55 protein-coding genes (1 of these 55 running past the window's edge) are annotated in these 56,438 nt (G+C 72.9%); 29 read left to right on the top strand and 26 right to left on the bottom strand.

Annotated elements, in window-relative coordinates; all coding sequences use genetic code 11:
• The 4 genes in view from cobJ to cobC are tightly spaced (each overlapping or abutting the next) and all read left to right on the top strand, a layout consistent with a single transcriptional unit that may run on beyond the window.
• Positions 1–189, top strand: the 3' portion of a protein-coding gene (cobJ, locus tag IO29_RS14695) for a precorrin-3B C(17)-methyltransferase (protein WP_030378978.1). Its footprint begins 1,494 nt before the window's first position; 189 of the gene's 1,683 nt are visible here — the last part of the coding sequence; its start codon lies off the left edge, out of view; its stop codon occupies positions 187–189.
• Entirely contained in the window at positions 186–788 is a 603-nt protein-coding gene (locus IO29_RS14690; RefSeq protein WP_030378979.1) for a precorrin-8X methylmutase, read from the top strand. The genes cobJ and IO29_RS14690 overlap by 4 nt, the downstream gene beginning before the upstream one ends.
• Complete coding sequence (locus tag IO29_RS14685; protein ID WP_030378980.1) at positions 785–1,714, top strand: sirohydrochlorin chelatase; 930 nt, start codon at positions 785–787, stop codon at positions 1,712–1,714. The genes IO29_RS14690 and IO29_RS14685 overlap by 4 nt, the downstream gene beginning before the upstream one ends.
• On the top strand, positions 1,704–2,777 hold the full coding sequence (cobC, locus tag IO29_RS14680; RefSeq protein WP_030993919.1) for an Rv2231c family histidinol phosphate aminotransferase CobC: 1,074 nt from the start codon (positions 1,704–1,706) through the stop codon (positions 2,775–2,777). The genes IO29_RS14685 and cobC overlap by 11 nt, the downstream gene beginning before the upstream one ends.
• 277 nt (positions 2,778–3,054) lie before the next feature.
• Here the strand turns inward: cobC and IO29_RS14675 are convergent, their stop codons facing one another.
• Positions 3,055–3,741 carry a phosphatase PAP2 family protein gene (locus IO29_RS14675; RefSeq protein ID WP_051707623.1) on the bottom strand — a complete coding sequence of 229 codons (687 nt, stop codon included), beginning with the start codon at positions 3,739–3,741 and terminating at the stop codon, positions 3,055–3,057.
• Positions 3,742–3,802: 61 nt separating this feature from the next.
• A complete protein-coding gene (locus IO29_RS14670; RefSeq protein ID WP_030382182.1) occupies positions 3,803–5,239 on the bottom strand; it encodes a GntP family permease in 1,437 nt (478 codons plus the stop codon).
• Between the two features lie 235 nt (positions 5,240–5,474).
• Here IO29_RS14670 and IO29_RS14665 point away from each other — a divergent pair, with 235 nt between their 5' ends.
• Positions 5,475–7,739: an ATP-binding protein gene (locus IO29_RS14665; RefSeq protein ID WP_234307641.1), complete on the top strand. Its 2,265-nt coding sequence runs from the start codon at positions 5,475–5,477 to the stop codon at positions 7,737–7,739.
• Positions 7,736–8,389 (top strand): response regulator, encoded by a 654-nt coding sequence (locus IO29_RS14660; RefSeq protein ID WP_033225586.1) that lies wholly within the window; start codon positions 7,736–7,738, stop codon positions 8,387–8,389. The genes IO29_RS14665 and IO29_RS14660 overlap by 4 nt, the downstream gene beginning before the upstream one ends.
• Before the next feature lie 882 nt (positions 8,390–9,271).
• On the opposite strand, the gene IO29_RS14655 is transcribed toward IO29_RS14660, so the two are convergent.
• Positions 9,272–11,095 carry a sigma-54-dependent Fis family transcriptional regulator gene (locus IO29_RS14655; protein WP_030382179.1) on the bottom strand — a complete coding sequence of 608 codons (1,824 nt, stop codon included), beginning with the start codon at positions 11,093–11,095 and terminating at the stop codon, positions 9,272–9,274.
• Between the two features lie 220 nt (positions 11,096–11,315).
• Here IO29_RS14655 and IO29_RS14650 point away from each other — a divergent pair, with 220 nt between their 5' ends.
• The 7 genes from IO29_RS14650 (at position 11,316) to rraA (ending at position 16,954) form a co-directional block, all read left to right on the top strand.
• Positions 11,316–12,110 carry an acetoin reductase gene (locus tag IO29_RS14650; protein WP_030382178.1) on the top strand — a complete coding sequence of 265 codons (795 nt, stop codon included), beginning with the start codon at positions 11,316–11,318 and terminating at the stop codon, positions 12,108–12,110.
• 79 nt (positions 12,111–12,189) lie between these two features.
• The gene (locus IO29_RS14645) at positions 12,190–13,191 is read left to right on the top strand and encodes an amidohydrolase family protein (RefSeq protein WP_030382177.1); all 1,002 of its coding nucleotides are present in this window, start codon (positions 12,190–12,192) and stop codon (positions 13,189–13,191) included.
• Between the two features lies 1 nt (position 13,192).
• The gene (locus tag IO29_RS14640; protein WP_030382176.1) at positions 13,193–14,056 is read left to right on the top strand and encodes an iron-sulfur cluster assembly protein; all 864 of its coding nucleotides are present in this window, start codon (positions 13,193–13,195) and stop codon (positions 14,054–14,056) included.
• A complete protein-coding gene (locus IO29_RS14635) occupies positions 14,053–15,078 on the top strand; it encodes an NAD(P)-dependent alcohol dehydrogenase (RefSeq protein WP_030382175.1) in 1,026 nt (341 codons plus the stop codon). The genes IO29_RS14640 and IO29_RS14635 overlap by 4 nt, the downstream gene beginning before the upstream one ends.
• Before the next feature lie 34 nt (positions 15,079–15,112).
• A complete protein-coding gene (locus IO29_RS14630; protein ID WP_030382174.1) occupies positions 15,113–15,442 on the top strand; it encodes a putative quinol monooxygenase in 330 nt (109 codons plus the stop codon).
• Positions 15,443–15,670: 228 nt separating this feature from the next.
• The gene (locus IO29_RS14625; protein WP_030382173.1) at positions 15,671–16,381 is read left to right on the top strand and encodes a GNAT family N-acetyltransferase; all 711 of its coding nucleotides are present in this window, start codon (positions 15,671–15,673) and stop codon (positions 16,379–16,381) included.
• 81 nt (positions 16,382–16,462) lie between these two features.
• Positions 16,463–16,954 carry a ribonuclease E activity regulator RraA gene (gene rraA / locus IO29_RS14620; RefSeq protein ID WP_030382172.1) on the top strand — a complete coding sequence of 164 codons (492 nt, stop codon included), beginning with the start codon at positions 16,463–16,465 and terminating at the stop codon, positions 16,952–16,954.
• A 34-nt stretch (positions 16,955–16,988) separates the two neighbouring features.
• On the opposite strand, the gene IO29_RS14615 is transcribed toward rraA, so the two are convergent.
• Positions 16,989–17,423, bottom strand: a complete 435-nt coding sequence (locus IO29_RS14615) for an ATP-binding protein (RefSeq protein WP_030382171.1) — start codon at positions 17,421–17,423, stop codon at positions 16,989–16,991.
• Positions 17,424–17,631: 208 nt separating this feature from the next.
• Here IO29_RS14615 and IO29_RS14610 point away from each other — a divergent pair, with 208 nt between their 5' ends.
• From IO29_RS14610 to IO29_RS14585, 7 genes are all read left to right on the top strand, one after another.
• Positions 17,632–18,516 (top strand): helix-turn-helix domain-containing protein, encoded by an 885-nt coding sequence (locus IO29_RS14610; protein ID WP_030382170.1) that lies wholly within the window; start codon positions 17,632–17,634, stop codon positions 18,514–18,516.
• Entirely contained in the window at positions 18,513–18,704 is a 192-nt protein-coding gene (locus IO29_RS14605; RefSeq protein WP_030382169.1) for a DUF397 domain-containing protein, read from the top strand. The genes IO29_RS14610 and IO29_RS14605 overlap by 4 nt, the downstream gene beginning before the upstream one ends.
• A 347-nt stretch (positions 18,705–19,051) precedes the next feature.
• A complete protein-coding gene (locus IO29_RS14600; protein WP_051707625.1) occupies positions 19,052–21,082 on the top strand; it encodes an ABC transporter ATP-binding protein in 2,031 nt (676 codons plus the stop codon).
• Positions 21,083–21,206: 124 nt separating this feature from the next.
• Complete coding sequence (locus IO29_RS14595; RefSeq protein WP_030382167.1) at positions 21,207–21,845, top strand: TetR/AcrR family transcriptional regulator C-terminal domain-containing protein; 639 nt, start codon at positions 21,207–21,209, stop codon at positions 21,843–21,845.
• Between the two features lie 266 nt (positions 21,846–22,111).
• The gene (locus IO29_RS38525; RefSeq protein WP_158709333.1) at positions 22,112–22,270 is read left to right on the top strand and encodes a hypothetical protein; all 159 of its coding nucleotides are present in this window, start codon (positions 22,112–22,114) and stop codon (positions 22,268–22,270) included.
• A 197-nt stretch (positions 22,271–22,467) separates the two neighbouring features.
• Positions 22,468–23,364 carry a TIGR03564 family F420-dependent LLM class oxidoreductase gene (locus IO29_RS14590; RefSeq protein WP_030382166.1) on the top strand — a complete coding sequence of 299 codons (897 nt, stop codon included), beginning with the start codon at positions 22,468–22,470 and terminating at the stop codon, positions 23,362–23,364.
• Positions 23,365–23,376: 12 nt separating this feature from the next.
• Complete coding sequence (locus IO29_RS14585) at positions 23,377–23,637, top strand: hypothetical protein (protein WP_234307640.1); 261 nt, start codon at positions 23,377–23,379, stop codon at positions 23,635–23,637.
• Positions 23,638–23,695: 58 nt separating this feature from the next.
• Here IO29_RS14585 and IO29_RS14580 read toward each other — a convergent pair whose 3' ends face one another.
• Complete coding sequence (locus IO29_RS14580) at positions 23,696–24,661, bottom strand: helix-turn-helix transcriptional regulator (protein ID WP_033225589.1); 966 nt, start codon at positions 24,659–24,661, stop codon at positions 23,696–23,698.
• Between the two features lie 222 nt (positions 24,662–24,883).
• Here IO29_RS14580 and IO29_RS14575 point away from each other — a divergent pair, with 222 nt between their 5' ends.
• Entirely contained in the window at positions 24,884–25,288 is a 405-nt protein-coding gene (locus IO29_RS14575; protein ID WP_030382163.1) for a nuclear transport factor 2 family protein, read from the top strand.
• 99 nt (positions 25,289–25,387) lie between these two features.
• Here IO29_RS14575 and IO29_RS14570 read toward each other — a convergent pair whose 3' ends face one another.
• The 3 genes from IO29_RS14570 to IO29_RS14560 form a co-directional block, all read right to left on the bottom strand.
• Complete coding sequence (locus tag IO29_RS14570) at positions 25,388–26,716, bottom strand: class I SAM-dependent RNA methyltransferase (RefSeq protein ID WP_030382162.1); 1,329 nt, start codon at positions 26,714–26,716, stop codon at positions 25,388–25,390.
• 213 nt (positions 26,717–26,929) lie between these two features.
• Complete coding sequence (locus IO29_RS14565; protein ID WP_033225591.1) at positions 26,930–28,999, bottom strand: APC family permease; 2,070 nt, start codon at positions 28,997–28,999, stop codon at positions 26,930–26,932.
• 280 nt (positions 29,000–29,279) lie between these two features.
• A complete protein-coding gene (locus tag IO29_RS14560) occupies positions 29,280–30,239 on the bottom strand; it encodes a 1-acyl-sn-glycerol-3-phosphate acyltransferase (protein WP_030382160.1) in 960 nt (319 codons plus the stop codon).
• A gap of 386 nt (positions 30,240–30,625) precedes the next feature.
• On the opposite strand from IO29_RS14560, the gene IO29_RS14555 reads away from it, so the two are divergent.
• Positions 30,626–31,297 (top strand): potassium channel family protein, encoded by a 672-nt coding sequence (locus IO29_RS14555; protein WP_030382159.1) that lies wholly within the window; start codon positions 30,626–30,628, stop codon positions 31,295–31,297.
• Entirely contained in the window at positions 31,297–31,974 is a 678-nt protein-coding gene (locus IO29_RS14550; RefSeq protein WP_030382158.1) for a potassium channel family protein, read from the top strand. Before IO29_RS14555 ends, IO29_RS14550 begins: the two co-directional genes overlap by 1 nt.
• Before the next feature lie 228 nt (positions 31,975–32,202).
• Here IO29_RS14550 and IO29_RS14545 read toward each other — a convergent pair whose 3' ends face one another.
• The 7 genes from IO29_RS14545 to dut all read right to left on the bottom strand — a co-directional run bounded on the left by IO29_RS14545 (position 32,203) and on the right by dut (position 39,037).
• Positions 32,203–32,922: a DUF3159 domain-containing protein gene (locus IO29_RS14545; RefSeq protein WP_030382157.1), complete on the bottom strand. Its 720-nt coding sequence runs from the start codon at positions 32,920–32,922 to the stop codon at positions 32,203–32,205.
• Positions 32,923–32,925: 3 nt separating this feature from the next.
• Positions 32,926–33,324 (bottom strand): OB-fold nucleic acid binding domain-containing protein, encoded by a 399-nt coding sequence (locus tag IO29_RS14540; protein ID WP_078618472.1) that lies wholly within the window; start codon positions 33,322–33,324, stop codon positions 32,926–32,928.
• A 40-nt stretch (positions 33,325–33,364) separates the two neighbouring features.
• Entirely contained in the window at positions 33,365–34,048 is a 684-nt protein-coding gene (locus IO29_RS14535; RefSeq protein WP_030382155.1) for a response regulator, read from the bottom strand.
• On the bottom strand, positions 34,045–36,651 hold the full coding sequence (locus tag IO29_RS14530; protein WP_030382154.1) for an ATP-binding protein: 2,607 nt from the start codon (positions 36,649–36,651) through the stop codon (positions 34,045–34,047). The genes IO29_RS14535 and IO29_RS14530 overlap by 4 nt, the downstream gene beginning before the upstream one ends.
• A gap of 167 nt (positions 36,652–36,818) precedes the next feature.
• Positions 36,819–37,535 carry an ABC transporter ATP-binding protein gene (locus tag IO29_RS14525; RefSeq protein WP_030382153.1) on the bottom strand — a complete coding sequence of 239 codons (717 nt, stop codon included), beginning with the start codon at positions 37,533–37,535 and terminating at the stop codon, positions 36,819–36,821.
• Between the two features lie 229 nt (positions 37,536–37,764).
• Positions 37,765–38,541, bottom strand: a complete 777-nt coding sequence (locus IO29_RS14520) for a DUF3710 domain-containing protein (protein ID WP_030382152.1) — start codon at positions 38,539–38,541, stop codon at positions 37,765–37,767.
• A gap of 1 nt (position 38,542) precedes the next feature.
• A complete protein-coding gene (dut, locus tag IO29_RS14515; protein ID WP_030382151.1) occupies positions 38,543–39,037 on the bottom strand; it encodes a dUTP diphosphatase in 495 nt (164 codons plus the stop codon).
• A 127-nt stretch (positions 39,038–39,164) separates the two neighbouring features.
• On the opposite strand from dut, the gene IO29_RS14510 reads away from it, so the two are divergent.
• Complete coding sequence (locus tag IO29_RS14510; RefSeq protein ID WP_030382150.1) at positions 39,165–39,632, top strand: DUF3093 domain-containing protein; 468 nt, start codon at positions 39,165–39,167, stop codon at positions 39,630–39,632.
• 87 nt (positions 39,633–39,719) lie between these two features.
• On the opposite strand, the gene IO29_RS14505 is transcribed toward IO29_RS14510, so the two are convergent.
• The 4 genes from IO29_RS14505 to IO29_RS14490 form a co-directional block, all read right to left on the bottom strand.
• The gene (locus tag IO29_RS14505) at positions 39,720–40,616 is read right to left on the bottom strand and encodes a hypothetical protein (protein ID WP_420705372.1); all 897 of its coding nucleotides are present in this window, start codon (positions 40,614–40,616) and stop codon (positions 39,720–39,722) included.
• Between the two features lie 214 nt (positions 40,617–40,830).
• Positions 40,831–41,127, bottom strand: a complete 297-nt coding sequence (locus tag IO29_RS14500) for a DUF4193 domain-containing protein (protein WP_005481602.1) — start codon at positions 41,125–41,127, stop codon at positions 40,831–40,833.
• A 404-nt stretch (positions 41,128–41,531) separates the two neighbouring features.
• Positions 41,532–42,776: a sensor histidine kinase gene (locus tag IO29_RS14495; RefSeq protein WP_030382148.1), complete on the bottom strand. Its 1,245-nt coding sequence runs from the start codon at positions 42,774–42,776 to the stop codon at positions 41,532–41,534.
• A 5-nt stretch (positions 42,777–42,781) separates the two neighbouring features.
• Positions 42,782–43,435 (bottom strand): response regulator transcription factor, encoded by a 654-nt coding sequence (locus IO29_RS14490; protein ID WP_004982445.1) that lies wholly within the window; start codon positions 43,433–43,435, stop codon positions 42,782–42,784.
• Positions 43,436–43,880: 445 nt separating this feature from the next.
• Here IO29_RS14490 and IO29_RS38930 point away from each other — a divergent pair, with 445 nt between their 5' ends.
• Positions 43,881–44,045: a hypothetical protein gene (locus tag IO29_RS38930; RefSeq protein WP_199806957.1), complete on the top strand. Its 165-nt coding sequence runs from the start codon at positions 43,881–43,883 to the stop codon at positions 44,043–44,045.
• 269 nt (positions 44,046–44,314) lie between these two features.
• On the opposite strand, the gene IO29_RS14485 is transcribed toward IO29_RS38930, so the two are convergent.
• Positions 44,315–45,127, bottom strand: a complete 813-nt coding sequence (locus IO29_RS14485) for an inositol monophosphatase family protein (protein ID WP_030382147.1) — start codon at positions 45,125–45,127, stop codon at positions 44,315–44,317.
• An 8-nt stretch (positions 45,128–45,135) separates the two neighbouring features.
• Complete coding sequence (locus IO29_RS14480; RefSeq protein ID WP_030382146.1) at positions 45,136–46,263, bottom strand: ferrochelatase; 1,128 nt, start codon at positions 46,261–46,263, stop codon at positions 45,136–45,138.
• Positions 46,264–46,439: 176 nt separating this feature from the next.
• On the opposite strand from IO29_RS14480, the gene IO29_RS14475 reads away from it, so the two are divergent.
• The 3 genes from IO29_RS14475 to sepH all read left to right on the top strand — a co-directional run bounded on the left by IO29_RS14475 (position 46,440) and on the right by sepH (position 50,469).
• Positions 46,440–47,750, top strand: coding sequence for an MFS transporter (locus IO29_RS14475; protein WP_030382145.1), 1,311 nt, complete (start codon positions 46,440–46,442; stop codon positions 47,748–47,750).
• Positions 47,638–49,029, top strand: coding sequence for a D-arabinono-1,4-lactone oxidase (locus IO29_RS14470; protein WP_078618470.1), 1,392 nt, complete (start codon positions 47,638–47,640; stop codon positions 49,027–49,029). The genes IO29_RS14475 and IO29_RS14470 overlap by 113 nt, the downstream gene beginning before the upstream one ends.
• Positions 49,030–49,443: 414 nt before the next feature.
• The gene (gene sepH, locus IO29_RS14465; protein WP_030382143.1) at positions 49,444–50,469 is read left to right on the top strand and encodes a septation protein SepH; all 1,026 of its coding nucleotides are present in this window, start codon (positions 49,444–49,446) and stop codon (positions 50,467–50,469) included.
• Between the two features lie 279 nt (positions 50,470–50,748).
• On the opposite strand, the gene IO29_RS14460 is transcribed toward sepH, so the two are convergent.
• Positions 50,749–51,651, bottom strand: a complete 903-nt coding sequence (locus IO29_RS14460) for a sulfurtransferase (RefSeq protein ID WP_030382142.1) — start codon at positions 51,649–51,651, stop codon at positions 50,749–50,751.
• A 322-nt stretch (positions 51,652–51,973) separates the two neighbouring features.
• Here IO29_RS14460 and IO29_RS14455 point away from each other — a divergent pair, with 322 nt between their 5' ends.
• Positions 51,974–52,795 (top strand): VOC family protein, encoded by an 822-nt coding sequence (locus IO29_RS14455; protein ID WP_030382141.1) that lies wholly within the window; start codon positions 51,974–51,976, stop codon positions 52,793–52,795.
• 115 nt (positions 52,796–52,910) lie between these two features.
• Here the strand turns inward: IO29_RS14455 and IO29_RS14450 are convergent, their stop codons facing one another.
• From IO29_RS14450 to IO29_RS14435, 4 genes are all read right to left on the bottom strand, one after another.
• Positions 52,911–53,561 carry a thymidine kinase gene (locus IO29_RS14450; protein ID WP_030382140.1) on the bottom strand — a complete coding sequence of 217 codons (651 nt, stop codon included), beginning with the start codon at positions 53,559–53,561 and terminating at the stop codon, positions 52,911–52,913.
• Between the two features lie 53 nt (positions 53,562–53,614).
• Positions 53,615–54,802, bottom strand: coding sequence for an alkaline phosphatase family protein (locus tag IO29_RS14445; RefSeq protein ID WP_030382139.1), 1,188 nt, complete (start codon positions 54,800–54,802; stop codon positions 53,615–53,617).
• Positions 54,802–55,389, bottom strand: coding sequence for a DUF5998 family protein (locus IO29_RS14440; protein ID WP_030382138.1), 588 nt, complete (start codon positions 55,387–55,389; stop codon positions 54,802–54,804). Before IO29_RS14440 ends, IO29_RS14445 begins: the two co-directional genes overlap by 1 nt.
• A gap of 86 nt (positions 55,390–55,475) precedes the next feature.
• Positions 55,476–56,438 (bottom strand): acetate--CoA ligase family protein (locus IO29_RS14435; RefSeq protein WP_037840546.1); only part of this gene is annotated, 963 nt, incomplete at its 5' end.

Genomic DNA, 56,438 nt, shown 5'->3' with positions numbered 1-56,438 from the left:
ACGCCGGTGGGCGTCGTCCGCAACGCCTCGCGCCCGGACGAGTCGAGCCGGGTGACGACGCTGGCCGCGCTGGACCCGGCGACCGTCGACATGATGACCGTCGTGACGGTGGGCAACACCGCGACCCGCGAGATCGCCGGCCGCATGGTGACCCCGCGCGGCTACCGCTGGCAGGAGGAGGCCAAGTGAACCGCGTGATCCACCCGATCGAGCAGGAGTCCTTCCGGCGGCTGCGCGCCCGCCTCGACACCTCGCACTTCCCGCCGCTGACCCGGGCGGTGGTGGAGCGGGTGATCCACTCCGCCGCCGATCTCGACTACGCCGACGATCTCGTCCTGGACGAGGCCGAGTTGGTGCCCGCGCACGCCGCGCTGCACGCGGGGGCGCCGGTGGTGGTGGACGTGGAGATGGTCGCGGCGGGCATCACGCGCCGCGACACCGTCTGCCGCCTCCGGGAGGCCAGGTCCGGCCCCGGCCTGACCCGTTCCGCGCACGCGGTGCGGCTGGCGTACGAGGAGGTCGGCCCCGGCGCGCTGTGGGTGATCGGCTGCGCGCCCACCGCGCTGGAGGAACTGCTGACGCTGGACGCCTCCCCCGCGCTCGTCATCGGTCTGCCCGTCGGCTTCGTCGGCGCGGCCGAGTCCAAGGCCGCGCTGCGCGCGAGCGGGCTGCCCGCCGTGAGCAACGTGTCCGAGAAGGGCGGTTCGGCGGTGGCCGCGGCCGCGCTGAACGCCCTGCTGTACCACCCCGTTCCGCACCCCGTTTCACACCATGAGGAGACCCTGTGACCGCCCCGACGCCCCCCGCCCTGCTCATCGCCGGACACGGCACCCGGGACGAGGCCGGGGCCGAGGCATTCCGCTCGTTCGTACGGGAGTTGGGGCGCCGGCACCCCGAACTGCCCGTCGCGGGCGGCTTCATCGAGCTGTCCCCGCCGCCGCTGGGGGACGCGGTGGGCGAGCTGGTGGAGCGGGGGGTGCGCCGGTTCGCCGCCGTCCCGCTGATGCTGGTCTCCGCGGGGCACGCCAAGGGCGACATCCCGGCGGCGCTGGCCCGCGAGAAGGAACGGCACCCGGGGATCTCGTACACCTACGGCCGCCCGCTGGGCCCGCACCCGTCGCTCCTGGCGGTGCTGGAGCGGCGCCTCGGCCAGGCCCTGGAGGGCACGGACTGGGACCCGTCCGAGGTGACGGTGCTGCTGGTGGGGCGCGGTTCGACCGACCCGGACGCCAACGCCGAGGTGCACAAGGCGGCCCGGCTGCTGTGGGAGGGGCGCGGGTACGCGGGCGTGGAACCGGCGTTCGTGTCGCTGGCGGCGCCGGACGTGCCGGCCGGCCTGGACCGCTGCGCGAAGCTGGGCGCGCGCCGGACGGTCGTCCTCCCCTACTTCCTGTTCACCGGCATCCTGCCGGACCGGGTGCGGGAGCAGACGGAGACGTGGGCGGCGGCGCACCCGGAGGTGGGGGTGCGGTCGGCGGACGTGATCGGCCCGGAGCCGGAGCTGCTCGACCTGGTGTGGGAGCGGTACGAGGAGGCGGCGAAGGGGGGCGTGCGGATGAACTGCGACGCGTGCGTGTACCGGATCGCGCTGCCGGGGTTCGAGGACAAGGTGGGGCTGCCGCAGCAGCCGCACTTCCACCCGGACGACGAGGGGCACGGGCACGGGCACGGGCATCACCACGGGCATGGGCACACGCACTCCCATGCGCACTGACGGAGCCCCGGGTCCGGACGTGTCCGACCTGCTGCGGCACCACGGGGACGCCGAGGTGCGGGACGGCGGCGGGGCGCTGGTGGACCTCGCGGTGAACGTCCGCGCGGACACGCCCCCGGCGTGGCTGCGCGAGCGCATCGCCGCGTCGCTGACCGGTCTGGCCGCCTACCCCGACGGCCGGGCCGCGCGGGCGGCGGTGGCGGCGCGGCACGGTCTGCCGGTGGAGCGGGTGCTGCTGACGGCGGGCGCGGCAGAGGCGTTCGTGCTGCTGGCGCGGGGGCTCCGGGTGCGCCGCCCCGTGGTCGTGCACCCGCAGTTCACGGAGCCGGAGGCGGCGCTGCGGGACGCGGGGCACGAGGTGGGGCGGGTGCTGCTGCGGGAGTCGGACGGGTTCCGGCTGCGCCCGGGCGCCGTGCCGGAGGACGCGGACCTGGTGGTGATCGGCAACCCGACCAATCCGACGTCGGTGCTGCACCCGGCGGCCGTGATCGCCGGACTCGCGCGTCCCGGGCGGACGGTGGTCGTGGACGAGGCGTTCATGGACGCGGTGCCGGGTGAGCGCGAGGCGCTGGCGGGGCGGACGGACGTTCCGGGACTCGTCGTCCTGCGCAGCCTGACGAAGACGTGGGGGCTGGCGGGGTTGCGGATCGGGTACGTGCTGGCGGCGCCGGACGTGGTCCGTGCGCTGGGGCGGGTGCAGCCGTTGTGGCCGGTGTCCACGCCGGCGTTGGTGGCGGCGGAGGCGTGTGTGTCGCCCGCGGCGGCGGTGGAGGCGGAGCGGGTGGCGCGGGGGGTGGCGGCGGACCGCGCGTTCCTGGTCGCCGGGCTGCGGGACGGGGGCCTGGCGGCGGTGGTGGATCCCCCGCAGGCCCCCTTCGTCCTCGTCCGCGTACCGGCCGCGCCGGAGGTCCGCCGCGGGCTGCGCGAACTGGGGTTCGCGGTGCGGAGGGGGGACACGTTCCCGGGGCTGGAGGGCGACTGCTGGCTGCGCGTGGCGGTACGGGACAGGGAGACGACGGAGGCGTTCCTGGCGGCGCTGCGGAAGGTACGGGGCGGGGGGTAGGGCATTTTCTCCGCCCCCGCCGCCCCTACCCGTCCCGTCCTCACAAGGGGCTCCGCCCCTTGGACCCCGGCGCCCTCCGGGCGGGGAGACGCGGGAGAGCTCGGGTAGGTGGGTTCGCCGGCGGGTGCGGTGCGTCGTGGTTGCTCGCGCAGTTCCCCGCGCCCCTGGAAAAGCAGGGGGCGCAGCCCCCTTGCTTTTAGGGGCGCGGGGAACTGCGCGAGAAGTCCCCACCCACCCGCAGTCCCCACTCGACCCCACCCACCCGAGCTCTCCGGGGTCAAAGGGGCGGAGCCCCTTGTGAGGACGGGACGGGTAGGGGCGGCGGGGGCGAGTCATCCAGTCGGCCGGCCGACGCATCGATCAGCCACGCCGTCACCGGCGTCAACGCCAGCGCCGTACACCACCCACCCACCGCGTCCGTCGCGTAATGCGCCCCCAGGGCCACCTCCGCCCAGCCCATGACCGAACCGGCGGTCAGGGACGCGGCCAGCACGAGGAGCGTGCCGGCGACACGGCCGAGGCCGAGCCGGCCGACGGCGAGCACCCCCGCCGCGACGGTGACCGTCGTGGCGAAGGCGGTGTGCCCGCTCGGATAGGACAGATTGCCGTCACCGTGGATCGTCCGCCCCACCACATGCTTGAGCACCGTCGTCACCACCACGGTCACCCCGGGCGCGACCACCGCGAACACCGCCGCCCGCACCCCCCGCCGCCACAGACACCCCGCCACGAGCACCCCGACGACCCCCACCGACCCGACCGGCTCCCCCAGGAAGTCCACCCCCAGCGCGACCCCCCGCCAGACCCCCCGCACACTGTCCGCGGTCGGCGGAACGACCCACCTGTCCACCCGCCCCGGCCCACCCTCCCCCGCGTACCGCACCCCGAGCACGAGCACCACGAGCGCGGCGAGCCCGGCGGTCGCTCCGAGCCAGGGGCGCAGGGACGGAGGCAACAGGCGCATGGGGCAAGCATGCCCCAACCCCCCGTTTCCGCGCAGCCGTTGACGTCGTCAAGCCGAGGTGTCAGGCGAACACCGACAGCAGCAGCGCCATCAGCAGCCCGCACACGCTCACGATGGTCTGAATGGTGGTGTGCGACTTCGTCGCCTGCCCAAGCGTCATCCCGAAGGACTCCTTGACCAGCCAGAACCCGGCGTGGTTCACGTAGTTGAGGCCGATCGAGCCGGCACCGATGGCCACGACGAGCAGCGAGGTGTGCAGGCTGCCGCCGTCCTGCGCGAGCGGGGCGAGGATGCCCGTCGCCGCGACGATGCCCACGGTGGCGGAGCCGGTGGAGAAGGACAGCAGCAGCGCCAGCAGCCAGCCGAGCACGATCAGATTGATGTGCAGGCCGGAGGCGGCGGACTCGATGGCCTCGCCGATCCCGGAGTCCTTCAGGACCTGGTTGAACGCGCCGCCGCCCGCGATGATCAGCAGGATGCCCGCGACGGCCTTCAGGCTGTCGGTGAGCGCGGAGCGGATCTCCTCGGTGGGCAGACCGCTGCGGTAGCCGAGCGCGAACAGGGCGAAGAGGAAGCCCGCCAGCATGGCGATCACCGGCTCGCCGGTGAAGACCAGGGCGTGGCGCACCTGGCTGGACTCGTCGAACACGAGCTCCGCGACCGTGCGCAGGAGCATCAGGACGACGGGCACGAGCACGGCGGCGAGGGCCCAGCCGGTACGGACCTTGTTCTCCCGCGCCGCGGGCTCCGGGGCGGCGCCCTTCGCGCCGCCGCCGTCGCCATGGCCGTCAGCATCGGCGTCGTCGTCGCTGCCGGCGAACTTGGCGATCAGCTCGGGATCGGGCCGTACGTCCAGGCGCGGGGCGATCCACCGGCCGTACACCGGCCCCGCGACGATGATGGTGGGTATCGCGCAGACCAGGCCGACGCCGATGCTCAGGCCGAGGTTGGCGTGCAGTCCCTCCACCGCGACCAGCGGGCCGGGGTGCGGGGCCACCATGCCGTGCAGGGTGGCCAGCGCGCCGATCGCGGGCGCGGCCAGGTACACGTACGGGGACCCGTCGTACCCGTGCGTGCGCTCCAGGCGCCGGGCCACGCTGAAGATCAGCGGGAGCAGCACGATGAGGCCGATCTCGAAGAACATCGGGATGCCGATGACGAAGGCCGCGCCCGTCACGTACCAGGGCAGCGCGCGGGGGCTCGCGCGGTCGACGATCGCCCGGGCGATCCGGTCGGTGGCGCCGGACGCGGACAGCAGCCGGCCGAGCATGGCGCCGAACGCGAGGGTGACGCCGACGTCGCCGAGGATGCCGCCGGCGCCCTCCTCGAGGGACTCGGCGATCTTCTCCACCGGCTGTCCCGCCGCCAGGGCGACGCCGACGGAGACGGTCATCAGGGCGATGAAGGGGTGGAACCGGAGCCGCGAGTTGATCAGCACGATCAGTGCGGCGATGGCCGCGGCCAGGATGATCAGCAGGGACCACGTGTGCCCCGTCACAGCGCGCCGCCCGGCCGGCCGTGGGTGCCCGTGGGCAGGGGTGCGGGGGTGAGTGTTCTCGTCATTGAAGAACTCCTGGTAGGCGGCTCGCTCTGTACCGGCGGGAAGCTATCGGCCGGGCGCGGCACGGCTCCAGATTGTGCGCGTAACCCGTGAAACCGCTGTTCCGCGCGTTTCGCGCATTCTGTGCACGGCCTGGCCGGCCGTCCGTCGGGTTACTGTCGGCCGGGTGAGGATGGTCGAATCGCCGGGTGGTGGACGGGCCGGCCGGGGCCGGTTCGGCAGGGTGCGGCTGCGCACCCAGGTGCTGCTGTTGCAGTGCGCGGTGGTCGCGGTCACGCTCGCCGCCGCGTTCGCCGCCTTCGCCTACTCCAACGAGCACCGGCTCGACCGCGAGTACCAGCACCGCGCGCTGGCGGTGGCGCGGACGGTGGCCTCCGAGCCGTCGGTGCGCGGCGGTGCCGCCGCGTACTCCGCGGCCAACGACCGGCCGGGCGGCGGCGCGGCGCACACCGCGCGGGCCACGCTGGCCGCCGGTCCGGTGCAGGACGTGGCCGAGGCGGTGCGGGTCAGGACGGGGTTCCTGTTCGTCGTCGTCACGGACGACCGGGGCATCCGGCTGGCCCACCCCGAGCGGGCGCAGCTCGGCCGGGAGGTGAGCACCGATCCGTCCTCCGCGCTCTCCGGGCACGAGGTGCTGGCCCGGCACCGGGCCCACCTCGGCGACGAGGTGGTCGCGAAGGTGCCCGTGTACGCGCCGGGCTCGACGACGAGGGTGGTCGGCGAGGCGAACGCGGGGCTCGCGGTGTCCGCCGTGCGGGCGCAGTTCCTGCGCGTCCTGCTGGGCGGCCTGGGCTGGCTGACGGTCGCCCTGCTGCTCGGTGTCGCCGCGTCCGCGCTGCTGGCCCGCCGGTGGAAGCGGCTCACCCTCGGCCTGGAGCCGGAGGAACTGGCCGGACTGGTCCAGGAGCAGGAGGCGGTGCTGCACGGCATCGGCGAGGGGGTCCTCGCGCTGGACACCGGGGGGCGGGTCGCGGTGGTCAACGACGAGGCGCGCCGGCTGCTCGCGCCCGGCATCGCCCCCGGTACGCATCTGGACGACCTGGGGCTGACCCCACGGGTCGCCGAGGCGGTGCGCAGCCCCGCGTTGGGGCCGGTGATGGCGGCCGTCGGCGAGCGGGTGCTGGTGCTGTCCTGCCGCCGGGTGCGCCGGGACGGGCGCGAGCTGGGCACGCTGCTGACGGTCAAGGACCGCACCGACGTGGAGTCCCTGACCCGTCAGCTCGACGCGGTGCAGGCGATGGGCTCGGCGCTGCGGGCGCAGCGGCACGAGTTCGCCAACCGGCTGCACGTGGTCTCCGCGCTGGCCCGCGGCGGGCACCTCGCGGAGACCACCGAGTACATCGACACGATCCTCGGCACGGGCGGGCTGGGCGAGGCCCTGCCGGGCCTCGACGCGGTCCGCGACTCGTATCTGCGCGCCTTCCTGTCGGCGAAGGCCGCGCAGGCGCGGGAGAGCGGGGTGACCCTGGTGATCGGGGGCGGCACCTGGGTCGAGGGCACCCTGGCCGCTCCCGTCGACGTCACCACCGTGTGCGGCAACCTCGTCGACAACGCGATCGACGCCGCCCGCCACGGGCGGCGCACGGCGGCCCTGGTCGAGGTGGAACTGATGACGGAGGACACCACCCTGCTCATCACCGTCGCCGACACGGGCGACGGCGTCGCCCTCTCCCCACCGGAGGACGCCTTCCGCGAGGGCGTTTCCACCAAGGACCACACCCCGTTCCCCGGCGGGCGGGGCATCGGCCTGGCCCTGTCCCGCCAGATCGCCCGGGCGCGGGGCGGAGAGATCCACCTCGCGGAGCCGGGCAGCCCACCGGGCGACACGCCGACCGCACCCGGAACGCCACAGCCGAACGCCCAGTCGGCCGCCCGGCCGAACGGAACACGCACCAGGCAACCGGCCGCACAGCCGCACGCCCCTGCCGCCGGACAGCCGGCCGGCCCCCCGGCAGCACGGCCGGCCGGGCCTCCGGCGGGACAGCCGAGCGACCTCCCAGGCGAGGCCCCCGCCGGGCAACCGGCCGCACAGCCGCACGTCCCTCCCGCCGAACAGCCGGACGGCTCCCCAGCGGCACGGCCGGCCGGGCCCCCGGCAGCACAGCCGGACGGGCTCCCGGCGGGACAGCCGAGCGGCCCCCCGGCCGAGACCCCCGCCGGGCAACCGGCCGCACAGCCGCACGTCCCCGCCGCCGGACAGCCGGACGGCCCCCCGGCGGCACGGCCGGACGGTCCCCCGGCAGCACAGCAGGCCGGGCCTCCGACGGGACAGCCGAGCGGCCCCCCGGTGGGACGACCGGGCGTGCCGCCGCCGGCACAGTCGGACGGCGCCCCGGAGGCGGCCGGGGGCGGCGCCGCGCCTCCCGCGGAGGCCGTCGTCCGCGGCGGGGCCGTGTTCGTCGCCCGGTTGCCCGGGGTCATGGAGGTGCGTTCGTGAGTGACCGTTCGGCGTTCAGCGTGCTCGTCGTCGACGACGACTTCCGTGTCGCCGGTGTGCACGCGAGCCTCGTCGCGGGCGTGCCCGGCTTCGTCGTGGCCGGTACGGCGCACACCGCCGCCGCGGCGAGGGAGGCCGCGGCGCCCGTCGACCTCGCGCTGGTCGACGTCTATCTGCCCGACGGCTCCGGTCTGGACCTGCTGCGCGACCTGAACTGCGACACGTTCGTGCTCAGCGCGGCCGCCGAGGGCCCGGCGGTGCGCCGCGCGCTGTCGGCGGGGGCGCTGGCGTACCTCGTCAAACCGTTCCCGCCGGAACTGCTCGCGGAGAAGCTGCGCGGCTACGCCCGCTTCCGGCGGCTGACGGAGGCCGAGTCCCTGGACCAGGACGCCGTCGAGAGCGCGTACGCCGCCCTGCGGGAGACCGCGCCCCGCCGCCCCACCGTGCGCACGGTGACGGGCGACGCGGTCCTCGCGGCCGTACGCGACTCCCCCACCCCGCTCTCCGCGGGCCAGGTCGGCGAACTGATCGGCGTCTCCCGCGCCACCGCCCAGCGCTACCTCGCCTCCCTCGTCTCCGCGCACCTGCTCCGCATGAGCCTGCGCTACGGGACGACGGGGCGGCCGGAACAGGAGTACCGGGTGCCGTGACGCCCGTACGCCCGGTGCGAAGGACCCCCGGAGCCCCGCACCCGCTCTCCCACCCCGGCGACACCCCGCACGCCGACGACGACGGCATCGCGCTCCTCCCCCGACCGCACCCGAGGCGCGGGCGGGGCGGCCGCGCCTCCCGCGGCGGTACGGACTGCCGAGCCGGCCCTGGACCGGCCCTGCGGCCGACGGGCCGGCCGCAGGGCCGTTCATCCCCAGTGCTCCCCCTCGTAGCGCACGAGGTCGTCGCCGTGGAGCTGCTTGGTGCCGTTGCCGACCCGGACAGGGTCTCGAACGCCTCCCGCACGGCCTTGGCGATGAGCTGGCGCCGCCGCTCCAGGAAGGTGGAGTAGTCGAGCTGTTCCCAGCCGACCGGGAGCGCGTGCCGGCCAACCTGCCGCTGGAGCACCTCCGGGTCCATCGCGTCCGTGATGCGCGGCCAGTAGTCGTGCGGCGCGTCGGTCTGGGACTGCTCGCCCGCCGGCCACGTCACGTAGGCCATGTTGGCGATGGCGTTGACCTGACGCCGGTCGGTGACGCCCAGCGCGGCAAGCGTCTTGCGGGGGAACAGGTTGTACCGGTCGACGGTCCTGGCGGGTTTGGCCGAGGGGCTTCACCGGCGACTACTGGGACATCTCCCTGCCGAACCGGCTGGACACGGTTCGCCGCGATGATCCGGTCGAGTTCCGCGGTGAAGGCCCGACACCCGGCCCCGGAGCGTATGGATCGCCGTCGTCATCGCGGCGCCGGTCGGGGTGGGAACGGGTACGGTCGGCCCCCGGGCCCGACGCCCGGTTGTTCCCGGCCCGGCTCGACGGCGTGCCTTCCCGGCCCGTCCCAACGGCGCCCGTCCCAACGGCGCCCGTCTCAACGGCGCCCGTCTCAACGGCGTGCAGGGAGCGTGATGCCGTAGGTCCTCATCTTGCGGTAGATCGTCGTACGGGAGATGCCGAGCCGCCGGGCCGCGAGCAGTTTGTTGCCGTCCGCCTCCAGCAGGGCCTGGACCAGGGTGTCGCGCTCGGACGCCTCCCAGGCGCTCAGGGCCCGGCCGCCCGTGCTGTGCAGGGAGGGCGGCAGGTCGTGGAGCTCGATCCGGGACGTACGGCGGCCCGCGGCGGCCTTGCTCAGAACGAGGCCCAGTTGACGGACGTTGCCGGGCCAGTCGTGCCGGCGCAGTAGCGGCAGGACCTCCGGGGCGCATTCCACGCCCGCGCCGACACGTCGCAGCAGACAGTCGATCAGGGCCGGAAGGTCCGTGAGACGGTGCCGCAGGGCGGGTACCGCCGCCGCTTCGAGGAAGCAGCGCCTCAGCGACTCCGGTACGCCCGGTGCGCCGTGGAGCGTGCCCACGACCCAGGTGCCCTGTGCCGCCGCGGCGTCCAGCGCCCGGGCGACGGCGGGCGCCTGCTCGGGGGCCACCGCGTCGACGTTGCGCAGGACCAGGGCGCGGCCCGGTCCGGCGGGCGCCGCGCGCAGGGCGGCCGACAGGTCGTCCCCGGCCCCGAGATCGTCCCCGGCCCCGACCGCCCCGGGATCCGCGGCGTCCACGACAACGGGTGCCGAGGCCGCCCCGGTCAGCGCGTGCGCGGCACGGACCAGCGCGGACTTCCCCGTCCCGGTCTCGCCGTGGAGCAGGAGCGGCGTCCGTTCGCGCGCGCAGCGCGACACCGTACGGGAGACGGCGTTCCACGCCGGGTCCGTGCCGGCCAGGCCCGGCAGCGGCCACGGCCGGGTCGCGTCCCGCTCCTCGCGGGAGCGGGGGCCGGCCCCGGCACGGTCCTGGGCCAAGGGGCGGTCCGTGAAGGCCAGTTCCAGCAGGTATCCGGCCGCGCCGGCGGAGCTGTCGACCCGGCGGCAGCGCATCATGACGCTCGCCCCGCCGGTCAGCCGCACCTGCCTCCGGGTGCGGGGCGCGTGCCCGAACTCGGCGGCGGCCTCGTGCAGCAGCCGGTGGTCGTCGCCGGTGAGCCTCGCCGAGGCGGCGGTGTTGGCGAGCACGAGGTCCTGGCCGAGACAGAGCACCGGCCGGTCACCGTAGTGGGTGACCTGCTGGAACGCCTCGAGCAGGGCGCGCTGGTGGGCGCTGCTGAACTCGTACATCACGCGCTCGATGTCGTCGACGGCTTCCTGGACCAGGGCTGCCATGAGGGGGCGCGCCGGACCGTTCCAGCAGGTCAGGTTCATGGCCCCCTCGACCCGTCCGGTGACCGGGTTGCGGATCGGTGCGGCCGCGCAGGAGACGCCCTGCAAGCGTTCGTTGAAGTGCTCGGTGCCCAGCACCACATTGGGCCGGCGCTCCTCCAGCGCGACTCCGATGCCGTTCGTGCCGACGAACTGCTCGGCGTAGTTGAAGCCGGGCGCCAGATGGACGCGGTCCAGGTGTGCCGAGAGGCGCTCCTCCCCGACCCGGCGGTCGCGCACCCAGCCGTTGCGGTCCGTGACGATCACACAGGCGTCCGAACCCGTCAGTGCCTGTTCCAGCCGGTCCAGGACCGGCGTGGCGGCGCGTACCAGGCGGCTCTCCCGGTCGTAGTCCGGCTGGTAGGGAACGACCACCTCGTCCGTGCCGATCCCCAGGTACTTGGAACGCTGCCAGGAGTTGAGGATGCCCTCGGGCACGATCTCCGCAGGCAGCTCGGCGTTCTCCAGGAACCTCAGGCGTGCTCGCGCGATGGTCCGGTCGCGCGCTGTGCTGTCGCTGAGCATGGCGCCTCCGATGAGCGTGTTTCCGCCATATTACGAACGCGTTTGCACCTGTCAACGGGTGGTTCGGCAGGGCTTTTCCGGCTGTGGGCCATGTCCTGATCAGAGGGCGGCGCGGGTGTGTTCCACATTGAAAAACTCGACGGCGCTCCCCGCCCGCACTCTGTTGAGCAGTCCCGCACGAGGGTGCGGACGCTCACCGTCGAGCACAGGAGAGAGACCTATGACTTCCGCCGACAGCACCACCCGTATCGCCGTCGTCACCGGAGCGGCCCGGGGTATCGGCCGCGGCATCGCGGAGCGGCTGGCCGAGGACGGACTTGACGTGGTCGTCGCCGATCTCCCCGGCATGGGCGAGGAGTTGAGCGCGGTGGCGGCCGGCATCGAGAAGACGGGCCGCCGGGCCCTGGCCGTGCACGCCGACGTGACGAGCAAGGAGGAGACCGACGCGCTCGTCGAAGAGGCGGCGGGCCGCTTCGGCCGGATCGACGTCTACGTGGCCAACGCCGGCATCGCCCGGGTGACCCCGCTGCTGGACACCGGTATCGACGAGTTCGAGCAGGTCATGGCGGTGAACCTGCGGGGTGTCTTCCTCTCCTACCAGGCCGCCGCACGGCAGATGATCGCCCAGGGCGGCGGCGGCAAGATCATCGGCGCCGCCTCGATCGTCGCGTACCGCCCCTTCGCGCTGCTCGGCACCTACTCGGCGTCGAAGTGGGGCGTGCGCGGGCTGACCCAGGCCGCGGCGATGGAGTGGGCGCGGTACGGCATCACCGTCAACGCGTACTGCCCGGGCATCGTCGGCACCGACATGTGGGACCTGATCGACGAGCGGCTGGCCGAGGAGGCCGGTATCGGGAAGGGCCAGGCCATCGCGAAGCACGCCGAGGCGATCGCGCTCGGCCGGGTCGAGGAGCCCGCGGACGTCGCGTCCTTCGTCTCCTACCTGGCCTCGCGGGACTCGGACTACATGACCGGCCAGTCGGTCATGATCGACGGCGGCATCCAGTTCTCCTGACCCGTTCCCCCGGCTCCGGGCGTCGCGTGCCACTCGGCCGGCGCGCGGGCGCCCACCACCGTGCACCGAGGAGAGACAGATGTATTCCAAGGACGGCGAGAACTACTTCATCGTGGACGCGCACGTCGCGCTCTGGGACGCACGCCCGGAGAACCAGCGCAACATCCACGGCAAGCAGTTCATCGACTGCTTCTACGACTACCACCGCAACCTGGGCCCGGAATCGGAGCACTGGCCGTACGAGGAGTTCCTGTACCAGGGCGGCGAGCGGCTGATGAAGGACCTGTTCACCGACGGGTACGTCGACCACGCGATCTTCCAGCCGGCCCGGCTGGGCGCCTTCTACAACAACGGTTTCGGGCAGGCCGAGGAGGCCTTCGCGCTCACCCGCGAGCACCCCGGCAAGCTCACCTACAACCACTACTTCGACCCGCGCTTCGAGGAGGCGGGCCTGAAGCAGCTGCGCGAGGACGCCGCCCGCTTCGGCCTGAAGGGCGTCAAGCTCTACACCGCCGAGTGGAAGGGCGACTCCCGCGGCTACAAGCTCAGCGACCCGTGGACCTACCGCTACCTGGAGGCCTGCCGGGAGCTGGGCATCAGGAACATCCACATCCACAAGGGCCCCACCATCCGCCCCCTGGACCGGGACGCCTTCGACGTGGCGGACGTCGACGCGGCCGCCAGCGACTTCACCGACCTCAACTTCGTGGTCGAACACTGCGGCCTGCCCCGGCTGGAGGACTTCTGCTGGATCGCCACCCAGGAACCCAACGTGCACGCGGGGCTCGCCGTCGCGATCCCGTTCATGCACACCCGGCCCCGCTACTTCGCCCAGATCATCGGCGAACTGCTGTACTGGCTGGACGAGGACCGCATCCAGTTCTCCAGCGACTACGCGCTGTGGACGCCGAAGTGGCTGATCGAGCAGTTCGTCGACTTCGAGATCCCCGAGGACATGACGGCCGAGTACCCGCAGCTCACCGTCGCCCAGAAGAAGAAGATCCTCGGTCTCAACGCGGCCGCCATGTACGACATCCCGGTCCCGGCCGGGCTGGGCGTCGACGAACCGGCGGCGGCCTGACATGCGGGCGACGCAACTCGCGGCGGCGGCGCGCGCCGCGCTCGACACCGTGTACGACCCGGAGCTGGACGAGCCCATCACCGACCTCGGCTTCGTCCGCTCGCTGACCGCCGAGGACGGTCGCATCACCGTGCACCTGCGGCTGCCGACCTCGTTCTGCTCGCCGAACTTCGCCTACCTCATGGCCTCCGACGCCAAGGACGCGCTGAGCGCGCTGCCCGGCGCGCGTGAGGTCACGGTCCTGCTCGACGACCACCACGACTCCGACCTGATCAACCGGGGCCTGGCCGCCGACGCCGGTTACCGCGGCACCTTCGGAAACGAGGCGGAGCAGGACCTGGAGGAGCTGCGGAGCGTCTTCCGGCGCAAGGCGCACACCGCCGCGATGGAGCGGGCGCTCACCGCACTGCTGCGCGCGCGGCCCGGCCTGTCCGAGGAACGGCTCGGCGACGTCGTCCTCGGCGACCTGCCCGACACCGCCGCCACCCGGGCGCTGCTGCGCCGCCGTGCCGCCCTCGGGCTCGGCACGGCCTCCACCGACCCGGCCCTCGTGGACGACGGGGGCCGGCCCTTCCCGCCCGGGGAGATTCCGCTCCGTCTGCGGTTCGCCCGCTCCGTGCGCATCTCGATCGACGGCAACGCGCACTTCTGCCGGGGCCTGCTGCGCACCCGGTATCCGCGGTCCGCGGCCGACCAGTCTCCCCGCGCGCCGGAATTCCCCGCGGCGGAGGAATTTCCCGCGGCGGGGGAATTCCCCGCGGTGGGGGAACCCGTGCGGGCCCGAGAATCCGTGCAGGCCCGGGAACCCGTACGGGCCGGGGACCTCTTCCACCTCACCGCTCCACCGAAGGAGAACGTCTCGTGAAAGCAGTCCAGGTGGTGGGCTACGGCAAGAACCTCGAAATGGCCGAGGTCCCGGTTCCGGAGGTCACCGGCCCGTACGACGTGATCGTCAGGATCGGCGGTGCCGGCGTGTGCCGTACCGACATCCACATCCTGGAGGGCCAGTGGGCCCAGAAGTCCGGGGTGGAGCTGCCCTACACGATCGGCCACGAGAACGCCGGCTGGGTCCACGCGGTCGGCAGCGCGGTCACCAACGTGGGCGAGGGCGACAAGGTCATCGTGCATCCGCTGGTCACCTGCGGGCTGTGCCGGGCGTGCCGGGCCGGTGACGACGTGCACTGCGAGAACAGCCTCTTCCCCGGTATCGACACGGCCGGCGGTTATGCCGAGTACCTGAAGACGTCCGCGCGCAGTGTCGTGCGGCTCGACGACTCCCTCGAACCGGCGGATGTCGCGGCCCTCGCCGACGCCGGCCTCACGGCGTACCACGCGGCGGCCAAGGCCGCCCGGAAGCTGCGGCCGGGCGACCGCTGCGTGGTGATCGGGGCGGGCGGCCTCGGGCACATCGGGGTGCAGGTGCTGGGGGCCCTCACCGCCGCCGAGATCGTCGTCGTCGACCGCAACCCCGACGCGGTCGACCTGGCCGTCTCCGTCGGAGCCGACCACGGTGTCCTCGCCGACGGCGGCCAGGTGGACCGGGTGCGCGAGCTGACCGGCGGGCACGGGGCGGAGGCGGTGATCGACTTCGTCGGTGAGGGCGGCTCCACCAGGGACGGCGTCGGCATGCTCCGCCAGGCCGGCGACTACCACGTGGTCGGTTACGGCGAGAACATCGACGTCCCAACCATCGACATCATCTCCGCCGAGATCAACTTCGTCGGCAACCTCGTCGGTTCCTACAACGACCTGTGCGAGCTGATGGTCCTCGCCGCGCGGGGCCGCGTACACCTGCACACCGCGAAATACCCTCTCGACCGTTTCCAGGACGCCCTGGACGACCTCGGAAGCGGCCGGATCCGGGGCCGCGCGATCCTCACCCCGTAACCCGCACCCGAACAACGAACAAGGAAGCAGCCCGTTGATTTTCATCACCGCGAAGTTCCGTGTCCTCCCCGAGCACGCCGACCGATGGCCCCAGGTGGTGGAGGAGTTCACCCGCGCCACGCGCGCCGAGCCGGGATGCCTGTGGTTCGACTGGTCCCGCAGCACCGAGGACCCGGCGGAATACGTCCTGGTGGAAGCCTTCCGGGACGACGAGGCCGGTGCGGCTCACGTGGGCTCGGCGCATTTCGAGGCGGCACGGCGGACTCTGCCGCCCCACCTCGCGGCGACTCCCAGGATCGTCAACGCCAACGTGCCCCAGGACGACTGGTCGCTGCTCGGCGAGATGGCGGTCGGCGAAGACTGACGCGGGGCACGGCGTCACGGCGTCGGGCGTCGCGGCGGGGGCCGAAGCCGGCGGTGCGGGCTTCGGCCCCCCTCGCGACGTCCGGCACACGGGCAGGGCCGCCGATCGCGGACGGCAGCGCGGATGTGAGACTGGGCGGGTACCCACGGCCGTTGCCCGCGGATGCGGGGAGGGGGGAACCGACCCCGGCAATCCGGTCGTCGCACCCACCGGGAGGGGAACCGCACGATGACGGACGACGACCCGGTGCTCGGCGACCCCGTGGGCCGTTCGCTCGACGGGCCGCACGCGCACCTCGCCCGCCGGCGCGGCCGGGCCGCCACCTACACCCCGGACGTGGCGACCTTCTCCTCCGTGTCCGCCGACCCGGGCCCGGAGGACTGGGCCGACCTCGCCGAGCTGCTCGGCCCGGGCGCCTTCGCCGACATGTTCAACTGCCCGGCCCTCCCGCCGTCCGACTGGGAGCCGGTCTTCCGCCTCGACGGCCGCCGGCTGCTCTGGCACGGCGGCGACCACCTCGACCTCCCCGACCCGGCCCCCGGCACCGACGTGGTCGAACTGGGCCCGGAGAGCGTCCCCGAGATGCTCGCCGTGGTCTCGCGGACCGAACCGGGCCCCTTCTGGCCCCGCACCCACGAACTCGGCACCTACCTGGGCGTCCGCGTGGACGGCACCCTGGTGGCGATGGCCGGCGAGCGCCTGCGCCCGCCGGGCTGGACGGAGATCAGCGCCGTCTGCACCGCCCCCGAGGCCCGCGGCCGCGGCCACGCCGCCCGCCTCGTCACCACGCTCGCCGCCGGCATCCTGGCCCGCGGCGACCGCCCCTTCCTGCACGTGGCCGAACGCAACACCGGCGCGATCGCACTGTACGAACGGCTCGGGTTCAAGACCCACGGCCAGGTCACCTTCCGGGGGTTCCGCACCCCCGGCGCACACTGACGGCCGGACGAGCCCGCACACTGACGGCCGGACGAGAGCGGGCGCGGCAGCCCCGACAACGAACACCGAAGGAGCACCCGCATGACGCGGACGGTCACCCCGGTTCCCACCGCCGACCTGGTCGACCGGTACGGCACCGCGCTACGCGTCTGCGACCTGCAATTCCGCCAGTTCGGCGCGCACCGCGGCTTCGCCGGCCGGGTGCGCACCGTGTCCTGCCACGAGGACAACGGCCTGCTCCGCGACCTGGTCCACGCCCCGGGCGAGGGCGCCGTCCTGGTCGTCGACGGGGGCGGTTCCCTGCGCACGGCCCTGGTCGGCGACCTTCTCGCCGGTGCCGCCCAGGACAACGGCTGGGCCGGCCTGATCCTGCACGGCGCCGTCCGCGACAGCGTCGCCCTCTCCGAACTGCGCCTCGGCATCAAGGCACTGGGGACCATCCCGCGCAAGAGCGCCAAGGCCGCCTTCGGCGCCGTCGACATCCCCGTCACCTTCGGCGGCCTCACCTTCCGCCCCGGCGACACCCTCCACGCCGACGACGACGGCATCGTCCTCCTTCCCGACCACGCCTGACGGCAGGACCGCGCGGCCCGCGCCGCCCCCCGGCTCAGGGAGCCGCCGCGCACTCGGCCCAGACCGTCTTGCCGGGTCCGGGACGGTCGCACACCCCCCAGGTGACGGCGACCGCCTCGACGAGCAGCAGGCCGCGGCCCCCGTCCTCGTCGGGGGCGGGGGCCTTGCGCGCCGGCAGGGCGGGGTGGGTGTCGGCGACCTCGATCCGGAGGACGCCCCGGCTCTCGTCGTGGAACAGGGACAGGGCGAAGTCCCGCCCCGGGACCCGCCCGTGGAGGACCGCGTTCGCGGCGAGTTCGGCGACGACCAGGACGACGGTGTCGTGCGTCCCGGTACCGCGCGGGTGACCCCACTCGGTGAGCTGGTGCGCGGCGAGCAGCCGGGCCAGGCGAGCACCCCGCCGGGTGGCGGAGAAGCGCTGGCTGAAGGTACGCAGGGGGGTGGCGCTCTGGGCGTGAGGGATCGGCATGCGGCCCACCCTGTCGGGACGCACACGCCGGTCAGCAGGTCCGGAGCCGATACAGATCGGGTTGTACTGGTCGCCCCACTGGACTGGGACGGTCGCTGTACGTGACGATACGCGTGCCGAGCGTGGCGCAGCGCGGACGGCAGACGGTACGGCAGGCGTCCGGGCCCGGCACACGTACGGCCCGGCGGCACAGGGGAAGGCGGCTGCGATGGCGACGGGCAACGGCGGCGGTACGGGCGGCAACGCCGGGCAGAACGGGGTCGGCGGGGGCGGCAGTTGCGAGCCGGAGCTCTCCGACAGTCTGAGGACGTTCGGCGCGGTCCTCAAGGTCCTGCGGGAGGAAGCCCGCCTGACCCAGGAGCAGTTCGCGCCGCTGGTGCGGTACTCCGTCGCGTACATCGCCAAGATCGAACAGGGCAAACGGTTCCCGCCGCGGGACCTGCTGGACCGGTCGGAGGAGGTACTGGGGGCGGTCGCGGGGCGGGTACTGGGAGCGGCGGCGAAGAGCCTGACGCGGAAGGCGGGGCTGGCGTCCTGGTTCCGGCAGTGGGCGGGGATCGAGGAGGAGGCGATCTCGCTGTGCGCGTACGAAAGCCGAGTAGTGCCGGGCCTGTTGCAACCTGAGCCCTACATTCGAGTCCTCTTCGACCGGTACCTTCCACCGCTCACCGAGGAGCAGTCCGAACGGCAAGTGACAGCACGGTTGGCCAGACAGCAACTACTCGTCGAGCGCCCCAACACGACGTTCAGCTTCGTCTTCGAGCAGGCACTGCTGGAGCGCCGTATGGGAGGTGCCGCCGTGACGAGGGCTCTACTTGATCACCTGATCGCGGTCGGCCAGTACCGCAACGTGGAACTCCAGGTCATGCCCCTGCTCCAGGAGGAACACTCCGGCTTCGAGGGCGAGATGTATCTGGCCGAGACCGCCGATCACCGATGGGTCGGCTACGTTGAGGGTCACGGCACAAGCATGCTCCTCAGTGACCCCAAATCGGCAAGTCACATGCTCCAGCGCTATGGGAAGATGCGGGCGCAGGCTCTGAGCCATCAATCCACGGTGAGCCTGCTGGAGCAGATGCGAGGAGCCCTATGAACACCAGCGAGCCGACCTGGTTCAAGAGCAGCTACAGCGGCGGCGGCGGCGACAACTGCATCGAGGTCGCCGTACGCACCGAGGCCGTTCTCGTCCGGGACTCGAAGGACACGGACAGGCCCGCGCTGGCCGTGTCCCGCGACGCCTGGTCGGCGTTCACGACGTCGGCGGCGGACTCGCGCGTCTGAACTACCGGTGGGGCGGCGCGCGTTGCTGCCCCACCGCAGCCCGTGACGTTCGGGCGCGGCGTTTCGGCCACCCCCGCCCCGCTCCGTGCCCCAGGGCCCGCAAGGGTCGATGCACCCCGCAGCTTCCGACGCGCGCGCGACCGCGGGGTCGGCGACACGGCCGAAACACATGTGTTCGAAAGCCTCTTCGGCTCGTTGAACCGCTGGAGCAGCCGCACCGCCGTCAAGGGGGACACGTTGACTTCGGCCAGGACACCCGCACACGCGACTCCACACACAGCGGCGCCGCCCCCGCAGGCGCCCTCTCCCCGCTCACCGCACCGCAGGCCCGCAGCGGGAGGCGCACGGTGAAGAAGCTCTTCGGACGCGTACGGATGGCCGAGCCGGAGGTCTCCGACGCCGAGCGCGAGCTCTTCGGCGGCCCGCTGCGCTACGACATGGGCTGGTCCGAACACGAGCGTGCCGGGCTCGATCTGACGATGCTGTCGGCCCTGCGTTCCATGCCGAGGCTGGTGGGCGCGGCCCTGCGGATGGCGTGGCAGGCGGACCGCCGCGCCCTGCTCACGGTCGCCCTCAGCGAGATCGGGCAGGGGCTCGCCGCGGCGGTCGGGCTGCTCGCGGTCAACGCCGTCATGCACGCGCTGCTCGGCTCCGGAACCCCCGGGCACCGGCTGCACGCCGTCCTGCCCGGACTGCTCGTCGCCGCCGGGGCCGCCGTGGTCAACTCGGGCCTGGCGGGATGGTCCACCTCGCGGGCGGGCCGGCTGGAGCCCCTGGTGGAGCGGATCGCCACCACCCAGTACCTGGCCGCCGCCGCGTCGGTCGAGCTGGAGGCCATCAAGGACCCGGAGTTCCGGCGGCTCATCGATGTCGCCCAGTACGGTGCCACTTCCGCCCGTCGCATGATCGGTGCCTGCGTGGCCGCGCTGAACGGGACCATCTCCCTGATCTCCACCGCCGGCGTGCTGACCCTCCTCCACCCCGTCCTGCTGCCGATGCTGTTCCTGATCGCGGCCCCGCGCGGCTGGGGTGCGATGCGGGTGGCGCAGGAACGGTACGTGTCCATGTTGAGTTGGGTGGAGCACGTGCGGGCCGGCCGCCTCATCGGCAGCCTGCTCACCGAGCGCACCGCGGCCCAGGAGGTGCGCCTGCACGCCGTCGGGCCGTTCCTGCTCAGCCGCTACGAGCGGATGGCCGAGAGTGCCGAGGCGGAGCAGGAGCGCCTGGCCACCGGCAAGGCCGTCACCGAGTGGGTGGCCGCCGCGCTGTCCGGCCTCGCCATGGCGGCGACGTACGCGGCCATGTTCGCGCTGATCATGACCGGGCGCATGGGTCTGGCCGTGGCCGGGACCGCCGTCATCGCCGTCCGGTCCGGCTCGGCGAGCCTGGGGGCGCTGGTGATGAACGTCAACCAGTTGCACGAGGAGTCCCTGTACGTCCGCGACCACTCCCGGTTCCTGGACGAGGCGGCACGCCGCACGATCCCCGGTGGGGGCGATCGCGTTCCGGTGCGGGTGAAGCAGGTCGTCCTCGACCGGGTCGGCTACCGCTACCCGGACCGGGAGACCCCCGCGCTGGAGGACGTGTCCCTCGCACTGCCCATGGGCTCGGTCACCGCCGTGGTCGGCGAGAACGGTTCCGGCAAGAGCACCCTGATGAAGGTGCTGTCGGGGCTGCTGCTGCCGCAGAGCGGGACCGTGCGGTGGGGGACGCGCGACCTCGCCTCCCTGGACCGCTCCGACGTCTTCGAGCGCGTCTCGCTGCTCACCCAGGACTTCCAGCGCTGGCCCGTGACGGCCGCGTTGAACATCCGGATCGGCCGGCCCGCGAGGGCGGCCGGGCCGGAGGACCTCCGGCCGTCCGTGGAGTACGCGGGCGCCGGACCCGTCATCGCGAAGCTCCCCGACGGCCTGGGCACCCTGCTGGCCCGGGTGTTCCGCGGCGCGAGCGAGCTGTCCGGCGGCGAGTGGCAGAAGCTCGGGCTCGCCCGCACCCACTGGCGCAGCTCCACCTCGGACGCCGACGGGGTGCTCATCGTGGACGAGCCGACCTCCGCCCTCGACCCGGAGGCCGAGATCGCCGCGTTCGACCGCATCCGCCGGCTGGCCGCCCCGAACCGGGCCGTCGTCCTGGTCACCCACCGCATGTCCGGCGTCCGCCACGCCGACCGCATCCACGTCCTGCACCACGGACGGCTCGTCGAACAGGGCAGCCACGACGAACTCATGGCCGCACAGGGCCGCTACGCCGCGATGTTCGCCGCCCAGGCCGCCCAGTACGCCCCCGCACCCACGATCCCCCAACCCGCCCCCGGCCCCGGCCCCGACTCCCCCGCCGTCACCGGCCCCGTCCCGCCCACCGTCACCGATCCCGCATGACCGCCGGAAGGCGCGGCGGGCAGCCGGGCGGCGGGCAGCGGCGCGGCGGGCAGCGGGGTCTCTGATCAATAACGGTGGCGGGGCGGCCCGCTCAGCGACCCTGAACGGCGTTAAGGTGCAAAGCGTGAACAAAGGCCTCACCCGGGACGGGATCGTGACAGCGGCGCTTGACCTTCTCAACGAGGAAGGCATGGAGGGCCTGACCGTGCGTGCGCTGGCGACCCGGCTCGGCGTACGCCCGTCCGCCTTGTACTGGCACGTTCGGAACAAGCGGGAACTGCTCGACGAGATGGCCACCACCGTCATGCGCCGGGTCGGCTCCGCCTTGTCGCGGCTCGACCCGGGTGACGGCTGGCGTGATGATCTCGTGGCGTTCGCGAGTGTGCTGCGCGCGGAGTTCCTGCTCCACCGCGACGGAGCACGCATCTTCAGCGGCACGCGCATCGCCGACCCGAAGGTGGTCCAGACGAAGGAGTCCTGGTTCGTCCGCTGGACCGCCTCCGGGGTCGAACTCCCCGACGCGGACGACGCCGTCGATCTGGTGACCGCCTTCGTCGTCGGCTTCGTGATCGAGGAACAGGAACACCGCCAGTCCGCGGAGACCGACCCCACGCGCTATTCCCTCGCCGAACGCGATGCGTGGCTGGGCGGGGACGCGCCCCTGGTCAAGCGGGCCGGCCACCTCCACGACCACGGTGACCAGCGCTTCGAGCGCCACCTCGGCATCGTCCTCGACGGGCTCGCCGCCCGGCTGAAGGTCTGACACCGGCCCGCCCAGGATGCCTGTCGGCGGACGCTCTTGCCCTCGGGAGCGCCCGCTCAGCGGCGGAGAATCCCTCGACCTGAACTAAGTTCATGCTATAAAGATGACAGCACTTGAACGGCGTTAAGGAGCCCTTCGGGGCCGGAGACAGGGCTGCGTCCACGGAGGGCGCAGTGGCAGGTGACCGGAGAAACCGAGAAGAAAGCGACCGGGAGAACGCGCGCACCGGTCGGCCGACCGGCACCCCCGAAAAAAGGAGTCAGAGAATGCAATCCAGGAAACTGCGTCTCGCCCTTCCAGTCGCCGCGGCCGCCGTCATGGCCGTCGTCATACCGACCGGAACAGCACACGCCATCGACAGGCTGGAATGCGGCCCGTCCGACTATCTACAGGTCGACGTGCACTGGCAGGACCGTTCAGCGTGAAGCCGTGCGGTGCCGGCCGTCTTCGCCTCCGCGAGTGGGCCCGCACGGAACAGGCTCGCCGCCGACGGGCGCCGAAGAACGTCCGACGTGCCGACCGGACGGAGCGCCGCGCGGACGAGTCGCCCCTTGCCGTGCCGAACCCCGTTGCCATCCCTGGATGCGCGACCGCAGGCCGTCGACACCACTGAGGAGACAAGATGCGCATCGGACTTGTTGTGGACGAGGCAGGACCGTCCTTGGCGGCGGTCCTCGACCGGACCCGGGCCGCTGCCACAGCCGGTTTCGACGGGGTCTGGATGAGCCAGCGGACGAGCCGGGACGCACTGACCACACTGGCGATCGCGGGGCGGGAGGTGCCTGACATCGAGTTCGGCACGGCGGTGGTCCCCACCTACCCCAGACACCCACTGGCACTCGCCGCACAGGCGTTGACCGTGCAGGAGGCCGTGGGCGGCCGCCTGGTGCTGGGCGTCGGCGTCAGCCACCGGGCCGTCGTCGAAGGGCAGTACGGCTACTCCTTCGACCGTCCCGCCCACCACCTCCGTGGATACCTGTCCGCGCTGATGCCCGCGCTGCGCGGCGAACGCGTCTCCTACCGGGACGAGACGCTGACGGCGGTCGGTGAGATTCAGGTGCCGACGAGCAGCACGCCACCCTCCGTGCTCGTCGGTGCGCTCGGCCCGGCGATGCTCCGGGTGGCCGGCGAACTGGCTGACGGGACCATCACCACGTGGGCCACCCCGACGGCCATCGCCGATCACATCGTGCCCGGGATCACCAAGGCGGCGGGGGGACGTACCCCCCGTGTGGTCGCCTCGGTGCCCGTCTGTCTCACTGCCCACGAAGACCGATGGCGGGCCTGGGCCGCCGAGAACCTCGCCGCGGTCGCCGACTTTCCCAGTTACCGCGCCATCCTCGACCGCGGCGGCGCCTCGGGCCCCCAGGACGCGGTTGTCCTCGGCGACGAGACACGCGTCGAACAAGAGATCCGGCGCCTGTTCGACGCGGGCGCCACCGATGTCGTGGCGGCGCTTCTGGGATCACCCGAGGAACAGACCCGGACCGCCGAACTCCTGACCGCTCTGACCGGCTGAGACCACGGAACGGTGCGCGACTCCCGACAGCCCTTCGGGACGATGCGGCACCACACCTTCGAGAAAGAGGAGAAAATGCCGAAATCGCTGGTACGCAAGAACATGACCGTTGGGCTGGTGATCACGGTCGTCATGACGACGCTGTCGGTGGTCATGGCGGACGACGACAGCAGGATGGAGGAGCTCAGGATGTCGCTGATGGTGGGCTTATTGATCACGACGGCGGTGACGGGGGGTACCTGGTTGGTGCAGCGGATACGTTCGGCACCGTGACGGGCGCGGGAGCGCCGGCCCATCGGTGCGCCAGGGCCTGGCGCGGCCCACCGGGGGGTCAGCTGCCGGTCGGGGTCACGGCCGATCGGATGTCCGTCCTCGCCTCGTCGCGCATCCGGTACCGGTAACGCTGCGGCGACTCCCCGACCTCCCGCTTGAACGCTGTGCTGAACGTACTTTCCGACGCATATCCCAGGACAGAGGCGAGGGAGGCGATGCGGTCGTCCCCCTCGCGCAGGGCGCGTTGCGCCAGCAGCATCCGCCAGCGGCTGAGGTAGGTGAGCGGTGGCATTCCCGCCACGGTCCGGAAACGCGAGGCGAAGGTCGTCCGGGACATCGACGCGGCGCGCGCCAGTTCCTCCAGCCGCCAGGGTCGCCCGGGTTCGGCGTGCATGAGGTCGAGCGCTGGACGCAGCCGTTCGTCGGCCAGCAGCCGCAGGCGCCCCGGGGGCAGTTCGGCCTGATCGATGTAGGCGCGGAGCATGTCGAGCAGCAAGAGCTGACCGTGCTGTCGGACGGCGTACGCGGAGCCCATGAGGTTGCCGGCCACCTCGTCGAGGATCCGGTCGAGGCTGCTGCACAGACGGGGTGCCGCCGCGGCCGACCCCCGGACGTGCCCGACCGGTGGAAGCGCCTCCAGCAGCAGGGCCGCTCCTGCCGGGTTGAGGTCGATATGTCCGGCGAGGACGATGTCGTCGGCCCTGGCCAGGTCGGCGGCGTCCTCATGGAAAGAGGAGTAGCCGACCGGCATCTCGATCTCGCGGGGCGTCCCCTCACCCGTGCCGCCCCGGAGCTCCAGCTCTGAGCGGTTGTTCAGGATCGCGATGTCCCCCGGCTTCAGGTCGAGCGGCTCACCGGCGCCGTCAGTGGCCAGCCGGGCCCGGCCGCGCGCCATCGCGACGAAGTTCAGCGGATCGGCGAGGGCGGAACGCGCCACCCATGGCCCTCGCGCGGTGAAGCCGCCCGACACCAGCCCTCGGATTTCGACGACATCGAGAAACTCGGACAGCTGGTCACCGGGCATGTCCGCACGCTCGCAAAAGGAAAACGGACTGTCAAATATTCAAAGTACGAGCGGTCGGGCACAGGATGGAGGCCGTGAGCGACGAAATGGTCGCTGATCACGACACGTCCTCCCGCCGGTCCGCGGACCGGCGGCACGGCAGCCGCCGCTGCCGGGACCGGTCGGCACACCACGGAACACGGCGGGGCACCGCGCCCGTCCACGACGCAGCAGGAGACCCTCATGAGCACCGAGCGGAACAAGGAGATCGCCCACCGGCTGGTGGAGGGCTTCTCCGCGGACGGCGACATCGACACGACCTTCGCCCTGCTCCGGGAGGACGCCGTGTGGACCGTGATGGCGCACCCCGCATCGTTCCGTCTTTCCGGTGGCATGCCGAAGGAGCAGTTCGTCACGCACATGACGGAGTTCCGGAAATCGACCCCCGGCGGACTCCGGATGATCGTCACCGGGGTGACGGCGGAGGGCGGCCGGGTGGCCGTGGAGGCCGAATCGACGGGCACGCTGAGCAACGGCAACGTCCTCAACCAGGTCTACCACTTCCTCTTCGAGATCGAGGACGACAAGGTCGTTGCGGCCAGGGAGTACATCGACACGGCACACGCGGTGGCCGTCTTCAGCGGCTGATCCTTCTCGCCCCGGGTGGCCTGTGCCGGCGCAGCGAGGGCACCGCGCCTCCGGCTCCGCGTCGAGGTCGCCGAGGAACCGGAGTGTCATCGTCGCAGGTCAGGAACCCTTAGCGACCGGTTCGAGGATGGCGACGCACTCCACATGATGGGTCATAGGAAACAGATCGAACGCCCGCAGTGAGCGCACCCGGTAGCCGCCCTCGCGGAAGTACGCGAGGTCGCGGGCCAGGGCGGCCGGGTCGCAGGCGACGTAGGCGATGCGGCGGGCGCCCAGCGAGGACAGGTGCTGCACGGTCTTGCGGCCGGCGCCGGCGCGGGGCGGGTCGAGGACGATCAGGTCGGCCTCGGTGATGCCGGTGCGCGGCAGCGCGGCCTCGACCTTGCCCATCTCGATGCGGACGCGGTCGAACTCGGCGAGGTTGTGCCGGGCGTCCTCCACCGCGCGCTTGCCGGACTCGATGCCGAGGACCGCGCCCTTCTCGCCGACCCGGTCGGCCAGCGCGCCCGCGAAGAGGCCGACCCCGCAGTACAGGTCGAGCGCGGTGTCGCCCTTGCGCGGGAGGAGGCCCTGCATCACCGCCGCGACGAGCGTGTCGGCGGCCTTGGGGTGGACCTGCCAGAAGCCGCCGGCGCCGACCCGGTGGGTGCGGTCGTCGGCGCGTTCGCGCACGAAGGGGCGGCCGTGGACCCGGTGCACGCCCCCGGAGCGCTCGTCGACCCGGAGGACGGAGACCGGACGGTCCAGCTCCACCAGGGGCAGCCGCGCGCCCGGCTTCGGGGTGAGCACGACCTGGCGGTCCTGGGAGCCGGTCGCCGCGATCGCCTCGACGGAGTCCATGCCGGGCCACTGCCGGCGCTCGATGCCCAGTTCGCTCACGCCCGGCGCCGCGATCAGACAGTGCTCGATCGGCTCGACCTCGTGCGAGCGGTGCCGGCGCAGGCCCGCGCGGCCGGAGGGGTCCACCGCGTAGCTCACGCGGGTGCGCCAGGCCGGGACCTCGCCCGCGGGGAGCTTGTCGCCCTCGGCGGGCAGCACCGTGCCGTCCCAGCCGGCCTCCTCGGGGGTGAGCCCGGCCAGCCGCTGGAGCTGTTCGGCGATGACGTCGGCCTTGAGCCGACGCTGGGCGCCCGGCTTGGCGTGCTGCCAGTCGCAGCCGCCGCAGCGGCCGGGGCCGGCGTACGGGCAGGGGGCGTCGATGCGGTCCTTGGACGCCTCGAGCACGCGCACCGCGTCCGCGCGCAGGAAGCGGGCGCCCTCCTCGCCCTCGGTCACCCGGGCCACCACCCGCTCGCCGGGGAGCGTGTGCCGCACGAAGAGGACCTGGCCCTCGGACGTGCGTGCGATGCAGTGGCCGCCGTGGGCGACGGGGCCGACCTCGACCTCGTACTCCTGTCCCACCAGCGACTTCCTCGGTTCTGCCTGCATGGGGGGAGTACTCCAGATGATCAAGAGGGGGTGCGGCGGGGCGGGACGCCACGCGAGCGCGGTGGGCAACAGCCCACCAGTCTACGTGCCGCGCGGCAGCGCTCGTTCCGGCGTGCGGTGGCGCTCCACTCCGTGCGGTGGCGCCCGCCGTTCCGGCGTGCGGTGGCGCTCCACTCCGTGCGGTGGCGCCCGCCGCCCCCGCCCCTCAGCTCCTCAGCCCTTCGCGTTCGCGTCCCGGTGGTGGTGATGATGGTCCCGGTGCTCCGCGGGGCCGCGGCGGACCGCGCCCGGCGCGCTCCACTCCTGGCGCCTGCGCGCCCGCAGCTTCGCCGCCTCGGAGGACTGGAGCTGGTACGGCACCGAGGTCACCATGACGCCCGGGGTGAACAGCAGCCGGCCCTTCAGCCGCAGCGCGCTCTGGTTGTGCAGCAGATGCTCGTACCAGTGACCGACCACGTACTCCGGGATGATCACCGACACCGCGTCGCGCGGGGACTCCTTGCGCAGGCTCTTGACGTAGTCGATGACCGGCCGGGTGACCTCGCGGTACGGCGAGTCGAGGACCTTCAGGGGCACGTCGATCCCGCGCCGCTCCCACTCCGCGCGCAGCGCCTTGGTCTCCGCCGCGTCGACGTTGACGCTGAGCGCCTCCAGGCTGTCGGCGCGCAGCAGCTTGGCGTAGGCCAGGGCGCGCAGCGTGGGCCGGTGGATCTTGGAGATGAGGACGACGGAGTGGACGCGCGAGGGCCGCACCATGTCGTCGCTCGGCACCTCGTCCTCGGGGGCGGCGATCTCGTCGGCGACCCGGTCGTAGTGCTTACGGATCGCCGTCATCGTCGCGTAGAAGATGCACATGCCGAGCAGCGCGACCCAGGCGCCGTGGCTGAACTTGGTGGCCAGGACGACGACGAGCACCAGGCCGGTGAAGAACGCGCCGAAGGTGTTGATCGCGCGGGAGCGGATCATGTGGCGCCGCTTGGCCGGGTCCTTCTCGGTGCGCAGGTGCCGGTTCCAGTGCCGGACCATGCCGGTCTGGCTGAGCGTGAAGGAGACGAAGACGCCGACGATGTAGAGCTGGATCAGCCGGGTGGAGTCGGCCCCGTAGATGATCAGCAGCAGCGACGCCGCGCCCGCGAGCAGCACGATGCCGTTGGAGAAGGCGAGCCGGTCGCCGCGGGTGTGCAGCTGGCGCGGGAGGTAACGGTCCTGCGCGAGGATCGAGCCGAGCAGCGGGAAGCCGTTGTACGCGGTGTTCGCGGCGAGGAACAGCACCAGCGCGGTGGCCGCCGCCAGGATGACGAAGAGGAAGCTGCCGTTGCCGAAGACGGCCTCGGCGACCTGCGAGATCACCGGGTCCTGCACGAAGGAGGAGCCGACCGGCGAGCCGCCCCGGATCAGGTCGGCGGCGGGGTTCTCGGCCATGCGCACCTTGGTGACCATGGCGAGCGCGATGATGCCGCAGAACATGGTGACCGCGAGGAGACCCATCGCCGCGAGCGTCGTCGCGGCGTTCTTCGACTTGGGCTTGCGGAAGGCGGGCACGCCGTTGGAGATGGCCTCGACGCCGGTGAGCGCGGCACAGCCGGAGGAGAAGGCCCGCAGCAGCAGGAAGACCAGGGCGAACCCGGAAAGCCCCTGGTGCTCGGCCTTGATGTGGAAACCGGCCGTCGGTGCCCGCATGGTGTCGCCCATGACCAGTCCCCGGAACGCGCCCCACACGATCATGATGAAGACGCCGCCGACGAAGACGTACGTCGGGATCGCGAAGAGCTTGCCCGACTCCTTCACCCCGCGCAGGTTCATCAGCGTCAGCAGGATCACCACCGCGACGGCGCAGATCACCTTGTGCTCGACGACGAACGGGATCGCGGAGCCGAGGTTCTCGATGCCGGAGGCGATCGACACGGCGACCGTGAGGACGTAGTCGACGAGCAGGGCGCTGGCGACGGTCAGTCCGGCCTTGGGGCCGAGGTTGGTGGTGGCCACCTCGTAGTCGCCGCCGCCGCTGGGGTACGCGTGCACGTTCTGCCGGTACGAGGCGACCACGGTGAACATCAGTACGACGACCGCGACCGCGATCCAGGGGCTGAAGTGGTACGACGACACGCCCGCGATGGAGAGGACCAGCAGCACCTCCCCCGGCGCATAGGCGACGGAGGAGAGCGGGTCGGAGGCGAAGACGGGGAGTGCGATGCGTTTCGGCAGGAGCGTCTCTCCGAGCCGGTCGCTGCGCAGTGCGCGCCCGATGAGGATGCGTTTGGGCACGTCGGTCAGTTTGGACACAACAGGGGATGTTAAGGGTTCGAACACGGGGGCGCCCACCCGCCACCCCCGGCGCGGTGGGGGCGGCGGATCACCGTTTCCCGCAGGAAGACGGGCCCGGACCCGGCACGGCCGGTTCCGAATTCTTAACGGAATCTTGCCGCGGGGACGGGAAGAAGAGGGGCGGCGGTCGGGAAGAAGGCGGGCGGCCCCCGGGCCGGGGGGCCCGTGAGCCGGTGGGCCGGGGGCCCGGTGGGCCGGTGGGCCGGTCGGTGTCCGTCGGCCGGCCGCCGCCCGTGCCTCAGCCGAAGGGCGACTGCCGGTCCGCGCGCAGCTCGTTCAGGGAGTGCTGGATGGTGTCCTTCACCTCGCGGGCGAGCTTCTCCACCGTGCGCGGATCGTCGGCGGCGTCCGCCGGGAAGCCGTCCACGGTGATCGGCGCGCCGAAGCGGATGGTCCACTTGCTCGGCAGCGGGACCAGGCCGAGCACGCCGAGCAGCGGGAACGTGGGCGTGATCGGGAAGTACGGCAGGTTCAGCATCCGTGCGAGGGTGCGGGACTCGCCGATCATCGGGTACGTCTCCTCGGCGCCGACGATCGCGCACGGCACCATGGGGCGGCCCGAGCGCAGCGCCACTGCGGCGAAGCCGCCCCGGCCGAAGCGGCGCAGCCGGTAGCGCTCCTCGTACGGCTTGCCGAGGCCCTTGTACCCCTCGGGCATGACGCCGACCAGGTCGCCCGCGCCGAGCAAGCGCAGCGCGTTGGCCCGGCAGGCGCGGACGTGGCCGGCCTTGCGGACGATGTCGCGGACGAGCGGCAGTTCGAAGGCGAGGTCGGCGGCGAGCAGCCGCAGCCGGCGGTGGGCGGGGTGATGGTCGCGCAGGGCGACCTGGAGCATCAGCGCGTCCAGCGGCAGCGTGCCGGAGTGGTTGGCGACGACGAGCGCGCCGCCCTCTGCCGGGACGTGCTCCAGGCCCTCGACGTCGACCCGGAAGTACTTCTCGTACAGCGGCCGGAGCAGGGGCAGGATCAGCTCGTCGGTGAGGTCGGGGTCGAAGCCGAAGTCGTCGACGGCGCCGTCGTCGGAGGTCAGCCGGGCCAGCGCGTCGGTGCCGGCGGCGAGGAACTCGCGCAGCAGTTCGGCGGTGAGCGAGGGGCCGGGCTCGGATTCGGGCTCGGGGCCGGACGTGGGCTCGGGTTCGGGGCCGGACTCGTGCTCGGACTCGGGTCCGGTGGATCCGAACGGGGTGTCTCCGGTCACGCGTGCCTCTTCTCGGGTCGGTGTCGGGTCGGGTCGGGGTGGGGTCAGTGCGGGGTGGGGCGGTGCGGGTGCTGGGTCGGGGACGGTCCGGGGACGGGGGGACGGCGACGCTGTCGGGAGCGTCACCGGAGCCGTGCGCGGCCCCGGTGACGGAACCGCGCGCGGCACGGGCGGGTGGTGGCGCGCGGCGGGCTCGGGGCTGCCGCTACGTTGGACGCGGGGCGACGGACCGCTCCCCGGGGGAGTCCGCCGCGGCGTTCCCCCGGCATGATGGTGCACCGCGGCCCGCGCACCGGGCCGCCACTGTTGCCCGGCGAGCCGAAAGAGAGCCATGAGCAGGACGCGTACGCGGACCGCGAGGTCCGCGGGGAGTGTGGTGTAGGGCCGTGCACATCGTGATCATGGGCTGCGGCAGAGTGGGTTCCGCTCTCGCCCAGACCCTGGAGCAGCAGGGGCACACGGTCGCCGTGATCGACCAGGACCCCACCGCCTTCCGCCGGCTCGGCTCCGGGTTCGGTGGCCGGCGCGTCACCGGGGTCGGCTTCGACCAGGACACCCTGCGCGAGGCGGGCATCGAGGAGGCCGGCGCGTTCGCCGCGGTCTCCAGCGGCGACAACTCCAACATCATCGCCGCCCGGGTGGCCCGCGAGATGTTCGGCATCGAGAACGTGGCGGCGCGGATCTACGATCCGCGGCGCGCCGAGGTCTACCAGCGGCTCGGCATCCCGACCGTGGCGACCGTGCGCTGGACCGCCGACCAGATGCTGCGCCGGCTGCTGCCCTCGGGCGCCGAGCCGCTGTGGCGGGACCCCACCGGCGGGGTGCAGCTCGCCGAGGTGCACGCCTCCCCGTCCTGGGTGGGCGAGAAGATCAGCCGGCTCCAGGAGGAGACCGGGGTCCGGGTGGCGTTCCTCACCCGGCTGGGCGAGGCGATGCTGCCCTCCTCCCAGACGGTGTTGCAGGAGGGCGACCTGGTGCACGTGATGATGCGCACGGACGACGTCGAGAAGGTCGAGGCGACGTTCGCCGAGGGCCCTGAGAAGGAGGCCGGTCACTGATGAGGGTCGCCATTGCCGGGGCCGGTGCGGTGGGCCGCTCGATCGCGGGCGAACTGCTGGAGAACGGCCACGAGGTACTGCTGATCGACAAGGCGCCGACCGCGATCTCGGTGGAGCGGGTGCCGCAGGCGGAGTGGCTGCTGGCCGACGCGTGCGAGATCACGTCGCTGGACGAGGCCGCGTTGCAGCGCTGCAACGTCGTCATCGCGGCGACGGGCGACGACAAGGTCAACCTCGTCGTCTCGCTGCTGGCGAAGACGGAGTACGGGGTGCCGCGGGTCGTCGCCCGGGTGAACAACCCGAAGAACGAGTGGCTGTTCAACGAGGCATGGGGTGTCGACGTCGCCGTGTCCACGCCGCGGCTGATGTCGGCGCTGGTGGAGGAGGCGGTGAGCGTCGGGGATCTCGTACGGCTGCTGCGCTTCAGCCACGGTGACGCGAACCTGGTGGAGCTGACGCTGCCGCCGGAGTCGGCGCTGGCGGGGACGCAGGTGGGCGAGGTGCGGTGGCCCGAGGACACGTCGCTGGTGACGATCATCCGGGGGACGCGGGTGTTGACGCCGTCGCCGGAGGATGCGCTGGAGGTGGGTGACGAGCTGCTGTTCGTCGCGGCACAGGCGCGGGAGGAGCAGTTGGAGGATCTGCTGTCGGTGCGGCGGGAGGACGCGGTCGGCTGAGCGCGGGCGGGGGGTCGCCGACGCAGTTTCCCGCGCCCCTCGGGGGGTGCGGGGCTGTGTCGCTCTGCGGCTGTGTCGCTTACGGCCCCGCCACGCGGGCGGGTCGCTTGCGGCCCCGCCGCGCGGGCGCGAGCGGCCACAACGCACCCGCCAACCGCCGGGGGCGGCGGCCGCGGTCTACGGTTCGGCGAGCACCGCGCGGACGGCGGCCTCCGCCGCGCCCCCGGGTTATGAGGCGCTCTCCTCCCGCGCCTTCTCCTCGGCGGCCTTCTCCTCCGCCTCCATCTCCGCGAAGACGTCGATCGGCGCGGGCGCCTTCGCCAGGAAGACCCAGGTGAGCCAGACCGCGAGCAGGAACGGGGGGATCTTCAGGGCGATCAGGACCCAGCCGAGCTGCGTCGTGTCCGCCCACCAGTACAGCGGGAAGAGGATCGCGCACTTGGCGAGCAGGATCAGGCCCCACGCCCAGCTGGCCTTCGCGTACGCCTTCTTGCGGCCGGGGTTGCGCGTGCGCCAGGACAGGTTCTCCTTGAAGACCGGCCCGAGCATCAGGCCGATCAAGGGCACGCCCGCGAGCGTCGTCACGATGTACGCGAGGGCCAGGCCGAGCGTGTAGAGCATGCCCGGCAGATAGAAGTCCTTCGCGTTGCCCGTCATCATCGCGAACACGACACCGAAGGCGACGCCGAAGACCCCGCTGAACGCGTGCTTGACCGTGTCCCGGCGGACCAGTCGCACCACGACCAGCAGCAGCGACACCACGAGCGCGGCGATCGCCGACACGTGCAGGTTCTTGTTGATCGTGAAGATGCTGACGAAGAGCAGCCCCGGCAGCACCGTCTCGACCATGCCCCGGACACCGCCGAACGCCTCGAAGAGCGCGGCCTCGGTGACCGCGCGCGAATCGTGCGCGGTGTCGTCTTCGGTCGGCTTCTCGAGTGAGGTCACCGGCTACTCCCGTCCGAGCGGTCTCAGTTCGTATTTCGGGTTGAACAGCACTCTGCGGCCCCGGCTCATCGAGACCCGCCCCGAGGCGATCAGTCTGCGCCCCGGTTCGATCCCGACGATGGAGCGTCTGCCGAGCCACACCACGTCCAGCGCGGCGGAGCCGTCGAACAGCTCGGCCTCCAGGGCCGGTACGCCGGCCCGCGGGCGCAGCGTGACCGTGCGCAAGGTACCAGTAACGGTGACCAGCTGTCGGTCCTGGCAGTCACCGATGCGGGTGCAGCCCGCGGTCTCGGCGTCCTCCCGCAGCTCCTCCGACTCCAGGTCCTCCTGGGACGAGGAGAGCCGGTCGAGCATGCGCCGGAACCGGCCCACCGGCTTCTCGGAACGGGGAACAGCACTCATACCGAAAGCGTACCGGGGGCCGCCGACAGCCACGCAGGGGCTACTTCTCGAACCGGTATCCCATCCCCGGTTCGGTGATGAAGTGCCGCGGATGCGAGGGGTCGGCCTCCAGTTTGCGGCGCAGCTGGGCCATGTACACGCGCAGGTAGTTCGTCTCGGTGCCGTACGACGGTCCCCACACCTCCCGCAGCAGCTGCTTCTGGCCGACCAGGCGGCCGGGGCTGCGCACCAGCACCTCCAGCAGGTGCCACTCCGTGGGCGTGAGGCGTACGTCCCGGCCGCCGCGGTTGACCTTCTTCGCGGCGAGGTCGACGGTGAACCCCTCGGTCTCCACGACGACGTCGTCCTCGCCGGCCCCGGTCGGCTCCGCGCGGCGTACGGCGGCGCGCAGCCGGGCCAGCAGTTCGTCCATGCCGAACGGCTTGGTGACGTAGTCGTCGGCGCCGGCGTCGAGCGCGCCGACCTTCTCGTCGGAGGAGTGGCGGGCGGACAGCACCAGGATCGGCACCCTCGTCCAGCCGCGCAGCCCCTTGATGACCTCGACGCCGTCCATGTCGGGCAGTCCCAGGTCGAGGACGATCACGTCGGGGCGGCGCGCGGCGGCCAGCCGCAGGGCGGTCGCGCCGTCGTGCGCCGCGTCCACCTCGTAGGCGCGCGCCTTCAGATTGATCACGAGGGCGCGTACGATCCCGGGCTCGTCGTCGACCACGAGCACACGCGTCATGAGGCCTGCCTCTCCGGTAGGGCGATCGGACCGGTCCCGGCGGGCCGGGCGGGACCGGTGGCGGGTCCGGTGGCGGCGGGGCCCTCGGCCTCGGGAGGCTGCGCCGGGTGCCCGGCCGCGCGCAGGGTCAGCACCATGGTCAGTCCCCCGCCGGGGGTGTCCTCGGCGGTCAGCGTGCCGCCCATCGCCTCGGCGAAGCCGCGCGCCACCGCGAGGCCGAGCCCGACGCCGGAGCCGCGCGGGGCGTCCCCATAGCGCTGGAAGGGCTCGAATATGCGTTCCTTCGCCTCGTCCGGCACCCCGGGCCCGCGGTCGACGACGCGGACCTCCACCCGGTCGGCCAGCGCGCTCGCGGCGACGAGGACCGGTGTGCCGGGCGGGCCGTACTTGACCGCGTTCTCGACGAGGTTGGCCACCGACCGCTCCAGGAGCCCGGGGTCGACGGCGACCATGGGCAGCGTCTCGGGGACGTCGAGCTCCACGCTGTCCTCGGGGACCCCGCCGAGCGCCATCGGCACCACCTCGTCCACGTCGATCTCGCGGATCAGCGGGGTGACGGTGCGGGTCTGCAACCGGGACATGTCGAGCAGGTTGCCCACCAGGTGGTCGAGCCGGTCGGCGCCCTCCTCGATGCCTTCGAGGAGTTCCGCGCGGTCCTCCTCCGACCAGGCCACGTCGTCCGAGCGCAGCGAGCTGACCGCCGCCTTGATGCCGGCGAGCGGGGTGCGCAGGTCGTGGCTGACGGCTGCGAGCAGCGCGGTGCGGATGCGGTTGCCCTCGGCGAGCGTCCGGGCCTGCTCGGCGGCCTGCCGCAGTCGCTGCCGGTCCAGGACGACCGCGGCCTGCGCGGCGAACGCGGCCAGCACCCGGCGGTCGGAGGCGGGCAGCACCCGTCCGGACAGGGCGAGCGCCATGTGGTCGCCTACGGGCACGTCCACGTCGGCGTCCTCGGGCCGCGCCACGCGCGTGCCGGGGCCCACCGCGCCCGCGCAGGTCCACGGGGCCACGCCCCCGGCGCGTTCCAGCAGCGCCGCCGACTCCATGGCGAAGGTCTCCCGGACCCGCTCCAGGAGCGCCTCCAGGCTGGTCTCCCCGCGCAGCACGCTGCCCGCGAGGAAGGAGAGTATTTCCGACTCGGCGCGCAGCCGGGCCGCCTGATGGGTGCGCCGGGCGGCGAGGTCGACGACGGAGGCGACCGCGACGGCGACCCCGACGAAGATCAGGATGGCGACGATGTTCTTGGGATCGGCGATGGTGAAGCGGTGCAGCGGGGGTGTGTAGAAGTAGTTGAGGAGCACCGAGCCGAGCGCGGCGGAGGCGAGCGCCGGGAGCAGCCCGCCGAGCAGGGCGGCGGCCACGGTCAGCGCCAGGAAGAGCAGCATGTCGTTGGCGAGGCCGAGGTCGACGGTGTTGAGCAGCAGCGCGAGGACGACCGGGCCGGCGACGCCGGTGGCCCAGCCCGCGATGATCCGGGTACGGCCGAGCCGGGCGCCGCGGGCGGCCGGCAGTCCGCGCCCCTTGGCGACCTCGTCGTGGGTGACGATGTGCACGTCCAGGTCGGGCCCGCAGTCGCGGGCCACCGTGGTGCCCACGCCGGGGCCGAGGACGTACTGCCAGGTCTTGCGGCGCGAGGAGCCGAGCACGATCTGCGTGGCGTTGGCGCCGCGCGCGAAGTCGAGCAGGGCGGCGGGGATGTCGTCGCCCACCACGTGGTGGAAGGTGCCGCCGAGGTCCTCGACGAGGGTGCGCTGGACCGCGAGTTCCTTGGGCGAGGCGGAGGTCAGCCCGTCGCTGCGGGCGACGTAGACGGCGAGCACCTCGCCGCCGGCCCCCTTCTCGGCGAGCCGCGCAGCCCGGCGGATCAGGGTGCGGCCCTCGGGTCCGCCGGTCAGCCCGACGACGATCCGCTCCCGGGAGCCCCATATCGTCGAGACCCGGTGCTCGCTGCGGTACTGGGTCAGGTACTCGTCGACCCGGTCGGCGACCCACAGCAGGGCCAGCTCGCGCAGAGCGGTGAGGTTGCCGGGGCGGAAGTGGTGCGAGAGGGCGGCGTCGACCTTGTCCGGCTGGTAGATGTTGCCGTGCGCCATGCGGCGGCGCAGCGCCTGGGGCGACATGTCGACCAGTTCGACCTGGTCGGCGCGGCGCACGAACTCGTCGGGGACGGTCTCCCGCTGCCGCACCCCGGTGATCGACTCGACGACGTCGCCGAGTGATTCCAGGTGCTGGATGTTGACGGTGGAGACGACGTCGATCCCGGCGGCCAGCAGTTCCTCCACGTCCTGCCAGCGCTTGGCGTTGCGCGAGCCGGGGACGTTGGTGTGCGCGAGCTCGTCGACCATGGCGACGGCGGGGGCGCGGCGCAGCACGGCGTCGACGTCCATCTCGGTGAAGACGCCGCCGCGGTACTCCAGCTCCCGGCGCGGCACCTCCTCCAGGCCGCGCAGCAGCGCCTCGGTGCGCGGGCGGCCGTGGTGTTCGACGTAGCCGACGACGCAGTCGGTGCCGCGTTCGACCCGGCGGCCGGCCTCGCAGAGCATGGCGTAGGTCTTGCCGACGCCGGGTGCCGCCCCGAGGTAGATCCGTAGTGTGCCGCGTCCCATGGCCTCATCGTCCTTCTGTGCCGCACCGCGCCGCCATGTGCCACCGCGTGCGCAGCGTCGACCCTACGGCTCGTGATTCCGGCAAAACGGGTGGTGGGCACGGTTGGCGACGTCCTTGACGCAACCCTGACGGCGGCGTCACGCCCCTCGGGTTCCCCGCGGAGCGCTCAGCTCTCGGTCAGCTCGCCGTCGCTCAGCTCCAGCACCCGGTCGGCCAGCCCCAGCAGCGTCGCGTCGTGCGTGGCCACCACGGCCGTGACGCCCTCGCTGCGCACCACCGCCCGCAGCAGCTCCATCACCGCGAGCCCCGTCTCGGCGTCGAGCTGTCCCGTCGGCTCGTCGGCTATGAGCAGCGACGGGCTGTTGGCCAGCGCCCGCGCGATGGCCACCCGCTGCTGCTGCCCTCCGGACAGCTCCCCGGGCCGCTGCTCGGCGTGGTCGGCGAGCCCGACGAGCGACAGCAGCAGCGCCACCCGCTCCTCCCGCTCCCGCCGGCCGGCCCGGCGCAGCCGCAGCGGCACGCCGACGTTCTCGGCGGCGGTGAGGATGGGGATCAGGCCGAAGGTCTGGAAGACGAAGCCGATCCGGTCCCGCCGCAGGGCGAGCAGCCCCTCCTCGCCGAGGTCACCGAGGCCGAGCCCGGCGACGGTGACGCGCCCCGCGTCCGGCTCGTCGAGTCCGCCGATGAGATTGAGCAGGGTGGTCTTGCCGGATCCGGAGCGGCCCTTGAGGGCGACGAGTTCGCCCCTGGGCACGTCGAAGGAGACGCCGCGCAGCGCGTGCACGGCGGCGGCGCCGGTGCCGTACGACTTGTGCACCTGCTCGACGCGCACCATCGTCTCCGTCCCGGTGTCCTTCTCGGCCCCGGTGACGACCACGCTCATGAGCCCTCCCCCGCTTTCCCCCTGTGCCGGCGTGCCCGGCATTCTCACCGGATTCCCACCCGCGCTCGCCCGGTCGAACGGCCGGGAGAAGGCCGCGGTTCCCGGTTCGCCGGATTTCCCCCGGACGGGTACGGAGGGCGCGAGCGCCGCACCGCACCCGGGTCCGGACGGGCGGAAGGGCCGCATCCCACCCGGGATGCGGCCCCGTACGTCGTCCGAACCGAACGCGTCAGCGGACCTCGGTGATCTCCGGTCCGCGCTGGAGCTGGCCCATGCCGCCGGAGAAACGCGAGCCCTCCTCCTGCTGGACGCCCTCGGGCACCATCTGGGCGTCGTTGGGCAGCTTGAGGACGATCGGGTCGCGGGGCGCCATCGGGCCCTCGCCGCGGACCACGACCGTGTCCCGGAAGATCTGCTCGAGCAGTCCGGCCGCCTGCGGCTGCACCGCGCCCTGCCCGGAGATCACTCCGCGCAGGAACCAGCGGGGACCGTCCACACCGACGAACCGCACCACCTGGAAGCCGCCGGTGCCGTCCGGCAGCTGCACGGGCACCTGGGCCCGCAGCTCCCAGCCGAGCGGACCCTCGACCTCGTCGACGATGCCGCCCTGCTGCGTGATCCCGGTGGCGATCTCCTCGCGGACCTCGCCCCAGATGCCCTCGCGCTTGGGGGCGGCGAAGGCCTGCAACTGGACGGCGCTGTCACGCAGTACGACGGTGGCGGCGACGATCGCGTCACCGGCGACCTCGACCCGCAGTTCCATGCCGTCGACACCGGGCACGAACAGACCGCCGAGGTCGACCCGGCCCTCGGCGGGGTCGCTCACCTCGGAGTCGTCCCAGGGGCCGTCGGGCCGCGGTCCGGGCGCGAGCCGTACGCGTTGGCGCCCGCCCTCTGCCTGCTCGTCGTCCGCCTCGGTGTCGACGTCGTCGACGACCTGCTCGGCCTCGCCCGTCGCGTCCGCCACGTCGTCGGCGGACCCCTTCTTCTTGCGACGTCCGAACACGTCACTGTCCTTCCCGGTCGGATACGACCGAAGCGTATCGATTCCCACCCGTTGTGCCGCCCACGGCGGCATGACCGCCGGTGGACCCGAAGCCCCCCTCGGCCCGCGCCGAGCCGGGAAGCTCCGCGACCTCGTGGAAGCGGACCCTCTCGACCTGCTGGACGACCAATTGGGCAATCCGGTCGAAGCGCTCGAACCGCACGCTCTCGCGCGGGTCGAGATTCACCACGATCACCTTGATCTCCCCACGGTACCCGGCATCAACCGTCCCCGGGGCATTCACGAGGGCGACACCGCAGCGGGCGGCGAGACCGGATCGCGGGTGCACGAAGGCCGCGTACCCCTCTGGGAGCGCCACAGACACCCCGGTGGGCAGGACGGCCCGTTCGCCGGGTGCGAGCTCGCACGCCTCGGTGGTGCGGAGGTCGGCTCCCGCGTCGCCGGGGTGCGCGTACGCCGGAAGCGGTACGTCGGGATCGACGCGCCGGACGAGCACCTCGAGTCCCTGCCGGGGGGTGCCGCTCGCGTCGGCCGGGGGCCGGGAACCTGGGGTAGTACCAGTCACAGGCGCAGACCTTACCCGCGCGTCGGCCCCGGTCCGACACCGTGCCAAGCTTGGCTCCATGCAGCACTCCGCGCCCGCGTACGAAGAACGTCTCACCGCGCCCCGCTCCTGGTGGCTGATGTGCCTCCTGATGGGCATCGCGGTGGCCCTGGTCCTGCTCCCCTTCGGCACGCTGCCGATGCTGGGCGGCCTGGTGGGCGGTACGGCGGTCTCGGCGGTGGTGGTGAGTGCGTACGGCTCCCCGCGCATCCGCGTGGTCGGCGACGCTCTGATCGCCGGCGAGGCACGGATCCCGGTTGCGGCGCTGGGCGAGGCGGAGGTGCTGGACCAGGAGGAGGCCCAGGCCTGGCGCACCCACAAGGCCGACACCCGCGCCTTCATGCTCCTGCGCGCCTACATCCGCACGGCCCTGCGCGTCCAGGTGACAGACCCCGAGGACCCCACCCCGTACCTCTACCTGTCCACAAGGGAACCGGAACGCCTGGCGGCAACCCTCAAGGCCACGCGCACACAAGAGCGCCCCTGAACGGGGCGCGGGTCCAAGGGGGGCGGGGAACCGCGCGAGCAACCCCCACCCGCCCGCACGTCCGGGGCGGGGGCGAGAACTCCCCGGTCACCCCTCCAGCGCGTCCCAGGAAACCCGCACCCGCCGCAGGTCCTTCCGCACCCGCTCCGCGAGCCGCTTCGTCTCGCGCCGGTTGAGCGCGGCCCCCACCGCCGCCCCCACCAGGAACGGAATGAGATTCGGCAGATCGCGCACCAGTCTCTTGGTGATCTGCTGCCGCAACTCCCGCTTCATCTGGCCCCCGAGCGCCGCGTTCAACGACGCCGGCTTCGCGACGTCGATCCCCCGCTCACCGGACCAGGACCGCAGGTACATCGCGCTGCGCTGCGCGAGCGTCCCCGGCGGCCGTACGCCGTACACCTCGTGCAGTTCGGCGATCAGCTTCAGTTCGACGGCGGCGACGCCGGTGATCTCCGCGGCCAGTTCGGTCGGCATGGCCGGCGGCACCGGCATCATCGCGGCGGCACCCACCCCGGCACCTACCGTCGCGGTCGCGGCCGCCGCGCCGGCGACGAGTCTGTCGGCGATTTCCTCGGGGCCGAGCCCCGGGAACTGTCCGCGCAGGGTGGCGAGGTCGCGCACGGGCACGCGCGGGGCGAGGTCGATGATCCGGTCCGCCAGGAAGGTCAGTCCCAGCCGGACCCGGTTGTCGCCCCTGCGGAAGCCCTCCCGGACGCCGGTACGCACGTACCGCACGGCGGCGGCCCCGCGCCTCCTCGCGGCGTGCGGCGCCTCGGCTGCGGGCACGGGCAGCGCACCGGCCGCGTACGCGGCGTCGAGCGGCGCGGACCCCGTGGGCGCCGCGAAGCCGGTGGGCCCCGCCGAGGCCGGAGCCGAATTCGATTCCGAATCCGCGGCAGAAGCCGAATCCGCGGAATCCGCACGCTCGGCAGGCGCCGCGAATTCCGCGGGCGCCCCGGAATCCCCGGGCGCCGGAAGATCCAAGGACGTGCCGTCCGACGCGAGCGAGGCCCCCCTGTCGCCCGGGGTGCCGGTCTCCCCGGGTTCTCCCGGGTGTTCCGGTACTCCGGGCCCCGAGGGACCCCGCTCATCGTCACGCACGCCGTGAGGGCCGTCGTACGGCCCCGAGTCCGCCTCCGCCTTCCTGCGGAAGCGGCGCTTCCAGGGAGGGGTCGAGCCGGTCACGGCCGACCCCGCCTCAGTCGCAGTCGCGGCAGATCGGCTGGCCGTTCTTCTCACGGGCCAGCTGACTGCGGTGGTGCACCAGGAAGCAGCTCATGCAAGTGAACTCGTCCTGCTGCTTGGGCAGTACCCGGACGGCCAGCTCCTCATTGGAGAGGTCCGCTCCGGGCAGTTCCAGGCCTTCGGCGGCCTCGAACTCGTCGACGTCGACCGCCGAGGTCGACTTGTCGTTCCGCCGTGCCTTGAGCTCCTCCAGGCTGTCGGAATCGACATCGTCGTCGGTCTTGCGTGGGGTGTCGTAGTCGGTTGCCATTTCGCTCTCCCCCTCTGGGTGTCTGCGGGTGTCTCCAGCGCACGTAACGCGTGAGAGGCCGGACTTGTGCCCGCCTCGAGGCGGAGATTTTGCCTCACATCAAGGTCTGTTACTCAATCGACACCCAACCGGAGTCCTCAAGAGTGATCGGGTTGGATGGCGAACCGGACCGTACACGGTCCACGCGGTGCCGCTCAAAGGCGTCTCACCGTGTACTTCCCGTGATCCGGGCACCGGAAAACCCGGATTTTCCGGCTTTGTCGGCGCCCAAATGATCACGCAGCGTAGACGGCCGGAAAAGTTCTCCTGTGATCGATCACACATGTGACCACCGGATGACCGGTTCGGAAATTACGCCCAAAGCGAACATTTTCCGGTCCGGCCGTGCGAGCGGCGACATGATGTCAGATCGGCAGGGTGACGCGCATCACGAGACCACCGCCCTCCCGGGGCCGGGCGGAGATGTGCCCGCCGTGCGCTCTGGCCACCGAGCGCACGATGGACAGCCCGAGCCCCACCCCCTTGTCGCTGCCCGTGCGTTCGGTACGCAGCCGTCTGAAGGGCTCGAAGAGGTTGTCGATCTCGTAGGCCGGCACCACGGGGCCCGTGTTGGCGACCACCAGGACCGCCTGCCCGTGCTGCACCTCGGTGGTGACCTCCACCCAGCCTCCTTCGGGCACGTTGTAGCGCGCGGCGTTCTGGACCAGGTTCAGGGCGATCCGCTCCAGCAGGACGCCGTTGCCCTGGACCACCGCGGGCGCGCAGGTGCTGCGGATCTCCACGCCCTTGGCCTCGGCCTCGGCGTGCACCTGGTCGATGGCCTGGGCGGCGACCTCGGCGAGGTCGACGGGTTTGCGTTCGACGATCTGGTTGTCGCTGCGGGCGAGCAGCAGCAGGCCCTCCACGAGCTGCTCGCTGCGCTCGTTGGTGGCCAGCAGGGTCTTGCCGAGCTGCTGGAGCTCCACCGGGGCGCCCGGGTCCGAGAGGTGGACCTCCAGGAGCGTGCGGTTGATCGCCAGGGGTGTTCTCAGCTCGTGCGAGGCGTTGCCGACGAAGCGCTGCTGGGCGGTGAAGGCCCGTTGCAGCCGTTCCAGCATGTCGTCGAAGGTGTCGGCCAGCTCCTTGAGCTCGTCGTCCGGGCCGTCCAGCTCGATACGCCGGGAGAGGTCCGAACCGGCCACCGCGCGCGCGGTGCGCGTGATCCGGCCGAGCGGCGACAGCACGCGGCCCGCCATCGCGTAGCCGAACGCGAACGCGATCACGGCGAGGCCGAGCAGGGCGAGCAGCGAGCGGCTGAGCAGGTGGTCCAGGGCCACCTGGCGCTGGTGGTCGGTGCACGCGCTGATCGCGTCGTTGAACTCGGTCAGCGAGAGCTTGTTGTTGACGCCGGGGCAGTCGTTGCTCGTGACCTTGAGGTCGTTGAACTCGACGATCTTGAACAGCGGTTCGCTGCCGGTGCGCAGCGCCTGCGCGGCGAGCAGGTAGATGATCGACAACAACAGGATGCCGGCGATCAGGAACATGCCGCCGTAGAGCAGCGTGAGCCGTATGCGGATGGTCGGGCGCAGCCAGGGGAAGGGCGGTTCCGGTCTGCGCGGGTCCCAGGTGGGCTTCGGGGGCGCCGAGGGGGGCGCCGGTGTCGCGGCCACGGGGATCAGATCCGGTAGCCGGAGCCGGGCACGGTGACGATCACCGGGGGCTCGCCGAGCTTGCGGCGCAGGGTCATGACGGTCACCCGGACGACGTTGGTGAAGGGGTCGGTGTTCTCGTCCCAGGCCTTCTCCAGGAGCTGCTCGGCGGAGACGACGGCGCCCTCGCTGCGCATCAGCACCTCCAGGACCGCGAACTCCTTGGGGGCGAGCTGCACCTCCCGGCCGTCCCGGAAGACCTCGCGGCGGTTGGGGTCGAGCTTGATACCGGCGCGCTCCAGGACGGGCGGCAGCGGCACGCTGGTGCGCCGGCCGAGCGCACGCACGCGCGCGATGAGCTCGCTGAACGCGAACGGCTTGGGCAGATAGTCGTCGGCGCCGATCTCCAAACCCTCGACGCGGTCGCTGACGTCGCCGGAGGCCGTGAGCATCAGCACACGCGTGGGCATGCCGAGCTCGACGATCCGGCGGCAGACGTCGTCGCCGTGGACCAGCGGGAGGTCACGGTCGAGGACGACCACGTCGTAGTCGTTGACGCCGATGCGCTCCAGGGCGGCCGCACCGTCGTACACGACGTCGACGGCCATGGCCTCCCGGCGCAGTCCGGTGGCCACCGCATCGGCGAGCAGCTGCTCGTCCTCGACGACGAGTACGCGCACGTCGCTTGTCCTTCCTTCGTCCGGTCCGCGCGGCACCCCGGGAGGGCGCACGCGGGCAGGGGTCTGTCGTGGAGTGAGGTCTCCATCCTGCCCTTTTCGGCCATAAGTCGGCTGTAAGGCGGCTGAGCGGACCGTGCGGGGCGCACCCCGTGCGCACGGGAGGACCTCCCGTGGATCCCGGGGCCCACGGAATTTCTTCTCCCACCGAGGTTTCCGCGCGACGCGGCATGGGGAGGACGGCTTTACACCCCGCGATCACGCTCTGCTTGGGCACGCCACCCCCGTGTGGCGGGCCGGCGACCGCTTTGCGCAGAGCGGACGCGGGTGTCCGGCACCGTCGCCGCCCGGCGGTCAGCGCCGGGCATCCGCAGGAGCCGTGATCGTCCCTTCCGAATGGCACACCCCCGTGCCACCGACCCACGACCCAGGACGAGGGGGCGCAAGCATGGACGCATTCACCGCAGGACTTCTGCAGCGCATAAGGACGACCGAGTCCGACCTGACGCGGGCGCGCGAGACCGGCGACGACTTCCTCGCGGAGGTCGAGGAGTCGGAACTCGACGATCTGCGTCGTCTGGCCGCCGAGCACGGCGTCGAGGTCAGCGCGTGACCCGCGGCTGACCGACGCGTTCGGCGTGCGGACGGCATGCCCGCGGCGCTCGTACGCCGTCTCATCATCTTGCGTACGTCATGAGAAGCGGGGCCCCGGTGGATCCAGACCGGGGCCCCGTCGCATGTCTCTTCCCTCGGCGGGATGCCGCCGCGAGGATCTGTCAGAAGCCAACGAAGTTGAGAGCTTGGGGGAATCGGCGACCGACGACAACGCGGCAGATGTGCGTGCCAGACCCCGCGTCTGCGGGCTGATCCAAACGACAGGCCCTAGTCGTGCCAGGCGCCCAGGGCCTCCAGGCGGGCCTGGAGCGGCTCGAAGAGGCCGGGGGGTGCCGCGAGCGTCAGCTCGGGCGAGACGGGCTCTCCCGGGCGTCCACCGGCCAGCGCGCCCGCCTCCCGGGCGATCAGGTCGCCCGCCGCGTAGTCCCAGGGGTGCAGCCCGCGCTCGTAGTACGCGTCGAGCCGACCCACCGCCACGTCGCACAGGTCGATCGCGGCCGAGCCCCCGCGCCGGATGTCCCGCACCTCGGGCACCAGGTGCCGGATCACCTCGGCCTGCCGGGCGCGGCGCTCGGCGAGGTAGCCGAACCCGGTCCCGACGAGCGCCTGCCCGAACACCGGGGCGGGCCGCACGCGCGCGGGGCGGTCATTGACGTACGCGCCCTCCCCCAGGACCGCGCGGTACGTCTCGCCGCGCATCGGCGCGAACACGACGCCCACCACGGTCTCGCCGTCCACCCGGGCGGCGATGGACACCGCCCAGCTGGGCAGCCCGTACAGGTAGTTGACGGTGCCGTCGAGGGGATCGATCACCCACCGCACCCCGCTGGTGCCCTCGACGCTGGCGCCCTCCTCGCCGAGCACGCCGTCGTCGGGCCGGGCCTCGGCCAGCAGCCCGGTGATCAGTTTCTCGGAGGCGATGTCCATCTCGGTGACGACGTCGACCGCGCTGGACTTGGTCGCGGCCACCCCGAGGTCGTCGGGCCGGCCGTCCCGCAGGAAGGTGCCCGCGCGGTCGGCCGCGTCGAGCGCGATCCGCAGCAGTTCGGTCTTGAGCGCACCTTGTTCCGGCTGGTTCACACCGCTCCTCACGCGTAGGGGCTGTCGGCGCCCGCGGCGGCGGGCTTGGGGGCACGGGCGGGGCAGCAGCCCACCGGGCAGACGTCGTGGCTCGCGCCGAGCGCGCCGAGGGCGCACGGGGAGACCTTCTGCCCGCGCTCGGCGGCGGCACGCTCCGTCACCAGGTCCCGCACGGCGGCGGCGAAGCGCGGGTCGGCGCCGACGGTGGCGGACCGGCGCACCGGCAGGCCCAGCTCCGCCGCCTTGGCCGTGGCCTCGGTGTCGAGGTCGTAGAGGACCTCCATGTGGTCCGACACGAACCCGATGGGCGCCATCACGACGGCGGGCACGCCCTTGCCGTGCAGTTCCTCCAGGTGGTCGCAGATGTCGGGCTCCAGCCACGGGATGTGCGGGGCGCCGGAACGCGACTGGTAGACCAGCCGCCACGGGTGGTCGACGCCGGTCCGCTTCCGTACGGCGTCGGCGATCAACTGGGCGACGTCCAGGTGCTGGCGCACGTACGCGCCGCCCTCCCCGTGCCGCTCGGCGGGGCCCGAGGTGTCGGCGGCCGTGACGGGGATGGAGTGCGTGCAGAACGCGAGGTGGGCACCATCGCGCACGTCCTCGGGGAGGTCTGCCAGCGACTCCAGGACGCCCTCGATCATGGGTTCGACGAAGCCGGGGTGGTTGAAGTAGTGCCGCAGCTTGTCGACCCTCGGCAGTTCGAGCCCCTCCCCCTCCAGCGTGGCCAGCGCGTCGGCGAGGTTCTCGCGGTACTGGCGGCAGCCGGAGTACGAGGCGTAGGCGCTGGTGGCGAGGACCAGGATGCGGCGGCGGCCGTCGGCGACCATCTCGCGCAGGGTGTCCGTCAGATAGGGCGCCCAGTTGCGGTTGCCCCAGTAGACGGGCAGGTCGAGCCCGTGCCCGGCGAAGTCCTCGCGGAGGGCGTCGAGGAGGGCGCGGTTCTGGGCGTTGATGGGGCTCACGCCACCGAACAGGAAGTAGTGCTGCCCCACCTCCTTGAGGCGCTCCGTGGGGATGCCGCGGCCACGGGTCACGTTCTCCAGGAACGGGACGACGTCGTCCGGGCCTTCGGGGCCGCCGAACGACAGGAGCAGCAGGGCGTCGTAGGGGGTGGGATCGAGTACGTCGGGCATGCCCTCGATCCTCCCACGGGGGGATCGCGCGGGCCCGTGGGGGCAGCGTCCCCCGGCCCCCTGCCGGAGCCCCGGAAATCGGGGTTACCGCAGGCCGGTGACACGCGTACATTGGGGAGACCTTGGTCGTAAGGCGTGTTCCGCGCTTCGCGCCTTACCGCATTTCCGGAGAGCCCGTGCCCAGCCCCTACCGCGCCCTGTTCGCCGCCCCCGGCTCCGCCGCGTTCTCCGCCGCCGGGCTGGTCGGGCGGATGCCGCTGTCGATGATGGGCATCGGCATCGTGACGATGATCTCCCAGCTCACCGGCCGCTACGGGCTCGCCGGGGCGCTGTCGGCCACCCTCGCGCTGTCCGCCGCGCTGCTCGGACCGCAGATCTCGCGCCTCGTCGACCGGCACGGACAGCGCCGGGTCCTGCGCCCGGCGACCCTGGTCGCGCTGGCCGCCGCGACCGGGCTGCTGCTGGCCGCGCACCACGGGTGGCCGGACTGGGTGCTGTTCGTGTGCGCGGCCGGGATCGGCGCCGTGCCGAGCCTGGGCGCGATGATCAGGGCGCGCTGGGCGGCGCTCTACCGGGGCACTCCCCAACTGCACACCGCGTACTCGTTCGAGTCGGTCATCGACGAGGTGTGCTTCATCTTCGGTCCGATCCTCTCGATCGGCCTGTCCACCCGGTGGTTCCCCGAGGCGGGGCCGCTGCTGGCCGCGTGCTTCCTCGCGGCCGGCGTCCTCTGGCTGACCTCCCAGCGCGCCACCGAACCGGCGCCGCATCCGCGCGCGCACCACGGCGGCGGCACGGCCCTGCGCGCGCCGGGCCTTCAGGTGCTGGTCGGCACGTTCGCGGCGACCGGGGCGATCTTCGGCGCGGTCGACGTGGTCACCGTCGCCTTCGCCGACGAGCGGGGGCACAAGGGGGCCGCGAGCGTCGTCCTCGCCGTCTATGCGGCAGGCTCCTGTGCCGCCGGACTCCTGTTCGGACTGATCCGCTTCGCCGGGGCGCCGGAACGCCGCTGGTTCCTGGGCATCTGCGCCATGGCCGTGAGTATGATCCCATTCCTACTGGTCGGAAACCTGCCGTCTCTGGCCGTGGCGCTGTTCGTTGCGGGCCTGTCCGTCGCACCCACGATGATCACGACGATGGCCCTGATCGAGCAGCACGTACCCCGCGCGAAACTGACCGAGGGCATGACCTGGGTGAGCACCGGGCTCGCGGTCGGCGTCGCGCTCGGCTCCTCGGTGTCCGGGTGGGTGATCGACGCCTCCGGGGCCCGTGCCGGGTACGGGGTCCCGGTGGTCTCCGGGGCCGTCGCGGTGGCGGTCGGTCTCCTCGGGTACCGCCGGCTGTCGAGGCCGGTCACGCGGCGGGAGGGGCCCCATGAGCACCACAGCGAGCGGGAAGAACGGCACGGGGAGCGGCGGCACGGGGAACGGCCCGAGGAAGGCCGGCCCGGTCGGCACCGGGACGGGGAGGACCGGCCCGTGGCGTAACTGGGCGGGCAACGTCACCGCCCGGCCCGCCCGCGAGGTCGCCCCGGCCTCGGTCGAGGAGCTCTCCGCCGCGGTGCGCCGCGCGGCCGAGGACGGGCTGCGCGTCAAGGCGGTGGGCACCGGTCACTCCTTCACCTCGGTGGCCGCCACCGACGGCGTCCTGGTGCGCCCGCAGCTGCTGACCGGGATACGGGAGATCGACCGCGCGGCCGGCACGGTCACCGTCGAGGCCGGCACCCCGCTCAAGCGCCTGAACGAGGCCCTCGCGCGCGAGGGGCTCTCGCTCACCAACATGGGCGACATCATGGAGCAGACGGTCTCCGGCGCGACCAGCACCGGCACCCACGGCACCGGCCGCGAGTCCGGGTCGATCGCCGCCCAGATCAGGGCACTCGAAATGGTGACGGCCGACGGCTCGGTGCTGACTTGTTCCGCGGACGAGAACCCGGACGTGTTCGCCGCCGCCCGCATCGGGCTCGGCGCCCTCGGCATCATCACCGCGGTCACCTTCGCCGTGGAGCCGGTCTTCCTGCTCACCGCGCGCGAGGAACCGATGCCACTGGACCGGGTTCTGTCCGAATTCGACCAGCTCTGGGCGGAGAACGAGCACTTCGAGTTCTACTGGTTCCCGCACACCGGCAACACCAACACCAAGCGCAACAACCGCAGCGCCGGCCCGCGCCGGCCGGTGCCCGCGGTCAAGGGCTGGTTCGAGGACGAGTTCCTTTCCAACCACCTCTTCCACGCCGTCAACCACCTCGGGCGCGCGGTCCCCGCGACGATCCCCGTCATCGCCGGGATCAGCAGCCGGGCGCTGTCCGCGCGGACGTACACCGACCTCCCCTACAAGGTCTTCACCTCCCCGCGCCGGGTGCGCTTCATGGAGATGGAGTACGCCGTTCCGCGCGCCGCCCTCGCCGACACGCTGCGGGAGCTGAAGGCGATGGTGGACCGCTCGCCGCTGCGGGTCAGCTTCCCCGTGGAGGTCCGCACCTGCCCCGCCGACGACATCGCGCTGTCCACCGCCTCCGGCCGGGACAGCGCCTACATCGCCGTGCACATGTTCCGCGGCACGCCCTACCAGGCGTACTTCACCGCCGCCGAGCGGATCTTCACGGCGCACGAGGGGCGCCCGCACTGGGGAAAGATCCACACGCGCGACGCCGAGTACCTCGCGGCCGCCTACCCGCGCTTCGGCGAGTTCACCGCGCTGCGGGACCGGCTCGACCCGGACCGGCGGTTTCAGAACGACTACTTGCGGCGAGTGTTGGGGAGATAGACACCTGGCTGCCGGACCCCCGGCCGCCGGACCGCCGGACCACCCGGCCGCCGGACTCGGAGCATGCCGTGGAAGCACACCGTTGCGGCACACGGTTTCCGAGAAGTCCGACGGCGTGGTGATCCACGAAGGTGGTCCGAATGGAGTACTGTTGCGAGCCCTGGGTCCCGGGTCCCATCAGGGTGTCCGGGACCGTGCTGGACCGCCGGGAGGGAGAGTGCGTTGCACAGAGTGACTGAGCTCGTCACTCAGCGTTGCGATCAGGTAACCGTGCCATAACGGCGTTCCAGGGCCCGCGCCCGACACGCCGGGCAACTCGGCAAGGTTGTGGCAGGCTGCACCCGGGCAGGCCACACTCGACTAGCGGAAGCAGCGACGCACGTGACGTCGGCAGGCACCACCCGGGAGGTCCCCATGCCCGAACTGCGTGTCGTGGCCGTCTCCAATGACGGCACACGGCTGGTGCTGAAGGCTGCGGACAGCACGGAGTACACGCTTCCGATTGACGAACGGCTCCGCGCCGCCGTGCGCGGCGACCGTCCCCGCCTCGGCCAGATCGAGATCGAGGTGGAGAGCCACCTCCGCCCCCGTGACATCCAGGCCCGTATAAGGGCCGGCGCCTCCGCGGAGGAGGTCGCCCAGCTCGCCGGGATCCCCGTCGACCGCGTCCGCCGGTTCGAGGGCCCGGTGCTGGCCGAGCGCGCCTTCATGGCCGAGCGGGCCCGCAAGACCCCGGTCCGCCGCCCCGGCGAGAACGCCGGTCCGCTGCTCGGCGAGGCCGTGCAGGAGCGGCTGCTGCTGCGCGGCGCGGAGAAGGACACCATCCAGTGGGACTCCTGGCGCCGGGACGACGGCACCTGGGAGGTCCTGCTGGTCTACCGGGTCGCGGGCGAACCGCACTCCGCGAGCTGGACCTACGACCCGCCGCGCCGGCTCGTCCAGGCCGTGGACGACGAGGCGCGCTCGCTGATCGGCGAGTCCGACGACCTCGCCGCGCCCGAGCCGAGTTTCCCGTTCGTGCCGCGGATCGCCCGGCTGCCGCGGGACCGTCCGCTGGACCGCGCCCTGGACCGGCCCGTGCTGCCCGCGCAGATCTCCGAGCCCGACGGGGAGAGCGCGGGCGAGCGGGACTCGCTGACCAGCCTGCTGGAGGCGGTGCCGAGCTTCCGGGGCGACCTGGTGGTCCCGGAGCCGCCCGCCGAGACGGAGGACGAACCCGCCGACGAACCCGCCGCGGAGGAGCCCCCGGCGCCCGCGGCCTCGGCCGGTTCGGCCTACGCGGACGTGCTGATGCCGCGCTCGGTGACCAGCCATCGCGACCGGCTGATCGGCTCCACCGACCGGCAGGCCGAGGCGGACGGCGTCCGTCCGGGCCGTAGGGCGGCCGTGCCGAGCTGGGACGAGATCGTGTTCGGCACGCGGCGCAAGAAGCAGGAATGAACCGGAGCGGCGCCGGGTCGGCGCCGGGCGTTCCGGTGCCGGCCCCGGGCCTTCTCGGGCTCGGCCCCGGGCCTTCCGGGGGCGACACCGATCACCGGCGGGGGCCGTCACCGACGTCACCGACAGTGAGTCAACCGCACCCATCGGCAGCCACGTTCGTGTGCGGGTCGATTTCCGGCTGACCGCCCCTCACCCCGCACCTGACGGATCGTCAAGCGCGGGCAGGGCCCGTACCACTTCCGGTACGGGCCCTGCTCATGCCTTCGTACTGTGCTGCACCTACTGCGGGTCCGGGCCCACCGCCACCGGGCGGCCCGAGTCGGAGCTCCACTCCGACCACGAGCCGACGTACAGCGCGGCCGGGACGCCCGCCGCGGCGAGCGCCAGCACCTGGTGCGCGGCGGAGACGCCGGAGCCGCAGTACACGCCGACCTCCGTGCCCTCCGTCACGCCCAACGCCTTGAAGCGGTCGGCGAGTTCGGCGGCGGGCAGCAGCGTGCCGGACGCCGTCGTGTTCTCGGTGGTCGGCGCCGACACCGCGCCCGGGATGTGGCCGCCGACCGGGTCGATCGGCTCCACCTCGCCCCGGTACCGCTCCCCCGCCCGCGCGTCGAGCAGCAGTCCGGTGCGTGCCAGCGCCGCCGCCCCGTCCGCGTCGAGCAGCGGCATCGCGCCCGGCCGCGGCCGGAAGTCGCCGGGTTCCGGTGTCCCGGTGCCGGTCTCCAGCGGCCCGTCCCAGGCGGCGATCCCGCCGTCCAGCACCCGCACGTCCGGGTGTCCCGCCCAGCGCAGCAGCCACCAGGCGCGCGCCGCCGCCCAGCCCTGGCCGCCGTCGTAGACGACGACGGGGCGACCGGCACAGACACCGGCGGCGCGCATGGCCGCGCCGAAGTGCTCGACGTCGGGCAGCGGATGCCGGCCGGCCGGTCCCGGCGGCCCGGCCAGGTCCGCGTCCAGGTCGACGTAGACGGCGCCCGGCACATGTCCCGCCGCGTGGGCGGCGCGGCCGTCGAACGGGGCCTGCCCCGACGCCCTGGCGGTGCTCAACTGCCAGCGGACGTCGAGCAGCACGGGCGGCGCGGCGGAGCCCGCCCGCTGGTCCGCCGGCCGGCCCGCCGGGCGACCGGCGGGCTGCTCGATCAGCAGATCGGCCAGCTCGGATACGGAGATGAGGGGGTTCATGGCCCCCATCCTCCCGCACGGGCTGGCCACGTCGTCCCGATCCGGCTACCCTTCCCGCCGGACGGTTCCGATCACCCGGCGTACGGGAACGGACACCATCCGTACCGCTGATCGTCACCGCGCGGGCATCGCCCGGCAACGGACGGGACACCGCACCCCGGAACGTCCCCCGCGGTGACGCACCGACGACGGCGCGGCCCGGCACGGGACGCGCCGCCCGCGGTGCGACCATCGGCACGAAGCGTGCGCCGGCGCGACCGCGACAGACCGCACGCAGGCGAAGCGGACCGGCCACCGCCAAGGGGCCGAGAAGAGAGTGACCATGACCGAGGCAAGCCGGCCGGCCGACCCGAACGGCACCGCGCACGCCCGCCCCGCACCCGGCACGCCCTGCTGGGTGAGCCTGATGGTGCACGGCACGGCCGCGACCCAGGAGTTCTACGGGGAACTCTTCGGCTGGGAGTTCCGGCCCGGCCCCGAGCAACTCGGCCCGTATGTACGGGCACTCCTCGACGGCCGTGAGGTGGCCGGCATCGGACAGCTGCCGCCCGACCGGGAGCTGCCGGTGGCCTGGACGCCGTACTTCGCCTCGGACGACGTGGACGCGACGGCGGAGACCGTGCGGCACTGCGGCGGCACGGTGGGCGTCGGCCCGCTGGACGCGGGCGCGGCCGGCCGGCTGGCCGTCGCCGTCGACCCGTCGGGCGCGGTCTTCGGCATCTGGCAGCCGGCCGCCCACGCCGGCACGGAGCTGACGGGGGCACCCGGTACCCCCGCCTGGAACGAACTGCTGACCTACGACTCCACGGGCGTCACGAAGTTCTACCGCAACGTCTTCGGCTACGAGGAGGAGCCCCCCGAGTCCGCCGAAGCCACCCCCGCCGAACAGGTCGACCGCGTCGTCCTGCGCCGCCACGGCCGCCCGGTCGCCGCCGTACACGGCATGGGCCAAGCCCTCCCCCGCGACCGGGGCGCACACTGGCTGACGTACTTCGAGGTACCCGACGCCGACGAGGCGACCCGGCGGGTGACGGCCCTCGGCGGCCGAGTCGTCGAACCGGCGCACGACGGCCCCCACGGCCGCACCACCACGGTCACCGACCCGGAGGGCGCGCTCTTCGCACTGCTTCAGCGACCGCGCTGACGTCGGCACCATCGCCCCCAAGGCCCCCTGACGGAAGTGCGCGCGCCCCCTGCCGGAAGTGCGTGCACTCCCGGCAGCGCGCGCGCCGGGAGGGCCGTCGTGGTGGGGGTAGTCGTCAGGCGGGGGGCACCGGCAGCACGTCCGGTGAGAGGGCGCCCGCGCGGGAGGACGCGGCTGTCATGCGGCGGCGGTGGTGGCGGCGGCAGAGGACCTCGTAGCCGATCTCGTCGGGGGACTGGGCGACGTCGCCGACGACGACCTGGGCGCCCTCGACGACCATGACGCCGCCGACCGTGCGCGCGTTGTGCGTGGCGCGGGCGCCGCACCAGCACAGGGCCTCGACCTGGAGGACCTCGACCCGGTCGGCGAGTTCGACCAGCCGCTGGGAGCCGGGGAAGAGCTTGGAACGGAAGTCCGTGGTGATGCCGAAGGCGTAGACGTCGATGTCGAGGTCGTCGACCACGCGGGCGAGCTGGTCGATCTGTTCGGGGGCGAGGAACTGGGCCTCGTCGGCGATGACGTAGTCGGCGCGGCCGCCCTGGGAGAGGTGTTCGACGAGGTATCCGTACAGGTCCTGGCCGTCCTCGACCTCGACCGCGTCCGTGACCAGTCCGAGCCGCGAGGACAGCTTGCCCTCGCCCGCGCGGTCGTCCCGGGTGAAGATCACGCCCTGGAGTCCGCGCGCCGAACGGTTGTGCTCGATCTGGAGGGCCAGCGTCGATTTCCCGCAGTCCATCGTTCCGGAGAAGAACACCAGCTCGGGCATGGCGGGACGGGCGCCTTTCGGTGGGAGGTGCGGTGAGCGTACCGGACGGGTGTTCAGGAGCGTACTTCGAGCAGGGGGACCCACTGTTCGGCCGGGGTCATCGAGCCGTGGTTGCCGGTCATCGCCGACTCCTTCGGTTCCCGTTCGGAGGCGATGAGCAGCACGTCGTCGCGGGCGGCGGCGACGACGTCGCCGAGGCGCGGGCGGACCCGGTCCTCCACCTCGGGGCCGAACCAGCCGGCCGCGATCGCCTCCTCGCGCGAGGCCACCCAGAACTGCTCGCCGAGCACCTCGCGCCAGCAGGCCAGGACGTCCTCCTGGGCGCCGGGCACCGCGTAGACGTGCCGGGCGCGGCCCTCGCCGCCGAGCAGGGCGACGCCGGCCCGCAGCTCCCAGTCCTCGTCGAAGTCGATGCGGTGTTCCTCGTCGAACGGGATGTCGACCATGCCGTGGTCGGCCGTGATGTACAGCGCGGTGCGCGGGGGCAGTTGCTCGGCCAGGCGCCGGGCCAGGCCGTCGACGTGCATCAGCCGGCCGCGCCAGGCGTCGGAGTCGATGCCGAAGCGGTGGCCGGCGCCGTCCACCTCGGAGTAGTACGTGTAGACGAGCGCGCGGTCGGCCGCGGCGAGCTGCTCGGCGGCCAGGTCCATGCGCTCCTCGCCGGAGGGCCGGCCGAGGAAGGTGCCGCCGCTGAGCGCGACCTTGGTCAGCGGGGTGTTCTCGAAGTGCGGAGCGGAGACCTGGGCGGCGTGCACACCCGCCGCGTGGGCGAGCTGGAAGACCGTGGGGTACGGCTGCCAGGGCGCGGGCGGGGCCCAGGGCTGCCAGCGGAGCTGGTTCATCAGTTCGCCGGTGTCCGGATTGCGCACCGTGTACCCGGGCAGTCCGTGGGCGCCCGGGGGCAGGCCGGTGCCGACGGAGGCGAGCGAGGTGGCGGTGGTGGCCGGGTAGCCGGCGGTGAGCGGGCGTCCGGTGCCGCCCCGGGAGGTGCCGAGCAGCGAGGCGAGGAACGGGGCCTCGTCGGGGTGGGCCTTGAGCTGCTCCCAGCCGAGGCCGTCGACGAGGAGGACGCAGGCGCGGTCGGCCGGGGCCAGCTCGGGGATCGTGGCGGCGGTGCCGGGTACGCCCATGCCGGCGGCGAGGGTGGGCAGCAGGTCGGCGAGCGAGCCCGTGCCGTACTCGGGGACGGGCGCGGACTCCAGGGCGAGCGGTTCGGGGTCGTCCCAGGCGGGCAGTGCCATCAGTGGGCCGGGTCCGCGGTCGCCTCGGAGAGGGACTGCGCGAAGGCGAGCGTCTGGGCCACCGTCTCCGGGCCGTCCCCGGCCTCGCTCACCCGCAGGCTGAGGTCGTCGGCGGTCGAGCTGCCGGTGTAGCCGTGGTCGGCCTCGCAGTTGGGGTCGCCGCAGGCGGCGGGCTCCAGGTCGATCCGGGAGACCGCGCCCCAGCCGATGGTGAGCACGACCTCGCGGGGCGGGGTGCCCGGCTTGTACGACTCGGGGTTGGCGACGACGCGGCTGAGCACGACGGACGAGATCCGGCCGATCTTCACGGACTCCGTCGAGGTGGTGGCGTACGGCGTCGGGGAGGTGTCGTCGGCGGCCTGCTCGTCGGTGTGGCTGACGATGAAGCGGTTGCCGGTGAGGACGAGCACCGTGACGTGCCGGCGGACCTCGTTCTGGTCGAACGTCGTCTCCTGGTGGACCAGGTACGACCGGATGGGCTCGCCGCCCACGGCGGCCTCCACCGCCTCGGCCACGAGGGCCGGGTAGTAGCCGCTGCGCTCGATCGCCGCTCGCAGCCCCTGGGTCGTCGTACTGGTCTTGGCCATGATGTCCATCCTACGGGGGCCCACCGACTGCCCAGGCACCGCTCGTCGCCACCCCTTCGACGGGCGCCGGGCCCCCGGCGTACCGGTCAGTACACCGGCAGGGTGCGGGGGCCCAGGTCGTCGCGAGCGGGCGGGGGCGCGAGCCGGACGGTGGCGCCGAGGACGGCGGCGCCGTGCGGGGCGACGACGACCGGTTCCAGGGTGACGGCGACGACCTCCGGGTGGTCGTCGACCAGGCGGGACAGGCGCAGCATCAGCTCCTCCAGCGCCGGGGTGTCCACCGGGGCCGAGCCGCGCCAGCCGAACAGCAGCGGGGCGGTGCGGATCGCACGGACGAGCGAGGAGGCGTCCCGATCCGTGACCGGGACCAGACGGTGCGCGGTGTCGCCGAGCAGCTGCGAGGCGGCCCCGGCGAGCCCGAACGACAGGACGGCGCCGGCGGCGGGGTCGATCACCGCCCGTACGACGGTGTCGACGCCGCGCGGTGCCATGCCCTGCACCACGGGGCGCAGCTCCTCGGGGCCGCCGAACAGTTCGGTCAGCTCCGCGTAGGCGCGGCGCAGCTGGCTCTCGTCGGCGAGGTCGAGGCGGACGCCGCCGAGGTCGGCGCGGTGGCGCAGGTGGGGGGCGGTGGCCTTGAGGGCGACGGGGTAGCCGAGCGTCCGGGCGGCCTCGGCGGCGGTGTCGGGGGTGGGGGCGGGCAGGGCGCGGTGCACATGGATGCCGTAGGCGGCGAGCAGGTCGCAGGTGCGGTCGGGGCCGAGGGTGAGGCCCTGGCCGCCGGTGAGCCATCGGTCGATGAGGCGGGCGGCGCCCTTCTCGTCGATGTCGTCGTACTCGGGCACCTTGCCCGGCTCGGCCGACTCGCGCCGCCACTGCGCGTACCGCACGGCTTCCGCGAGCGCGCGGACGGCTCGCTCGGCGGCGGGGTAGGCGGGGATGAGGCGGGGGGTGGTGGGGGTGGGGGGGGGCAGGGCGCGGTGCACATGGATGCCGTAGGCGGCGAGCAGGTCGCAGGTGCGGTCGGGGCCGAGGGTGAGGCCCTGGCC

Source organism: Streptomyces sp. NRRL F-6676 (assembly GCF_000725625.1).
GTDB lineage: Bacteria > Actinomycetota > Actinomycetes > Streptomycetales > Streptomycetaceae > Streptomyces.
This window is presented reverse-complemented; position numbering and strand designations above follow the sequence as displayed.

Coding starts and splice junctions, on each gene's coding strand:
- cobC (WP_030993919.1), top strand. CDS start 1,704: ATGCGCACTGACGGAGCCCCGGGTCCGGACGTGTCCGACCTGCTGCGG.
- IO29_RS14675 (WP_051707623.1), bottom strand. CDS start 3,741: ATGCGCCTGTTGCCTCCGTCCCTGCGCCCCTGGCTCGGAGCGACCGCC.
- IO29_RS14665 (WP_234307641.1), top strand. CDS start 5,475: ATGGTCGAATCGCCGGGTGGTGGACGGGCCGGCCGGGGCCGGTTCGGC.
- IO29_RS14655 (WP_030382179.1), bottom strand. CDS start 11,095: ATGCTCAGCGACAGCACAGCGCGCGACCGGACCATCGCGCGAGCACGC.
- IO29_RS14650 (WP_030382178.1), top strand. CDS start 11,316: ATGACTTCCGCCGACAGCACCACCCGTATCGCCGTCGTCACCGGAGCG.
- IO29_RS14645 (WP_030382177.1), top strand. CDS start 12,190: ATGTATTCCAAGGACGGCGAGAACTACTTCATCGTGGACGCGCACGTC.
- IO29_RS14640 (WP_030382176.1), top strand. CDS start 13,193: ATGCGGGCGACGCAACTCGCGGCGGCGGCGCGCGCCGCGCTCGACACC.
- IO29_RS14625 (WP_030382173.1), top strand. CDS start 15,671: ATGACGGACGACGACCCGGTGCTCGGCGACCCCGTGGGCCGTTCGCTC.
- rraA (WP_030382172.1), top strand. CDS start 16,463: ATGACGCGGACGGTCACCCCGGTTCCCACCGCCGACCTGGTCGACCGG.
- IO29_RS14615 (WP_030382171.1), bottom strand. CDS start 17,423: ATGCCGATCCCTCACGCCCAGAGCGCCACCCCCCTGCGTACCTTCAGC.
- IO29_RS14610 (WP_030382170.1), top strand. CDS start 17,632: ATGGCGACGGGCAACGGCGGCGGTACGGGCGGCAACGCCGGGCAGAAC.
- IO29_RS14605 (WP_030382169.1), top strand. CDS start 18,513: ATGAACACCAGCGAGCCGACCTGGTTCAAGAGCAGCTACAGCGGCGGC.
- IO29_RS38525 (WP_158709333.1), top strand. CDS start 22,112: ATGCAATCCAGGAAACTGCGTCTCGCCCTTCCAGTCGCCGCGGCCGCC.
- IO29_RS14590 (WP_030382166.1), top strand. CDS start 22,468: ATGCGCATCGGACTTGTTGTGGACGAGGCAGGACCGTCCTTGGCGGCG.
- IO29_RS14580 (WP_033225589.1), bottom strand. CDS start 24,661: ATGCCCGGTGACCAGCTGTCCGAGTTTCTCGATGTCGTCGAAATCCGA.
- IO29_RS14575 (WP_030382163.1), top strand. CDS start 24,884: ATGAGCACCGAGCGGAACAAGGAGATCGCCCACCGGCTGGTGGAGGGC.
- IO29_RS14570 (WP_030382162.1), bottom strand. CDS start 26,716: ATGCAGGCAGAACCGAGGAAGTCGCTGGTGGGACAGGAGTACGAGGTC.
- IO29_RS14550 (WP_030382158.1), top strand. CDS start 31,297: ATGAGGGTCGCCATTGCCGGGGCCGGTGCGGTGGGCCGCTCGATCGCG.
- IO29_RS14540 (WP_078618472.1), bottom strand. CDS start 33,324: ATGAGTGCTGTTCCCCGTTCCGAGAAGCCGGTGGGCCGGTTCCGGCGC.
- IO29_RS14535 (WP_030382155.1), bottom strand. CDS start 34,048: ATGACGCGTGTGCTCGTGGTCGACGACGAGCCCGGGATCGTACGCGCC.
- IO29_RS14530 (WP_030382154.1), bottom strand. CDS start 36,651: ATGGGACGCGGCACACTACGGATCTACCTCGGGGCGGCACCCGGCGTC.
- IO29_RS14525 (WP_030382153.1), bottom strand. CDS start 37,535: ATGAGCGTGGTCGTCACCGGGGCCGAGAAGGACACCGGGACGGAGACG.
- IO29_RS14510 (WP_030382150.1), top strand. CDS start 39,165: ATGCAGCACTCCGCGCCCGCGTACGAAGAACGTCTCACCGCGCCCCGC.
- IO29_RS14500 (WP_005481602.1), bottom strand. CDS start 41,127: ATGGCAACCGACTACGACACCCCACGCAAGACCGACGACGATGTCGAT.
- IO29_RS38930 (WP_199806957.1), top strand. CDS start 43,881: ATGGACGCATTCACCGCAGGACTTCTGCAGCGCATAAGGACGACCGAG.
- IO29_RS14480 (WP_030382146.1), bottom strand. CDS start 46,263: ATGCCCGACGTACTCGATCCCACCCCCTACGACGCCCTGCTGCTCCTG.
- IO29_RS14470 (WP_078618470.1), top strand. CDS start 47,638: ATGAGCACCACAGCGAGCGGGAAGAACGGCACGGGGAGCGGCGGCACG.
- sepH (WP_030382143.1), top strand. CDS start 49,444: ATGCCCGAACTGCGTGTCGTGGCCGTCTCCAATGACGGCACACGGCTG.
- IO29_RS14460 (WP_030382142.1), bottom strand. CDS start 51,651: ATGAACCCCCTCATCTCCGTATCCGAGCTGGCCGATCTGCTGATCGAG.
- IO29_RS14455 (WP_030382141.1), top strand. CDS start 51,974: ATGACCGAGGCAAGCCGGCCGGCCGACCCGAACGGCACCGCGCACGCC.
- IO29_RS14450 (WP_030382140.1), bottom strand. CDS start 53,561: ATGCCCGAGCTGGTGTTCTTCTCCGGAACGATGGACTGCGGGAAATCG.
- IO29_RS14445 (WP_030382139.1), bottom strand. CDS start 54,802: ATGGCACTGCCCGCCTGGGACGACCCCGAACCGCTCGCCCTGGAGTCC.
- IO29_RS14440 (WP_030382138.1), bottom strand. CDS start 55,389: ATGGCCAAGACCAGTACGACGACCCAGGGGCTGCGAGCGGCGATCGAG.